Annotated in this window: 56 protein-coding genes (2 of these 56 cut by a window edge); 24 read left to right on the top strand and 32 right to left on the bottom strand. The window is 64.4% G+C overall.

Going from position 1 to position 55,471, the window contains the following annotated elements; all coding sequences use genetic code 11:
* A protein-coding gene (locus tag BHD06_RS11190) for a class I SAM-dependent methyltransferase (protein WP_080457104.1) crosses the window boundary here: on the top strand, nt 1–586 show its 3' portion. The gene continues 35 nt to the left of window position 1, outside the view; the window shows 586 of its 621 coding nt (coding positions 36–621); its start codon lies beyond the left edge, outside the window; its stop codon occupies nt 584–586.
* Nucleotides 587–677: 91 nt separating this feature from the next.
* A complete protein-coding gene (locus BHD06_RS11195; RefSeq protein ID WP_080457105.1) occupies nt 678–1,616 on the top strand; it encodes an alpha/beta hydrolase in 939 nt (312 codons plus the stop codon).
* Nucleotides 1,617–1,670: 54 nt separating this feature from the next.
* On the opposite strand, the gene BHD06_RS11200 is transcribed toward BHD06_RS11195, so the two are convergent.
* From BHD06_RS11200 to xdhA, 8 genes are read right to left on the bottom strand one after another with little or no spacing between them, the layout of a single operon-like run.
* On the bottom strand, nt 1,671–2,744 hold the full coding sequence (locus BHD06_RS11200; protein WP_080457106.1) for a BMP family ABC transporter substrate-binding protein: 1,074 nt from the start codon (nt 2,742–2,744) through the stop codon (nt 1,671–1,673).
* Between the two features lie 22 nt (nt 2,745–2,766).
* On the bottom strand, nt 2,767–3,687 hold the full coding sequence (locus BHD06_RS11205; RefSeq protein WP_080457107.1) for an ABC transporter permease: 921 nt from the start codon (nt 3,685–3,687) through the stop codon (nt 2,767–2,769).
* Between the two features lie 6 nt (nt 3,688–3,693).
* A complete protein-coding gene (locus BHD06_RS11210; protein WP_080457108.1) occupies nt 3,694–4,035 on the bottom strand; it encodes a hypothetical protein in 342 nt (113 codons plus the stop codon).
* On the bottom strand, nt 4,032–5,114 hold the full coding sequence (locus tag BHD06_RS11215) for an ABC transporter permease (protein WP_080457109.1): 1,083 nt from the start codon (nt 5,112–5,114) through the stop codon (nt 4,032–4,034). The genes BHD06_RS11210 and BHD06_RS11215 overlap by 4 nt, the downstream gene beginning before the upstream one ends.
* A gap of 48 nt (nt 5,115–5,162) precedes the next feature.
* Nucleotides 5,163–6,680 (bottom strand): ABC transporter ATP-binding protein, encoded by a 1,518-nt coding sequence (locus BHD06_RS11220; protein WP_080457110.1) that lies wholly within the window; start codon nt 6,678–6,680, stop codon nt 5,163–5,165.
* Nucleotides 6,677–7,621 carry a xanthine dehydrogenase accessory protein XdhC gene (xdhC, locus tag BHD06_RS11225; protein WP_080457111.1) on the bottom strand — a complete coding sequence of 315 codons (945 nt, stop codon included), beginning with the start codon at nt 7,619–7,621 and terminating at the stop codon, nt 6,677–6,679. Before xdhC ends, BHD06_RS11220 begins: the two co-directional genes overlap by 4 nt.
* On the bottom strand, nt 7,618–9,954 hold the full coding sequence (gene xdhB, locus BHD06_RS11230; protein ID WP_080457112.1) for a xanthine dehydrogenase molybdopterin binding subunit: 2,337 nt from the start codon (nt 9,952–9,954) through the stop codon (nt 7,618–7,620). Before xdhB ends, xdhC begins: the two co-directional genes overlap by 4 nt.
* Nucleotides 9,951–11,357, bottom strand: coding sequence for a xanthine dehydrogenase small subunit (gene xdhA, locus BHD06_RS11235; protein ID WP_080457113.1), 1,407 nt, complete (start codon nt 11,355–11,357; stop codon nt 9,951–9,953). Before xdhA ends, xdhB begins: the two co-directional genes overlap by 4 nt.
* Nucleotides 11,358–11,519: 162 nt before the next feature.
* On the opposite strand from xdhA, the gene dnaE reads away from it, so the two are divergent.
* Complete coding sequence (gene dnaE, locus BHD06_RS11240) at nt 11,520–15,020, top strand: DNA polymerase III subunit alpha (protein ID WP_080457114.1); 3,501 nt, start codon at nt 11,520–11,522, stop codon at nt 15,018–15,020.
* Between the two features lie 98 nt (nt 15,021–15,118).
* Here dnaE and BHD06_RS11245 read toward each other — a convergent pair whose 3' ends face one another.
* The gene (locus tag BHD06_RS11245; RefSeq protein WP_080457115.1) at nt 15,119–15,313 is read right to left on the bottom strand and encodes a SlyX family protein; all 195 of its coding nucleotides are present in this window, start codon (nt 15,311–15,313) and stop codon (nt 15,119–15,121) included.
* Nucleotides 15,314–15,435: 122 nt separating this feature from the next.
* Between BHD06_RS11245 and hisS the strand changes: the two genes are divergently transcribed.
* The 3 genes from hisS to hisG are packed head-to-tail and all read left to right on the top strand — an operon-like array spanning nt 15,436 to nt 18,685.
* The gene (gene hisS, locus BHD06_RS11250; RefSeq protein ID WP_080457116.1) at nt 15,436–16,908 is read left to right on the top strand and encodes a histidine--tRNA ligase; all 1,473 of its coding nucleotides are present in this window, start codon (nt 15,436–15,438) and stop codon (nt 16,906–16,908) included.
* Nucleotides 16,908–17,993, top strand: a complete 1,086-nt coding sequence (locus BHD06_RS11255) for an ATP phosphoribosyltransferase regulatory subunit (RefSeq protein WP_080457117.1) — start codon at nt 16,908–16,910, stop codon at nt 17,991–17,993. Before hisS ends, BHD06_RS11255 begins: the two co-directional genes overlap by 1 nt.
* Nucleotides 17,990–18,685, top strand: a complete 696-nt coding sequence (hisG, locus tag BHD06_RS11260; RefSeq protein WP_080457118.1) for an ATP phosphoribosyltransferase — start codon at nt 17,990–17,992, stop codon at nt 18,683–18,685. Before BHD06_RS11255 ends, hisG begins: the two co-directional genes overlap by 4 nt.
* A 106-nt stretch (nt 18,686–18,791) precedes the next feature.
* On the opposite strand, the gene BHD06_RS11265 is transcribed toward hisG, so the two are convergent.
* The 3 genes from BHD06_RS11265 to BHD06_RS11275 all read right to left on the bottom strand — a co-directional run bounded on the left by BHD06_RS11265 (nt 18,792) and on the right by BHD06_RS11275 (nt 21,702).
* The gene (locus tag BHD06_RS11265; RefSeq protein ID WP_080457119.1) at nt 18,792–19,382 is read right to left on the bottom strand and encodes an outer membrane protein; all 591 of its coding nucleotides are present in this window, start codon (nt 19,380–19,382) and stop codon (nt 18,792–18,794) included.
* A gap of 296 nt (nt 19,383–19,678) precedes the next feature.
* Complete coding sequence (locus BHD06_RS11270) at nt 19,679–20,323, bottom strand: outer membrane protein (protein WP_080457120.1); 645 nt, start codon at nt 20,321–20,323, stop codon at nt 19,679–19,681.
* Nucleotides 20,324–20,448: 125 nt separating this feature from the next.
* Complete coding sequence (locus BHD06_RS11275; RefSeq protein ID WP_080457121.1) at nt 20,449–21,702, bottom strand: FAD-dependent monooxygenase; 1,254 nt, start codon at nt 21,700–21,702, stop codon at nt 20,449–20,451.
* Nucleotides 21,703–21,754: 52 nt separating this feature from the next.
* On the opposite strand from BHD06_RS11275, the gene BHD06_RS11280 reads away from it, so the two are divergent.
* Nucleotides 21,755–23,092 (top strand): amidase, encoded by a 1,338-nt coding sequence (locus BHD06_RS11280; RefSeq protein WP_080457122.1) that lies wholly within the window; start codon nt 21,755–21,757, stop codon nt 23,090–23,092.
* Nucleotides 23,093–23,167: 75 nt separating this feature from the next.
* On the opposite strand, the gene BHD06_RS11285 is transcribed toward BHD06_RS11280, so the two are convergent.
* From BHD06_RS11285 to hisF, 3 genes are read right to left on the bottom strand one after another with little or no spacing between them, the layout of a single operon-like run.
* Complete coding sequence (locus tag BHD06_RS11285; protein ID WP_080457123.1) at nt 23,168–23,458, bottom strand: Dabb family protein; 291 nt, start codon at nt 23,456–23,458, stop codon at nt 23,168–23,170.
* A gap of 3 nt (nt 23,459–23,461) precedes the next feature.
* On the bottom strand, nt 23,462–23,776 hold the full coding sequence (locus BHD06_RS11290) for a phosphoribosyl-ATP diphosphatase (protein WP_080457124.1): 315 nt from the start codon (nt 23,774–23,776) through the stop codon (nt 23,462–23,464).
* Nucleotides 23,773–24,561 carry an imidazole glycerol phosphate synthase subunit HisF gene (gene hisF / locus BHD06_RS11295; RefSeq protein WP_080457125.1) on the bottom strand — a complete coding sequence of 263 codons (789 nt, stop codon included), beginning with the start codon at nt 24,559–24,561 and terminating at the stop codon, nt 23,773–23,775. The genes BHD06_RS11290 and hisF overlap by 4 nt, the downstream gene beginning before the upstream one ends.
* A 101-nt stretch (nt 24,562–24,662) precedes the next feature.
* On the opposite strand from hisF, the gene BHD06_RS11300 reads away from it, so the two are divergent.
* Nucleotides 24,663–25,115, top strand: a complete 453-nt coding sequence (locus BHD06_RS11300) for a DUF302 domain-containing protein (protein WP_080457126.1) — start codon at nt 24,663–24,665, stop codon at nt 25,113–25,115.
* Nucleotides 25,116–25,231: 116 nt separating this feature from the next.
* Here BHD06_RS11300 and hisA read toward each other — a convergent pair whose 3' ends face one another.
* Entirely contained in the window at nt 25,232–25,954 is a 723-nt protein-coding gene (gene hisA / locus BHD06_RS11305) for a 1-(5-phosphoribosyl)-5-[(5-phosphoribosylamino)methylideneamino]imidazole-4-carboxamide isomerase (RefSeq protein WP_080457127.1), read from the bottom strand.
* 137 nt (nt 25,955–26,091) lie between these two features.
* On the opposite strand from hisA, the gene BHD06_RS11310 reads away from it, so the two are divergent.
* A complete protein-coding gene (locus tag BHD06_RS11310; protein WP_080457128.1) occupies nt 26,092–26,481 on the top strand; it encodes a DUF2147 domain-containing protein in 390 nt (129 codons plus the stop codon).
* Between the two features lie 61 nt (nt 26,482–26,542).
* Nucleotides 26,543–26,977 carry a VOC family protein gene (locus tag BHD06_RS11315; protein WP_080457129.1) on the top strand — a complete coding sequence of 145 codons (435 nt, stop codon included), beginning with the start codon at nt 26,543–26,545 and terminating at the stop codon, nt 26,975–26,977.
* Nucleotides 26,978–27,090: 113 nt separating this feature from the next.
* On the opposite strand, the gene BHD06_RS11320 is transcribed toward BHD06_RS11315, so the two are convergent.
* The 3 genes from BHD06_RS11320 to hisB are packed head-to-tail and all read right to left on the bottom strand — an operon-like array spanning nt 27,091 to nt 29,259.
* Nucleotides 27,091–28,029, bottom strand: coding sequence for a glutaminase (locus BHD06_RS11320; RefSeq protein WP_080457130.1), 939 nt, complete (start codon nt 28,027–28,029; stop codon nt 27,091–27,093).
* Entirely contained in the window at nt 28,030–28,668 is a 639-nt protein-coding gene (gene hisH, locus BHD06_RS11325) for an imidazole glycerol phosphate synthase subunit HisH (RefSeq protein ID WP_080457131.1), read from the bottom strand.
* A gap of 3 nt (nt 28,669–28,671) precedes the next feature.
* Entirely contained in the window at nt 28,672–29,259 is a 588-nt protein-coding gene (gene hisB / locus BHD06_RS11330) for an imidazoleglycerol-phosphate dehydratase HisB (RefSeq protein ID WP_080457132.1), read from the bottom strand.
* Nucleotides 29,260–29,461: 202 nt separating this feature from the next.
* On the opposite strand from hisB, the gene BHD06_RS11335 reads away from it, so the two are divergent.
* Genes BHD06_RS11335 through preA form a run of 3 tightly spaced genes read left to right on the top strand, consistent with a single transcriptional unit; the run spans nt 29,462 to nt 32,481 of the window.
* Nucleotides 29,462–30,787 (top strand): NAD(P)-dependent oxidoreductase, encoded by a 1,326-nt coding sequence (locus tag BHD06_RS11335; protein ID WP_080457133.1) that lies wholly within the window; start codon nt 29,462–29,464, stop codon nt 30,785–30,787.
* An 11-nt stretch (nt 30,788–30,798) separates the two neighbouring features.
* Nucleotides 30,799–31,173, top strand: coding sequence for a hypothetical protein (locus BHD06_RS11340; RefSeq protein ID WP_080457134.1), 375 nt, complete (start codon nt 30,799–30,801; stop codon nt 31,171–31,173).
* 3 nt (nt 31,174–31,176) lie between these two features.
* Nucleotides 31,177–32,481: an NAD-dependent dihydropyrimidine dehydrogenase subunit PreA gene (preA, locus tag BHD06_RS11345; RefSeq protein WP_080457135.1), complete on the top strand. Its 1,305-nt coding sequence runs from the start codon at nt 31,177–31,179 to the stop codon at nt 32,479–32,481.
* A 52-nt stretch (nt 32,482–32,533) separates the two neighbouring features.
* Here the strand turns inward: preA and BHD06_RS11350 are convergent, their stop codons facing one another.
* From BHD06_RS11350 to BHD06_RS11360, 3 genes are all read right to left on the bottom strand, one after another.
* A complete protein-coding gene (locus tag BHD06_RS11350) occupies nt 32,534–32,764 on the bottom strand; it encodes an N-(5'-phosphoribosyl)anthranilate isomerase (RefSeq protein ID WP_080457136.1) in 231 nt (76 codons plus the stop codon).
* Between the two features lie 24 nt (nt 32,765–32,788).
* A complete protein-coding gene (locus BHD06_RS11355) occupies nt 32,789–33,409 on the bottom strand; it encodes a TetR family transcriptional regulator C-terminal domain-containing protein (protein ID WP_080457210.1) in 621 nt (206 codons plus the stop codon).
* Nucleotides 33,410–33,491: 82 nt separating this feature from the next.
* A complete protein-coding gene (locus BHD06_RS11360; protein ID WP_080457137.1) occupies nt 33,492–34,136 on the bottom strand; it encodes a TetR/AcrR family transcriptional regulator in 645 nt (214 codons plus the stop codon).
* Nucleotides 34,137–34,274: 138 nt separating this feature from the next.
* Here BHD06_RS11360 and BHD06_RS11365 point away from each other — a divergent pair, with 138 nt between their 5' ends.
* The 10 genes from BHD06_RS11365 (at nt 34,275) to BHD06_RS11410 (ending at nt 46,258) form a co-directional block, all read left to right on the top strand.
* Nucleotides 34,275–35,525: a Zn-dependent hydrolase gene (locus BHD06_RS11365; protein WP_080457138.1), complete on the top strand. Its 1,251-nt coding sequence runs from the start codon at nt 34,275–34,277 to the stop codon at nt 35,523–35,525.
* A gap of 80 nt (nt 35,526–35,605) precedes the next feature.
* Nucleotides 35,606–37,069, top strand: a complete 1,464-nt coding sequence (gene hydA / locus BHD06_RS11370) for a dihydropyrimidinase (RefSeq protein WP_080457139.1) — start codon at nt 35,606–35,608, stop codon at nt 37,067–37,069.
* Between the two features lie 96 nt (nt 37,070–37,165).
* Complete coding sequence (locus tag BHD06_RS11375) at nt 37,166–37,951, top strand: ABC transporter ATP-binding protein (RefSeq protein ID WP_080457140.1); 786 nt, start codon at nt 37,166–37,168, stop codon at nt 37,949–37,951.
* Between the two features lie 201 nt (nt 37,952–38,152).
* On the top strand, nt 38,153–39,025 hold the full coding sequence (locus BHD06_RS11380) for an ABC transporter permease (protein WP_376764849.1): 873 nt from the start codon (nt 38,153–38,155) through the stop codon (nt 39,023–39,025).
* Nucleotides 39,025–39,870, top strand: a complete 846-nt coding sequence (locus tag BHD06_RS11385; protein ID WP_080457142.1) for an ABC transporter permease — start codon at nt 39,025–39,027, stop codon at nt 39,868–39,870. Before BHD06_RS11380 ends, BHD06_RS11385 begins: the two co-directional genes overlap by 1 nt.
* A gap of 32 nt (nt 39,871–39,902) precedes the next feature.
* Complete coding sequence (locus BHD06_RS11390; protein ID WP_080457143.1) at nt 39,903–40,895, top strand: ABC transporter substrate-binding protein; 993 nt, start codon at nt 39,903–39,905, stop codon at nt 40,893–40,895.
* A gap of 181 nt (nt 40,896–41,076) precedes the next feature.
* Complete coding sequence (locus BHD06_RS11395; protein ID WP_080457144.1) at nt 41,077–42,036, top strand: DUF808 domain-containing protein; 960 nt, start codon at nt 41,077–41,079, stop codon at nt 42,034–42,036.
* An 82-nt stretch (nt 42,037–42,118) separates the two neighbouring features.
* The gene (locus BHD06_RS11400; RefSeq protein WP_080457145.1) at nt 42,119–42,604 is read left to right on the top strand and encodes a flavodoxin family protein; all 486 of its coding nucleotides are present in this window, start codon (nt 42,119–42,121) and stop codon (nt 42,602–42,604) included.
* Between the two features lie 375 nt (nt 42,605–42,979).
* Nucleotides 42,980–44,206, top strand: coding sequence for an acetyl-CoA carboxylase biotin carboxylase subunit family protein (locus BHD06_RS11405; RefSeq protein WP_080457146.1), 1,227 nt, complete (start codon nt 42,980–42,982; stop codon nt 44,204–44,206).
* A 21-nt stretch (nt 44,207–44,227) separates the two neighbouring features.
* Complete coding sequence (locus BHD06_RS11410) at nt 44,228–46,258, top strand: hypothetical protein (protein WP_080457147.1); 2,031 nt, start codon at nt 44,228–44,230, stop codon at nt 46,256–46,258.
* Between the two features lie 73 nt (nt 46,259–46,331).
* Here the strand turns inward: BHD06_RS11410 and speB are convergent, their stop codons facing one another.
* From speB to BHD06_RS11445, 7 genes are read right to left on the bottom strand one after another with little or no spacing between them, the layout of a single operon-like run.
* Nucleotides 46,332–47,279 (bottom strand): agmatinase, encoded by a 948-nt coding sequence (gene speB / locus BHD06_RS11415; protein ID WP_080457148.1) that lies wholly within the window; start codon nt 47,277–47,279, stop codon nt 46,332–46,334.
* 52 nt (nt 47,280–47,331) lie between these two features.
* Complete coding sequence (locus tag BHD06_RS11420) at nt 47,332–48,192, bottom strand: polysaccharide deacetylase (protein WP_080457149.1); 861 nt, start codon at nt 48,190–48,192, stop codon at nt 47,332–47,334.
* Between the two features lie 14 nt (nt 48,193–48,206).
* Entirely contained in the window at nt 48,207–48,872 is a 666-nt protein-coding gene (locus tag BHD06_RS11425) for an SDR family NAD(P)-dependent oxidoreductase (RefSeq protein WP_080457150.1), read from the bottom strand.
* Nucleotides 48,866–49,630 (bottom strand): SDR family NAD(P)-dependent oxidoreductase, encoded by a 765-nt coding sequence (locus BHD06_RS11430; RefSeq protein WP_080457151.1) that lies wholly within the window; start codon nt 49,628–49,630, stop codon nt 48,866–48,868. Before BHD06_RS11430 ends, BHD06_RS11425 begins: the two co-directional genes overlap by 7 nt.
* Nucleotides 49,627–50,403: an ABC transporter ATP-binding protein gene (locus BHD06_RS11435; protein ID WP_080457152.1), complete on the bottom strand. Its 777-nt coding sequence runs from the start codon at nt 50,401–50,403 to the stop codon at nt 49,627–49,629. Before BHD06_RS11435 ends, BHD06_RS11430 begins: the two co-directional genes overlap by 4 nt.
* A complete protein-coding gene (locus BHD06_RS11440; protein ID WP_080457153.1) occupies nt 50,400–51,152 on the bottom strand; it encodes an ABC transporter permease in 753 nt (250 codons plus the stop codon). The genes BHD06_RS11435 and BHD06_RS11440 overlap by 4 nt, the downstream gene beginning before the upstream one ends.
* Nucleotides 51,153–51,160: 8 nt before the next feature.
* On the bottom strand, nt 51,161–52,162 hold the full coding sequence (locus BHD06_RS11445) for an ABC transporter substrate-binding protein (RefSeq protein ID WP_080457154.1): 1,002 nt from the start codon (nt 52,160–52,162) through the stop codon (nt 51,161–51,163).
* A 114-nt stretch (nt 52,163–52,276) separates the two neighbouring features.
* On the opposite strand from BHD06_RS11445, the gene BHD06_RS11450 reads away from it, so the two are divergent.
* Nucleotides 52,277–53,200, top strand: coding sequence for a LysR family transcriptional regulator (locus BHD06_RS11450; protein WP_080457155.1), 924 nt, complete (start codon nt 52,277–52,279; stop codon nt 53,198–53,200).
* Here the strand turns inward: BHD06_RS11450 and BHD06_RS11455 are convergent.
* The 3 genes in view from BHD06_RS11455 to BHD06_RS11465 are tightly spaced (at most 7 nt apart) and all read right to left on the bottom strand, a layout consistent with a single transcriptional unit that may run on beyond the window.
* Entirely contained in the window at nt 53,197–54,468 is a 1,272-nt protein-coding gene (locus BHD06_RS11455; protein ID WP_080457156.1) for a cytosine deaminase, read from the bottom strand. The genes BHD06_RS11450 and BHD06_RS11455 overlap by 4 nt on opposite strands.
* A 7-nt stretch (nt 54,469–54,475) precedes the next feature.
* On the bottom strand, nt 54,476–55,258 hold the full coding sequence (locus BHD06_RS11460) for a creatininase (protein WP_080457211.1): 783 nt from the start codon (nt 55,256–55,258) through the stop codon (nt 54,476–54,478).
* Nucleotides 55,255–55,471 carry the 3' end of an amidohydrolase family protein gene (locus BHD06_RS11465; RefSeq protein WP_080457157.1) on the bottom strand. It continues 1,298 nt past the right edge of the window, so only the last 217 of its 1,515 coding nucleotides appear in the window; its start codon lies beyond the right edge, outside the window — the gene reads right to left on this strand; it ends in the stop codon at nt 55,255–55,257. The genes BHD06_RS11460 and BHD06_RS11465 overlap by 4 nt, the downstream gene beginning before the upstream one ends.

A 55,471-nucleotide genomic window follows, 5' to 3' on the forward strand; every position in this document is an offset into this window, starting at 1 on the left:
GTGGGCCCCGGTCTATGATGCGACATTCGGCCGGATCACCCATGCCGGGCGGCGCGAGGCGGTGCGCCATATCAACGCGCGCGGCGGGCGCGTGCTGGAGGTGGGCGTCGGCACCGGTTTGTCGCTTGAGGCCTATGATCCCGCCCTTCAGGTCACAGGCTTCGACTACAGCGAAGACATGCTGCGCAAGGCGCGCGCGCGTGTGGCGCGGCGCGGACTGGAACATGTCGAGGCGCTGCGCCAGATGGATGCGCGCGACCTCGATTTCCCCGATGCCAGTTTTGACACCGTGGCGGCCATGCATGTGCTGTCGGTGGTGCCCGAACCCGAACAGGTGATGACCGAGATCGCCCGCGTGCTGCGCCCTGGCGGGCAGGTGGTGATCACCAACCATTTCCGCCACGAACGCGGGGTCTGGGCAGGCCTCGCCCGCGCCGCCGCCCCGCTGGAGCGGGTGCTGGGCTGGCATTCGGATTTCGAGATCGACACCGTCCTGCAAGACCCGCGCCTGCACGTGATCACCCGCAGCGACCTGCCGCCGATGGGGATGATGACCTTTCTGGTGCTGGAAAAGCGGGTGAATTGAGTGTGGGAAGGACGCAGCAATACTGAGCGGTGCCTATACCGTCCAGAGCGGCATCGGTTGCACGCCGCGCCACGCTAGCGGAGGGGCCTTCATGCGCCTGATTTTTCTTCTCGCCGGACTCATCCCCGCAATGGCCACCGCAGAACCGGTGCAGATCGCCGGGCCTCTCGGACCGCTAGAAGCGGAGCAGATCGAGGTCGGGGGCGCGGCGCATGCCGTGGTCATCGTGCCGGGGTCCGGGCCGACGGACAGGGACGGGAATTCTCCCGGAGCGAGCCTATTGACGGACAGCTACCAATTGCTGGCCCAGGGGCTGGCGCAGAAGGGAATCGCCTCGCTGCGCATCGACAAGCGCGGCTTCTACGGCAGCGCCGCCGCGATCGCCGATCCGAACGCGGTCACGATCGGGGCCTATGCCGGGGATGTCCGCGACTGGGTCGGCCATGCTGCAGACCTTGCCCCATGCGTCTGGATCGCCGGGCATTCCGAAGGGGGATTGGTCGCGCTGGTCGCGGCGCAAGACCCGCCGGATTCGCTCTGCGGTCTGATCCTGCTGGCGACGTCGGGACGACCGACAGGGCGATTAATGATCGAACAGTTCGAGGCCAACCCGGCCAATGGCCCCCTGATGCCTGAAATCAGGTCCATCGTGGCCGACCTCGAAGCTGGCAAGACCCGCGACCCGGCCTCTGTCACCCCGGTTCTGCAACCGCTCTTTTCTGTAGGCCTGCAGCGCTACATGATCGATCTTTTCTCTCACGATCCCGTGGACCTCGCCAAGGGGTGGCAGGGCCCTGCGCTGATCGTTCAGGGAGACGCGGATTTTCAGGTCCGGCCCCATGATGCCGATCTGCTCGAAAGCGCCCTGCCGCAGGCGCGCCGGATCGATCTTGCCGGGGGCACGCATATGCTGAAGGCGGCGGTGCCCGGCAGGCCCTTTGCCACCTATACCGACCGATCCCTGCCGCTCCACGACGCGCTTTTACCGGGCATTGTCGCCTTCATCGACGAGGCCTCGTCCCGCCGATGAAGACAACCGGCCGCGCCGCAATCGGCACGGTCGGTATTGCCCGGGCTCTGGGGATCAGTTCGGGATTTGCCCGCTGATCCCCTCGACATAGAAATCCATCCCCAGAAGCGTGCCGTCATCGGCGACCTCGCCCTCGGCCAGCCAATCGCTTCCGTCCTGCTTTTTCAGCGGGCCGGTGAAGGGGTGATAGCTGCCGTCAGCCATGGCTGCCTTGAGGGCCAGCGCCTCGTCCTTGACATCCGCAGGCACCGCATCGGTGATCTCGCCGATACCGACCATGCCCTTGCCGATGCCCTGCCAGACCTGCTGGCTTTGCCATGTGCCGTCCATCACCGCCTGCGTGCGCGCGATGTAATAGGGCGACCAATTGTCGATGATCGAGCTGACGCGCGGCATCGGGGCATATTCCCCCATATCCGAGGCCTGCCCGAATGTGATAACGTTCCCGGCCTTTTCCGCCGCCGCCTGCGGCGCGGTTGAATCGGTATGTTGCAGGATCACGTCCGCCCCCTGTTCGATCAACGCGGTGGCGGCGTCAGCCTCTTTCGCGGGATCAAACCAAGTATAGGCCCAGATGATCTTGAACTCGATCTCGGGGTTGACCTTGCGGGCATGAATATAGGCCGAATTGATGCCGCGAATGACCTCTGGGATCGGGAAAGACGCGATATAGCCGACGATATTCGACTTGGTCATGCGCCCGGCAATATGCCCCTGCACAGCGCGCCCCTCATAGAACCGCGCCGAATAAGTGGAGAGATTGGGCAACGCCTTGTAGCCGGTGGCATGCTCGAACTTCACGTTCGGGAATTTCTCGGCCACCGCGATGGTCGGCTCCATGAAACCAAAGGAGGTGGTAAAGATCAGGTCCGCACCCTGCAGCGCCATCTGCGTGATCGCGCGCTCGGCATCGGCGCCTTCGGGCACGCTTTCCTGATAGACGGTCTCGACCTTGTCGCCGAAATGCTCCTCGACGGCCAGCCGCCCCTTGTCATGCTCATAGGTCCAGCCGCCATCGCCGATGGGGCCAACATAGATGAAGCCGACCTTGGTCTTGTCCTGCGCCACGGCCGTGGTCGCAAGGCCAAGCGCAAGCGCGGCGGAGGTCAAAAGATGCGTGAGTTTCATGCGTATCTCCCTGTGATTGATCTTATTGCGAGGCGTGAAAGATGCGGCCCAATGAGGCGGGCGCGCGGGATTTGTCGCCTGCCATGATGACCAGCACGAGGATGGTGATCAAGTAGGGTGACATCGAAAGATACTCGACCGGGATGGCAAGACCCGCCGCCTGCAGATTCAGCTGCAACACCGTCACCCCGCCAAAGAGCCACGCACCCAGCAGAACCCGACCCGCCTTCCAAGAGGCAAAGACCACGAGGGCAAGGGCGATCCAGCCTGCACCCGCCGTCATGCCTTCGGTCCACTGCGGCACGCGAATGAGGCTGATATAGGCCCCGCCCAGCCCCGCGCAGGCCCCGCCAAAGAGGATCGCCGCAACCCTGATACGCACCACCTTGTAGCCGAGCGCATGGGCCGCGTCGTGATTTTCGCCCACCGCGCGCAGGATCAGCCCGGCGCGGCTGTACTTGAGCACCCACCAGATCAGCCCCACCAGCGCGAGGCCCAGATAAACCATCAGGTCATGCGAAAAGAGCACCCGCCCCAGGAACGGAATATCGCCGAGCAGGGGGATATCCAGCTTGGCCACGGGCGGCGGCTTGATCCCGACATAGCCCTGCCCCAGCAGCGACGACAGCCCGAGACCAAAGAGCGTCAGCGCCAGACCGCTCGCCACCTGATTGGCGAGGGCAAATTGCGTGAGCAGCGCAAAAAGCAGCGCCAGCACCGCGCCGCCCCCCGCGGCCGCGACAAAACCCAAAACAGGCGAGCCGGAATTGACGGCCACGGCAAAGCCGCAGATCGCCCCGGTGATCATCATCCCCTCGACCCCGAGGTTGAGCACGCCCGCGCGCTCCACCACCAACTCTCCCAATGCGGCGAGCAGGATCGGCGTTGCCGCGACCATCAACGAGGCGAGCAGCAGTTCGGGGCTGATCGAGGTAAGTTCCATCATTGCCTATACCGCCATTTGGACGAATTCACCGATGAGACTGGAAAAATCGCGTTGCAGGTGCAACAGCGACAGGGCCATGCCTAATGGCACCGATCGACTCTTCAACCAATCAAGCGATATCGAGAGCCGCAGCGTGGCATCGCTTCGCGCACGGGAGAGCAAATCGCGAAGGATCAGGAGGATCAAGGGAAGGCAGACCAATAGCGAAATGGGCCAAATTGGGATTTGACAGTCTTTGAGACAATCTGACAGAAAAGCGGCCCCGAACAATACCGCGTAGAAGGCGAGCACGCCCAAAGCGATGCCCAGGATTAACCCAGCCATAAGGGTGATCATCTGCATCATGCCACCTCCCTGGCGGCAAACCGGATGCGGTAATTTGTCAGCACATCCACCGCCAGCAGGAAAAACAGCAGCATGCCCTGGAAAAGCTGAATCGCGGCGGCAGGCAGCCCCATGTTGGATTGCGCGATCTCGCCGCCGATATAGGTCAGCGCCATCAGCAGACCAGCCAGCAGGATGCCCAAGGGATGCAACCGGCCCAGAAAGGCCACGATGATCGCGGTAAACCCGTAGCCCACGTTGAAATCTATGCTCACCTGGCCTGCGGGGCCGGACACCTCGAACATCCCCGCCAGACCCGCCAGCGCCCCGGCGGTGCCAAGACAGACCAGTACCAGCCGCGCTGGGCGCACCCCGGCGAAACGTGCGGCGCGCGGGGCTTGGCCGGTCAGGCGGATGTGATAACCCAGCGAATGCCGCGTCAGCAGCACATAGGCAAAGATCACCGCGATAAACGCCGCCACCACGCCCCAATGCATGCCGGTGCCAGTGATCAGTTCGGCGTTATGGGCGCTGTCGTATTGCCGCAGGTTGCGCGATCCGGGAAAGCCCATGCCGTCGGGGTTCTTCATCGGGCCAAGCGCCATGGCGGCCAGCAACTGCTCGGCCACATAAACCAGCATCAGCGAGACAAGGATTTCATTGGTGCCGAAACGCAGCTTTAACACCGCCGGGATCATCGCCCAGACCCAGCCGCCAAGCGCCCCGGCCAGCACCATCAGCGGAAAGATCAGCACGCTCTCGGCAGGGTAGAACGCCAACCCCACCCCCGCGCCGGTCAGCGCACCGACGATATACTGCCCCTCGGCCCCGATATTCCAGATCCCGGCCCGAAACCCGAGGCTGAGACCGATGGCGATCAGGATCAGCGGCGCGCCCTTGATCAAAAGCTGCGGGCGGTAATAGAACGCGAACTCGCCAAAGAGCGGCTGCCAGAAGATCGTGGCGATCGCCTCGACCGGATCCTTGCCAAGTGCCGCGAAAAGCGCGCCCCCCGCCAGCATGGTGATCACCACCGCCAGAAGCGGCGTCACCCATGTCCAGAGCCGCGAGGGCTGCGGGCGCTTCTCCAGCTTCAGCATCGCGCGCCCCCGGATTTCTTTATGGCAAAAATACTCAAATCCGACGTCTCAGACATGCGCCACCTCCATGCCATGCGCGCCACCCATCATCAGGCCGATCTCTTCGACGCCGAGGTCCTGCGCAGGCCGGATCTCCGACAGTCGCCCCTCGTTCAGCGCGCCGAACCGATCGGAGATTTCCATCAATTCGTCCAGATCCTGGCTGATGCAGAGGATCGCCGCCCCATGCGCCGTCAGATCGAGCAGCGCCTGCCGGATCGCGGCGGCGGCGGCGGCATCGACGCCCCAGGTCGGCTGATTGACAACCAGCACGCGTGGCCGTTGCAGCACCTCGCGCCCGATCACGAATTTCTGCAGGTTGCCGCCCGACAGCGCCCGCGCCGCCACCTCCGGACCCGGCGTGCGCACATCGAACCGCTCGATGATGGCACGCGCGAACGCCCGCGCCGCACCCCAGCGAATGAAGCCGCGCGCGGTCAGCCCCTCGCGCTGCGCACCCGTCAGAAACGCGTTTTCCGTCAGGCTCATATCCGGGGCGGCGGCATGGCCCAGCCGTTCCTCGGGCGCGGCCAGCAGGCCCAACCCGCGCCGCGCGGTCGGACCCAGCCGCCCGATGGGTGTGCCATCGAGCCGGATCGCCTCGGCGTCACACAAAATCTCGCCTGACAGCACCGACAGCAACTCGTCCTGCCCGTTGCCCGCCACCCCGCCAAGACCCAGGATTTCACCGGCCTGCAGCGTCAAGTGAATATCTCTCAGCGCGGTGCCGAAGGCCGAGGGCGAGGCGACCGAGAGCCCGGTGATCTCAAGCGACACCTCCCCCGGGGCGCGCGGCGCGCGTTCCGGCGCGGCAAAGCTCGACCCGACCATCATCTCGGCCATCGCGCGTGCCGAGGTCTCGCGCGGCAGGCAGGTGCCGACATTCTTCCCCTGCCGCAGGATCGTCGCCTGATCACACAGGCTGCGGATCTCCTCCAGCTTGTGCGAGATATAGAGGATCGCCACCCCCTCGCCGCTCAGCTTGCGCAGGGTTTGGAACAGGATCGCCACCTCCTGCGGGGTCAGCACGCTCGTCGGCTCATCCATGATCAACAGGCGCGGATCCTGCAACAGGCAGCGGATGATCTCGACCCGCTGTCGCTCGCCCGCCGAAAGATCGCCGACGATGCGCCCGGGATCGAGCGGCAGGCCATAGGTCTCCGAGACATCCCTTATCCGGGTGGCAAGGTCGCGCAGGCGCGGCGGCTCTTCCATGCCGAGTGCCACGTTTTCGGCGACGCTCATCGCCTCGAAGAGCGAGAAATGCTGAAACACCATCGCCACGCCTGCCTTACGCGCCGCATGCGGATCGGGCGGGGCGTAGGGCGCGCCATGCAGGGTCATTGCGCCGCTGTCGGGTTTCACCAGGCCATAGATCATCTTGACCAGCGTCGATTTTCCCGCGCCGTTCTCACCCAGAAGCGCATGCACCTCGCCCTCCATGATATCGAAGGACACGGCGTCATTGGCGACGACACCGGGATAGGCCTTGGTCAGGCCCGAGATACTGAGCAGCGGCGTCGTCACGCGGTTGTCCCCTGATGGCGGGCGGCGGGTGCTTGTCGCTTCTTCAGTAACGCAGTCGCGGTGCCGACGGCAATGGCCTGCGGATGTTTACCAAGGTTCGGGTCGCCAATCGGACAGTCGATGCGCGCGATTTCGGCAGGGGCATGGCCAAGGGCCACCAGCCGCTTGCGGAACCGCGCCCATTTCGTGGCCGATCCGATCAGCCCGCAAGTGACAAATTCATGCCGCAAGAGCGCATGACAAAGCGCTAGGTCAAGCTCATGCGAATAGGTGACGATCAGATGATGCGCGTCGCGCGGGGCATGCACGACAAGCGCGGGCAGGTTGGGCGCGGGCCAGACCGTGACATCGTCCGGCACCACAGCCGGAAACCGCGCCGCGCCGGTATCGGCCCAGGTGACGCGGAAATCGGGCAGCGGGGCGAATGTGGCGGCAAGCGCGCGGCCGACATGCCCCGCCCCCCAGATCCAGAGGGGCGCGGCGTGCGGGTGCACAGGCTCGACCATCCAGCCCTCGACCAGCGTCGGCGCGGGCAACGCGCCCCGGTCCCGCGCTCGCGCCAGCATGCGCCGCACCGCGAGCGGAGGCGCATCGCCGCCCGTGACAGGGCGCGCGATCACGTCACGCCGCTCCAGCCCGGCCACGCGCGCGGCATCATAGACCTCGCTCACCACCTCGACCGCGCCGCCGCAGCATTGCCCCATATCCGGGCCGAGCGCGTGGCGGCTCAGGCGGGTGGGCTGCTCCTGCGCCCGTGCCGCGCCCGCCAGTTCATATTCCAGCGTCCCGCCGCCCACGGTGCCCGATTGGCCACCCTGCCAGACGAGCATCGCCGCCCCCACCTCTCGCGGGACCGAGCCATGGGTGGCCGCAATCACCACCCGGCTCACCCGGCCATGCCGCAACACCGCTGCACGCAAGGCATCCAGATCGAAACTCATGCGCGCATCCTCTCGATGGCTTGCAAGAGTCGCTCCGGCGTGGCGGGCGCGTCAAGTGCCGGATAGCGCGTGCCGCAGGACGCCACCGCATCCGACAACGCCAGGAAGGCTGAGATGCCCAGCATGAAGGGCGGTTCGCCCACGGCCTTGGAACGATAGATCGTCTCCTCGCGGTTCTGTACGTCCCAGAGCGCGACATTGAGCACCTCGGGCCGGTCCGAACAGGCCGGTATCTTGTAGGTCGAGGGCGCATGGGTGCGCAGCCGCCCGGCGTTGTCCCAGATCAATTCCTCCACCGTCAGCCAGCCCGCGCCCTGCACGTAACCGCCCTCGATCTGCCCGATATCAAGTGCGGGGTTCAGCGAGGTGCCGCAATCATGCACGATATCGGCACGCAGGATGCGGTTCTCGCCGGTCAGCGTATCGAGCACGACCTCGGTCACCGCCGCGCCATAGGCGAAATAGTAGAACGGGCGGCCCTGCCCCCTGATCCGGTCCCAGGCCAGCTTGGGCGTCTTGTAATACCCGGTCGAAGACAGGCTGACGCGATGCTCATGGCACAGCCGCGCGGCCTGCGCGAAACTGAGCTGTTGCGCGCCCACGCGCACGGTGCCGCCTTCGAAGCTCACGGCCTCGGGCATCTCCTGATGATACTGCGCCAGGAATTCCGCCATCCGTTGCCGTATGGTGTCACAAGCGACCTGCACCGCCATACCGTTGAGATCGCTGCCCGAACTTGCGGCGGTGGCGGAGGTATTGGGCACCTTGCCGGTATCGGTGGCGGTGATGCGCACCGTCTCCAGCGGCAGGCCGAACCGCGCGGCAGCCACCTGCGCCACCTTCTGAAACAGGCCCTGCCCCATCTCGGTGCCACCGTGATTGATCTGCACCGAGCCGTCCTGATAGACATGCACCAATGCGCCTGCCTGGTTGAGATGGCTGAGCGTGAAGGAAATCCCGAACTTCACCGGGCTGAGCGCGATGCCCTTCCTGAGCACCGGGTTGCGCGCGTTCCACTGCGCCACTGCCGCGCGCCGGGCGTGATAGCCGGATGTCTCGACCAGCGCCTCGGTCATCTCGTGCAGGATGAAATCCTCCACCTCCTGCCCATAGGGCGTGCACTGTTTCTTTTTGGCTGAAATACTCTCGGGGGGGCGCGAAGCGCGGGGGGCAGACAGCCCCCCTCCATCCGCTGCCGTATAGTAATTGCGTCGCCGCACCGTGACCGGGTCAAGCCCCAACGCGTGTGCCACGTGGTCCATCACCCGCTCGATCCCCAGCATCCCCTGCGGCCCGCCAAAGCCGCGAAACGCCGTGGCCGAGGCGGTGTTGGTGCGTAGCCGGTGGCTCTCGATCCGCGCCGTTGGCAGATGATAGGCGTTGTCGGCATGCAGCATGGCGCGGTCGGCCACGGGCAGCGACAGGTCCTGGCTCCAGCCGCAATCTGCGTAGTGGACGAATTCCACACCCGTGAGCCGACCCTCGTCGTCAAAGCCCGCGCGATAAGTGATGCGGAACGCGTGCCGCTTGCCGGTGATAACCATGTCGTCGTCGCGGTCGTAGCGCATCTTGCAGGGCCGCCCCGTGACCATCGCCGCCACGGCACTGGCGACAGCCAGCGCATTGGCCTGGCTTTCCTTGCCGCCAAACCCGCCCCCCATGCGCCGGGTCTCGACCCGCACGGCATGCATCGGCCGCCCGATGGCATCGGCGACCTTGTGCTGCACTTCGGTGGGATGCTGGGTCGAGGCATGGATGACCATGTCGCCGCCCTCCTGCGGCAGGGCAAGCGCGGCCTGGCCTTCGAGGTAGAAATGCTCCTGCCCGCCCATCTCGATCCGGCCTTCGACCCGATGCGGCGCGGTGGCGATGGCGGCTGTGGCATCGCCTTTGGCGTAGATGCGCGGCCCTTCCTCGAAACGGCTATCGGCGGCGAGAGCGTCGTCGATGGTGAAGATCGGCGCGATCTCTTCACAAGAAAGCTTGCCGCGCCTTGCGGCGCGGCGCGCGGCAAGGTGGCTGTCGGCGATCACCAGAAACAGCGGCTGGCCGTGGTAGTGCACGTCGCCGGTGCAAAGCAGCGGCTCATCGTGCGCCGAGGGAGAGCAGTCGGCGTCATGCGGCAGATCATCGGCAGTCAGCACCGCCACGACACCGGCGCTGGCGCGCACGGCTGCAAGGTCCATCTCTGTCACCCGCCCGCAGGCGACATCGCTCAGGCCGAAGGCCAGGTGCAGCGTGTCGCGCGGCGTGGGGATATCGTCGACATAGCGCGCCGTGCCCGTCACATGCAGGCGGGCGGCGTCATGCGGCAGCGGTTTGGCGATGCTCATGCCCGCACCTCCAGCGCCGATATGGCTGTGCCCTGATCTTCAAGAAAATAGCGCCGCAGCAGGTTACGCGCGACGCGCAGGCGATACCTGGCAGAGGCGCGCATGTCCGAAAGCGGTGCGAAATCCTGATCCCAGGCGCTCTGCGCGGCGTCAATGGTGGCCTCGGTCCAGGGCCGGCCGATCAATGCCGCCTCGACATGGGCGGCGCGTTTGGGAACGCCCGCCATACCGCCGAACGCGATGCGCGCGGCGCGGACATGGCCCGCCTCGACGGTGATGTTGAAACAGCCGAGGACCGCCGAGATGTCCTGATCGAACCGTTTGGAGATCTTGTAGCAGCGCAGCCGGTCTGGCTGGCGCGGCAGGCTTATCGCCTCGACGAACTCGCCGGCGGCCCGGTCCTGTTTGCCGTAGTCCAGAAAGAAATCCTCCAGCGGCATCGCACGCCGGGTGTCACCATGGCGCAGGTGCAGCGTGGCCCCAAGGGCGATGAGCGCGGGCGCGTTGTCGCCGATGGGCGAGCCATTGGCGATATTGCCCCCCAGCGTCGCCGCCGCCCGCACCTGTTCAGAGCCGTAGCGCCGCAGCATCGCGGCATAGGAAGGGTGATGCGGTGCGATCACGTGCATCAACCGGGCGATGGTCAGCCCGGCACCAAGCTGGATATCGGTATCGTTGATGTCCACTGCTTGCAGGTCGGTGCAGGCATTGAGAAAAATCGGCATCTCCAGATCGCGCAGTTGCTTGGTCACCCACAGCCCCACATCCGTCGCCCCGGCGATCAGCGTGGCCTGCGGGTGTGCCGCGTAAAGCCGTGCCAGGTCATCCGTGCTTCCTGGGTGCAGCGACACAGGGGGGCTTTGGGCCCCCCGCCCTTCGGCCCCCCCCGAGAGTATTTCTGCCAAAAAGAAACCGGGATCGTCCTGCATCCAGTCAGGCACCGGCGCAGTCTCGGCGGCGCGGGCGGCGCGCAGGATGGGGGCATAGCCGGTGCAGCGACAGAGATTGCCGGCAAGCGCGCGGTCGTAATCGGTCTCGCCATTCATGTGCGCACAGGCCATCGAGGCGATGAAGCCCGGCGTGCAGAAGCCGCATTGCGATCCGTGATGGTCGATCATCGCCTGTTGCACCGGGTGCAGTCCGCCGTCCGGTCCGCCTATCCCTTCGACGGTGCGCACGGCCTTGCCCTGCAATTGCGGCAGCAAGAGAATGCAGGCGTTGAGCGGGCGCGCGCCGGTCTCGTCGCTGACGATCACCGTGCAGGCGCCGCAATCGCCCTCGTTGCAGCCCTCCTTGGTGCCGGTCAGGCCGCGTGTTTCGCGCAGCCAGTCAAGCAGGGTCGTGGTCGGGGGAAGGCCCCCCGCATCCACGCACTCTCCGTTCAGAAGAAACGTGAGGGTCATGTTCGGTGCCTGCCGCCTTACCGAATACCTGCCCGTGATGTGCCTGACCTTCGATGCGGCGTAGAAGGCGGCGGGCCTGTCCTGTCGGTCTTCGATGAAAACGGTCAAAGGGACGTTTGGCAAGTCTTTTGTTTCGCGTGCGCCCTCAGTAAGGTTGCCTTCATGAGCGCCAATCCCCGATTCATTCACCTGCGTGTCCACACCGAATATTCCCTGCTTGAAGGGGCGGTGCGGCTCAAGAAACTGCCCGACCTGTGCGAGGCGGCGGGCATGCCCGCCGTGGCCGTCACCGACACGGGCAACATGTTCGCAGCCCTTGAGTTTTCCGTATCTGCGCAGGCTGCGGGCGTGCAGCCGATCATGGGCTGTCAGGTGGATCTCGAATATGTCACCACCAGCCCCGGAGAGCGGTTCAAGCCGCCCGCACCCGTGGTCCTGCTGGCGCAGAACGAGCGTGGCTACGAGAACCTGATGAAGCTCAATTCCTGCCTCTACCTGCGCGGCGACGGGCAGGTGGCGCATGTCACGCTGGAGGAGCTGGCCACCCATGCCGAGGGCGTGATCTGCCTGACCGGCGGGCCGGACGGCCCGGTGGGGCGGCTCTTGCAGGGCGGGCAGCGCCCGGCGGCGGAGGCACTCATGCAGCGGCTGGCGGCGGATTTTGGCGATCGGCTCTATGTCGAGTTGCAGCGCCATCCCGGCGAGGGCGGCGCGCCAGACGCCGAGCGGCTGACCGAGCGCGGCCTGATCGAAATGGCCTATGCGATGAACCTGCCGCTGGTGGCGACCAACGATGTCTATTTCCCCAAATCCGACATGTACGAGGCGCATGATGCGCTCCTCTGCGTGGCCGACGGGGCCTATGTCGATCAGAGCGAGCCGCGACGCCGCCTGACCCCGCAGCATTATTTCAAGTCGCAGGAGGAGATGGCCGCGCTTTTTGCCGATCTGCCCGAGGCGTTGGACAACACCGTCGAGATCGCCAAACGCTGCGCCTTCGGTTGCTACCGGCGCGACCCGATCCTGCCGCGTTTCGCCGATGACGAGGTCGACGAATTGCGCCGTCAGGCGCGTGCCGGGCTTGCGGGGCGGCTTGCCGTTATCCCCCATGCCGCCCCGGTCGAGGAATATGAAAAGCGGCTGGAATTCGAGCTTGGCATCATCGAGGGCATGGGCTTTCCCGGCTATTTCCTGATCGTCGCCGATTTCATCAAATGGGCCAAGGACCAGGATATTCCGGTGGGTCCGGGGCGGGGCTCGGGCGCGGGCAGTCTTGTCGCCTATGCGCTGACCATTACCGATCTCGACCCGCTGCGCTATTCGCTGCTGTTCGAGCGGTTTCTCAACCCCGAGCGGGTGTCGATGCCCGATTTCGATATCGACTTCTGCATGGATCGCCGCGAGGAGGTGATTCAATATGTGCAGGAAAAATACGGCCGTGACCGGGTCGGGCAGATCATCACCTTCGGCGCACTGCTCTCCAAGGCTGCGGTGCGCGATATCGGGCGAGTGCTGCAAATGCCCTATGGGCAGGTGGATCGCCTCTCGAAGATGATCCCGGTCGAGGGCGTCAAGCCGGTCAGCATCTCGCAGGCGCTGATACAGGAGGAGCGGCTGCGCGAGGCCGCAAAATCCGAAGAGGTGGTGGACCGGCTGCTGAATTACGGCATGAAGGTCGAAGGGTTGCTGCGCAACGCCTCGACCCATGCCGCCGGGGTGGTGATCGGCGACCGGCCATTGGATGAGTTGGTGCCGCTCTATCAGGATCCGCGCTCCGACATGCCCGCTACGCAGTTCAACATGAAATGGGTGGAACAGGCGGGGCTGGTGAAGTTCGACTTTCTCGGCCTCAAGACCCTGACCGTGATCCAGAACGCGATAGAGCAGATCCACAACGAGGGGCGCGACCTGCACATCGCCGCCGATGGCAGCACCATCTACGAGCCCTTCCCCGGGGCCGAGAACGATATCGGGCAGATCCCGCTCGACGACGAAAAGACCTATGAGCTTTACGCCCGAGCCCGCACCGTCGCCGTGTTCCAGGTGGAAAGTTCCGGCATGATGGATGCGCTCAAGCGGATGAAACCCACTTGTATCGAGGATATCGTCGCACTTGTCGCGCTCTACCGGCCCGGCCCGATGGAGAACATCCCCAAATACTGCGAGGTCAAGAACGGGCTGAGCGAACGCGATAGCCTGCACGCTTCGGTCGACCATATCCTCGACGAGACGCAGGGCATCATCGTCTATCAGGAACAGGTGATGCAGATCGCGCAGGAGATGGCGGGTTACTCCTTAGGCGGTGCCGACCTGTTGCGCCGCGCCATGGGCAAGAAGATCCAGGCCGCGATGGATGCCGAACGGCCAAAGTTCATCGCCGGGGCCAAGGCCAACGGCGTTGACGATGCCAAGGCGCTCGAGGTCTGGAACCTGCTCGACAAGTTCGCCAATTACGGTTTCAACAAATCGCACGCCGCCGCCTATGCGGTGGTCAGCTATCAGACCGCGTGGCTCAAGGCCAATCACCCGGTGGAGTTCATGGCCGGTGTGATGAATTGCGATATCCACCTCACCGACAAGCTCGCCGTCTATTTCCAGGAGGTGAAGAAGGGGCTGCGCCTGAACTGGGCCGCGCCTTGCGTGAACCGATCTCAGGCCATGTTCGTGGTGCGGCAGGGCGTGTTGCATTATGCGCTCGGCGCGCTCAAGAACGTGGGCGTCGAGGCGATGAAACTGATCGTGGAAGGGCGCGGCGACAAACCCTTTGCCACTCTCTATGACATGGCGCGGCGGGTGGATTTCAAGCGCATTGGCAAGCGGCCGCTGGAAATGCTGGCGCGCGCGGGCGGGTTTGACGCGCTCGACCGCAACCGCCGCCGGGTGTTCGAGAGCATCGAGGCGCTGATGGGCTATTCCGCCGCGATCCATGAGCAGAAGAATTCGACGCAGGTCTCGCTTTTCGGCGATGCCGGTGAGGATCTGCCCGAACCGCGCCTTGTCCCGGTCGAGGATTGGCTGCCCGCCGAACGGCTGACCGAGGAGTTCAAGGCCGTGGGTTTTTACCTCTCGGGTCACCCGCTTGATGATTACATGACGGTGCTCAAGCGGCAGGAGGTCAGGACGCTCGACGAGGTGACCGCCCGCGCCGAACAGGGGCCGTTCCTGGCCAAGATGGCAGGGGTCGTCGCCGGGCGGCAAGAACGTAAATCGGCGCGCGGCAACCGCTTTGCCTTTGCGCAGCTTTCCGACACCACGGGCGGCTACGAGGTCACGATCTTTTCCGATGTGCTGGAGAAAGCCCGTGATTTTCTGGAAACCGGCGCGCAGGTGGTCATCACCGCCGAGGCCACGATGGAGAGCGATCAGTTGAAATTGCTCTGCCGCTCGGTGCAGCCCATCGACGGGATGGTCGCAGATGCCGGGGCCATCGGCCTGCGGATCTTTGTCGATCAACCGGGGGTGATCGGATCGGTCGCGACGGTGCTGGAGGGGGCGGCCAAAGCCGCCCGCGGTGGCGCGCCGGGGCCGATCCATTTCCGCCTCATGGGCGAGGGGCTACCCGGCGAGGTCGAGATCGACAGTGGCGTGGAATATCCCGTCACCCCCCAGATCAAGGGCGCGATCAAGAGCCTGAGCGGGGTTGTGATGGTGGAAGAGATCTGAACCCTTCCTGACGTCATCCCGGGCTTGATCCGGGATCTCCGAGCCGCAAAAGCCCCCGGATCAAGTCCGGGGAGACACGGGCCTTCACAGACCCCCTGTCAGTAATGCGGCGGGCGCTCGTCACCGAGGTAAACACTGCCTTCGTTCTCGTCCCGCCGGGCAGCCTCACGCTCCAGCAGCATGTGCACACGCCCGCGCAGCCAGTCGATCTCGCGGTCCTGCCGCGCGATGACATCCGACAGGTCATCGACGCTGCGCATGAGATGGGCGATTTTCTCTTCCAGATCGGTCATGGCATCGCCTTACGCGCAGGTGCGCGCGCGGTCAATCATCGGGCAATCATTCGGGCCCGCCTTGCCCCCGCGCGGCCCTTCGGCTAGACCGCGCCACGACAGCCGCCGCAAGGACGACACCCATGGCCAAGCCCAAGAAACAGCCCCGCCCCAAGGCCGAAACGCCCAAGGGGTTCCGTGATTATTTCGGCGCGGACGTGACCGAGCGCGCCGCGATGCTGAACGCCATCGCCGGGGTCTATCATCGCTACGGGTTCGACGCGTTGGAGAGCAGCGCGGTGGAGACGGTCGAGGCCTTGGGCAAGTTCCTGCCCGACGTGGACCGGCCCAATGAGGGCGTCTTTGCCTGGCAGGACGAGGACGAGAAATGGCTGGCGCTGCGCTATGATCTGACCGCGCCCTTGGCCCGCGTCTACGCCCAGCACCGCAACGATCTGCCAACGCCCTACCGCCGCTACGCAATGGGGCCGGTCTGGCGCAACGAAAAGCCAGGGCCGGGCCGGTTTCGGCAGTTCTATCAATGCGATGCGGATACGGTGGGCACAGCGTCTATGGCGGCGGATGCCGAGATCTGCGCCATGCTGGCCGATGCGCTGGAAGAGGTGGGTATCCCCCGCGGTGATTACGTGGTGCGGGTGAATAACCGGAAGGTTTTGAATGGGGTTTTGGAGGCAACGGGCGTCTCGGACCCCGAGCAACAGGCCGCCGTGCTTCGCACCATCGACAAGTTCGACAAGGTGGGCGAGGCGGGCGTGCGTGAGTTGCTGGGCAAAGGGCGGCTTGATGCCTCTGGGGCCTATATCGACGGTGTTGGTCTGAGCGACGATCAGGCCGCGCCGGTGCTGGCCTTCCTGACCTCCAAGGGTGACGACGCCGACAGCACGCTGTCCAACCTCCACAAAGCGGTTGGGTCTTCGGAAATGGGCATGCAGGGGGTGGACGAACTCGAAGAGATCGCCACGCTTCTAGAGGCCCAAGGCTACGGCCCCGACCGCATCGTCATCGACCCTTCGGTCGTGCGCGGGCTTGGCTACTATACCGGCCCGGTCTTCGAGGCGGAACTGACCTTTGAAATCCTTGATGAAAAAGGCCGCCCCCGGCAATTCGGCAGCGTCGCAGGCGGGGGCCGTTATGACGATCTCGTGGCGCGCTTCACCGGGCAGCAGGTGCCGGCCGTGGGCGTCTCCATCGGCGTTGATCGCCTTCTCGCCGCCCTGCGCGAAAAGGGCCGAACGGGGGGCGAGGCGCAGGGGCCCGTGGTCGTCACCGTGATGGATCGCGACCGCATGGCCGATTATCAGGCGATGGTCGGCGAGTTGCGGGCTGCAGGTATCCGCGCCGAGGTCTATCTCGGCAATCCCAAGAATTTCGGCAACCAGATGAAATATGCCGACCGGCGCGGCAGCCCGGTGGCGATCATCGAGGGCGGCGACGAAAAGGCGCGCGGCGTGGTGCAGATCAAGGACCTGATCCTTGGCGCGCAGATCGCCGCGAATGCGACGCTGGAAGAATGGAAGGAACGGCCCAGTCAAGTCGAGGTGCAGCGCGACCAACTTGTTGAAAAGGTGCGCGAAATCTTGTCGAGGCAAAGCTGATGCCGGACCGTGCCGCGACCCTGGCCGAGGCCGCGCGCCTGCGCGGCCTCTTTGAGGCGGCGGGCGCGCAGCCGGTTGAAACCTCTATACTGCAACCCGCCGAAGTGCTGCTCGACCTTTACGGCGAGGATATCCGCGCGCGGGCCTATGTGACCTCGGACGCGCTGCGCGGCGAGCAGATGCTGCGCCCGGATTTCACCGTGCCGGTGGTGCAGATGCATATGGAACACGGCGCGGAACCGGCGCGCTACACCTATTCCGGCGAGGTGTTCCGCCGTCAGGAAGAGGATGCCACCCGCGCCAATGAATTCACGCAAGTGGGCTTCGAAATTTTTGAGCGCGCTGCACCCGAGGCGGCGGATGCCGAGGTGTTCTCAATGTTTTTCGATATCCTGCGCCCGCTTGGCCTGCGCGCGGCGACGGGCGATATCGGTATCCTGATGGCGGCGGTCGAGGGGCTTCGCACGAGTACGCGGCGCAAGGCGGCGCTCCGGCGGCATATCTGGCGACCCCGGCGGTTTCGCGCCCTGATCGACCGGTTTTCGGGCAAATCCCCGGTGCCGGAACAGCGCGCAGCACTGCTGGCTGCGGCTGACCCGATGGCTGGGGCCGAACCGATGATCGGGATGCGCGGCCCGGATGAAATATCAGAACGGATCAACGCGTTGCGCGAGGATGCCAAAACCGCGCCAATCTCTGCCGCCGAGGTCGAACTGCTCGACGCGGTGCTGGCAGTCCGAGAGACGAGCGACAACGCGCTGGAACGGCTGCGCGACATCGCCGTGGACCTGCCCGCGATCCAAGCCGCGGTGGACCGGTTGGCGCGGCGTCTGGAGGCGTTGCAGGCGCGTGGGCTGGACGTCACCAAGCTAGATTTCGAGGCCAGTTACGGGCGGACTCAGATGGAATATTACGACGGCTTCGTCTTTGGTTTCCATGCGGAAAATCGCCCCGACCTGCCCCCCGTCGCGACTGGCGGGCGCTATGACGCGCTGACCCGGCAACTGGGGCGGGGGCGCGAAATTCCGGCCGTGGGCGGGGTCATCCGCCCCGGTCTGGCGCTGAGCCTCGGGGGTGCGACATGACCCTGAAACTCGGCGTGCCGTCCAAGGGGCGGCTGATGGAAAAGACCTTCGACTGGTTCGGCAAGCACGGCGTTGAGCTGGGCCGCGCAGGATCGGAGCGCGAATATGCGGGTTTCGTGCAAGGCATTGACAACGTGGATCTTATCCTGCTGTCCGCTGGGGAAATCGCGCGCGAACTGGCCGCCGGGCGCATTCATCTGGGCGTGACCGGCACCGATCTGGTGCGCGAAAAGCTGGGCCAATGGGAAAATCAGGTCGGCGAACTGGCCGAACTGGGCTTTGGGCAGGCCGACCTGGTGCTGGCGGTGCCGCGCTGTTGGGTCGATGTCAGCCATCTCGACGACCTTGACGCCGCCGCCGCCGCGTTCCGGCTGAAACACGGGTTTCGCTTGCGCATTGCCACCAAATATCACCGCCTCGTGCGCGATTTCCTGCGTGAGAACGGGGTCGCGGATTATCAACTGGTCGACAGTCAGGGCGCAACCGAGGGCACCGTCAAGAATGAAACCGCCGAAGCGATTGCCGATATCACCTCAACCGGCGATACACTCCGCGCCAACCATTTGAAAATATTGGACGATGGGCTCATCCTGAAGTCTCAGGCAACGCTTTTCAAATCACGCGTGGCTACGATGGAGGATGCCGACCGGCACACGCTGCGGACGCTCAAGGACCGGCTGCATCTGGACTGAGAGTCAGTCGCGAATTGTCGCGTTCAGCGGCTGGCTGTCTCATGCGCGAATAGCACACAAAAAGGGCGGCCCCGGCGGGCCGCCCCCTGCATTACGTCAACCACGATCAGAAGCGGAACAGCGCCCGCGCCTGAACGGTCGTCGCATCGATATCCGTGCCGGAATTGTTGAAGCCGTCGAACTCGTGATACAGCGCCTCTGCACCAACCGAGAACTGCTCGGTTATCATGTGCTCATAGCCACCACCGACAAACCAGCCGTCATCGGTGCCTGCCGTTTCGGTATTGGCGAGGGCGTAGCCACCCGTACCGTAGAGCAGGCCCTGACCGATTTTGTAACCCGCGCGTGCCTTTGCGCGGAACACTTCCTCGAGCGCATTGGCCGCACCGGCGTCGATATCAGCGAAGTCGTAATCGAGCCCGCCGCCAACGACCCATTGACCGAAATCGTAGTCATAGCCGCCGGTGAAACCGCCAATGATATCCTCATCGGAACCCGAGGTGTTGGTATCGACAGACCCAAAGCCGAATTGCCCACCGCCATAGAAGCCGGTCCAGTTCGGCGAGGTCGGCGCGGCGGGCGCGGGGGCTGGAGTGTTGATCACTGGCTCGGGTGCTGGTTCCGAAACATTGCCAGCAAAGGCAGGCGCAGTTGCAAGGGCGGTTGCAGTCGCAAGTGCTGAGATTGTCTTGAGCATCTTCTTGTCCTTTCCAGATCTGTCACGTCCCTGATGGAACGATCAAGTTACGGTCATTGCCGCTGGGACGCATATGGCCTCTGCGCCCACGGCATCAAGGGGCAACGGCTTGATGCAAGGTCACGATACTTTGAGTGGCAGAAAATCACCGAAATCAAAGGAGAAACCGGCGGATTTCCGCAGGACAGGCGTGGCAAGACACAGCCTATGGTTGTCCCTTGATTGATGGTGTCGAAACGCAAAGGCGGGCGCGCTGGAGGACGCGCCCGCCCCGTTTGCCGCGGTATCACCCGCCGTCAGAAACGGTAGATGGCGCGGACCTGAATGGTGGTCGTGTCGATGTCGGTGCCGGAATTGTTGAAGCTGTCGAACTCGTGATAGAGCGCCTCGGCGCCAACCGAGAACTGATCGCTGACCATGTATTCATAGCCACCGCCGATGAACCAGCCATCGTCGGTGCCTGCGGTCTCGGTATTGGCGACGGCATAGCCGCCGGTGCCATAGAGCAGCCCGCGCCCGATCTTGTAACCGCCGCGCGCCTTGACGCGAAAAATCTCTTCCAGAGAATTGTTGGGGCCCGCGTCGATATCGGCGAAGTCGTAATCGAGCCCGCCACCGAGCACCCATTGGCCAAAATCGTGATCATAACCCAGGGTGAAGCCGCCGATGATATCCGTGTTCGAGTCGGAGCGGTTGGTATCGGCGATGCCGATCCCCGCCTGCACACCGCCATAAAAACCGGTCCAGTCGACGATGCCGCCGAACGGCGGACGGCTCTGGGATGAGAGGGTGGAGGTGCGGCTCTCGCCCGGCGCGTCGAAGCTCAATTCCGGGCTATTGGGGATAAGCGGGGGAAGCGCGCTACCGCTCTCGGCAAAGACCGGGCTGGCGAAAAGAAGCGCCGTTGAGGTGGCGGCAAGAAGTCGGATTTTGGTGCGCATCTGTCTGGTCCTTTTGAGTTTTTCTCTGGAACCAAGATCGGGGCGGATGCTGTCTGGCGCAATGAACGAAGCGGTCGCGCAGCGTCAAGATGGGGTGAGGCGCGCGTGTGCAGCAGCCGTTGCTGTCAGCCTTTCATCAGCGCAGGCAACTCGCCGGTGAGCCCCGCCGCCTCGCGGATAAAGCCCCGGCGCAGAGCGGGCAATTGGCCCAGTGCCCCCATGCCGAGATCGCGCGCGGCGCGCAAGAACGCGTTGTCGTTGGAGAAAAGCCGGTTGGTGAGATCGGTGGCCATGGCCAGCGTGGCGGTATCAAACCGCCGCCATTGCTGGTATCGGCCAAGCACATCCGCCGCGGCGATATCCTCGCCCCGGCGCGCGGCCTCGGTTATCACCTGCGCCAGTGCCGCTACATCGCGCAGCCCGGCATTGAGCCCCTGCCCCGCGATCGGGTGCATTCCGTGGGCGGCGTCGCCGATCAGCGCGAGGCGGAGGGCCACAAAGCTGTTCGCCACCGTCAGGCTGAGCGGATAGGTGTAGCGCCTGCCGCGCAGCTTGATATCCCCCAGAAAATCACCGAATCGCGGCCGCAGTACCTCCATGAACTCGGCATCCGGCAGCGCGGCGAAGCGCGCGGCGGTGGCGTCTGTCTCGCTCCACACGATAGAGCTGACATTGCCCGGCAGCGGCAGAATGGCCAGCGGGCCGGACGGCATGAAGAATTGATGCGCGATGCCGTGATGCGGCAGGGCATGTTCGATGGCTGCGACAAGCGCAGTCTGGCCATAGCCCCACCCCGTGCGGCTGATACCTGCCCGCACCGCGGTGCCCGAACCCCGCCCGTCGGCCCCGACAAGCAAGCGCCCGGCAAGCGCCTTGCCCGAGGCGAGCGTGACAGAGACGCCGGTCGCACCCATCTCCTGCGCGGTCACCATGTCGTTCGAGACCTGCGCAATCAGCGGCTCCCCGGACATCGCCTCGATCAGCGCCCGGCGCAGGAATCGGTCTTCGAGCATGTGGCCCATCGGCCCTTCCTCGATCTCGGCATGATCGAAATGCAGGAAGAACGGCGACGGACCTTCGCCCGCGCGCCCGTCCGAGACCTTGATCTCCAGCATCGGCTGCGCGTTCTCCGCCACCCGCTCCCAGAGGCCGAGATTGCGCAAAAGTCGCACCGAGGCCAGCGCCAGCGCATAGGCGCGACCATCGAAGGCGGCGTTCTTGCGGGTGGGCTCCGGCAGGGCGTCGATCACCGTAGAGGAAAGCCCCGCCCGCGCGGCGGCGAGCGCCAGTGCCGGGCCGTTCAGCCCTCCGCCGACGATCAGGATATCGCTGTCATGTTCCATGACCTTCAATATGTCCGTGCACGCGGGATTGTCCATGCGCCGCTCTGCCGCTAGCACTGTTTTCAGCATAATGAGAGGGGACGGCACAATGCAGGACTGGCTTAAAATGACGGCGGGCGATCTGGGGCGCGGCATTGGACGTGGCGAAATCGATCCCGAGGCGCTCTGCGATACCTACCTTTCCGCGATCAACGCCCACCCGCTGCGCGACCGCATCTACAGCGTCGTGACCGAGACCCGCGCCCGCGCCGAGGCGGCGGCAGCGGCGGCGCGGGCCAAGGCCGGGCAGCGGTTGGGGCTGCTCGATGGCGTGCCGGTCAGCTGGAAGGATCTTTTCGACAGCGTGGGCGTGGCGACCGAGGCAGGATCGGCGCTGCTCAAGGGCCGCGTGCCCGGGCGCGATGCCGAAGTGCTGCAAAATGGCACGGCGGCGGGGCTCGTGTGCCTCGGCAAGACGCATATGAGCGAATTGGCCTTCTCCGGTCTCGGCCTCAATCCGGTGACTGCGACACCGCCCTGCGTGAACAATGCAGACGCGGTGCCGGGCGGCTCCTCCTCAGGGGCAGCGACGAGCGTGGCCTTCGATCTGGCAGCCTGCGGAATCGGGTCGGATACCGGCGGGTCGGTGCGTATTCCAGCGGCCTGGAATGATCTGGTCGGGCTCAAGACCACCTCGGGTCGGGTTTCGCTGCAAGGGGTGGTGCCGTTATGCCTGCGATTCGACACGGTCGGCCCGCTGGCGCGCTCGGTCGAGGATTGCGCCCTGATGCTGGCCGCCCTCGAAGGCGGCAAGGCGGCGGATTTGCGGGGCGCGTCGCTGGCGGGGATGCGGTTTGCCGCGCTGCAAACGGTGGTGATGGATGATCTGCGCGAAGCCCCCGAGGCGGGCTATGCCGCAGCCTGCGCCCGGCTGCGCGACGCCGGTGCCGTGATTGAGGAAATCGAGGCCCCCGAAGTGGCCGAGGCGATGCCGCTCTCGCCCGCGCTCTTTTCCGGCGAGGCTTACGGGTTGTGGCGCGACGTGATCGAGGCCGACCCCGACAAGATGTTCGCTCCCATCCGCGAGCGGTTCCGGGGCGGCAAGGCAATCTCGGCGGCGGATTACGTGTCGGGCTGGCAGACGCTGGAGCGGCTGCGCGCCACCTGGCAGGCGCGGGTCGCGGGCTATGACGCAGTGCTGATGCCGACCGCCCCGAACCTGCCTCCCGATCATGCCCGGTTGATGGAGGATGAGGACTATTACGTGACCGAGAACCTGTTGACGCTTCGCAACACCCGAGTGGGCAACCTGATGGGTCTCTGCGCCGTGACGCTGCCCACGGGCGTTGCGTCATGTGGGATCATGTTGTGCGGCACGCCGTTTCAGGAGGAGCGTATGCTCCGGGTGGCGAAAGCGGTCGAAGACGTGCTTGTGTCCGCGGATTGAGAGCCAGACCCAAGAAAATTCGCGAATTTTCTTGGGCTTCAGTTTTTTCTGCGAAAAGAATCCGGGGTCGGTGGCTCAGCCAGCCTTGAAATCGGCGGCGATTCGCAATTCGCGCATTGGTCGCACCAACGCGATGCATTCGGCATAGATGGGATGTGCCTTGTAGGCGGCGAGCGCCGCTTCATCGGCAAACTCGCCGTAGACCACAAGATCGACCCGCTCTTGCGTAATCGCATCGCTTTGCAGGTTGCGCCCGACTTCGAAATGGCTGGAATGCGGGATAGCGGCGAGCATCATCAGACCCTCGCAGATGCGATCCACATCCTCGGGATTGGCGGCGGAAAAGAAAACGATATGGCGGATCATGTTCTAGTCTTTCGAACGGGAGGCTTTTTCAGAAAGGCCAGATTTGCCCTGTCGGCGGGCCAGTTCAGCCATCACATCATCTAGCGCGACACCCCGCGATTGCAGCATGACCAGCAGATGAAAAATCACATCCGCCGCCTCTGATGTCAGGCGTGCGCGGTCGCCCTTCACCGCCTCGATGATCGCCTCAACGGCCTCTTCTCCGAATTTTTCGGCGCATTTCTCGGGGCCCTTGGCGAGCAGCTTGGCGGTCCAACTGCTGTCAGGGTCGGCGCTCGCGCGGGCGGCGATGGTGCGGGCGAGATCATCGAGCGTCATGCCGCCACCCGCATCGGAATGCCTGCGGCGGCCATATGCGCCTTGGCCTCGGCAATGGTGTAGGTGCCGAAATGAAAGATCGAGGCTGCGAGCACCGCCGAGGCATGGCCCTCGGTCACGCCCTCGACCAGATGATCGAGCGTGCCGACACCACCGCTCGCGATCACCGGGATGTCCACCGCATCGGCGATGGCGCGGGTGAGGGGCAGGTTGAACCCCGCCTTGGTGCCGTCGCGATCCATCGAGGTGAGCAGGATCTCGCCTGCGCCCTTCTGGGCCACCAGCCGCGCGAAATTCACCGCATCGATGCCGGTGGGTTTGCGTCCGCCATGGGTAAAAATCTCCCATTTTCCGGGGTCGCCCCGGAGAGGCGCGGGGGGGCTGACGGTCTTGGCGTCGATCGCCACCACGATGCACTGACTGCCGAACCGGTCGGCGGCACGGGCCACCACATCCGGGTCGGCCACGGCGGCGGAGTTGAAGCTGACCTTGTCCGCCCCGGCCAGCAGCAACGCGCGCACGTCCTCCGGGCTGCGCACCCCGCCGCCCACTGTCAGCGGGATAAAGCATTGCTCGGCGGTGCGGCGCACCACGTCGAACATGGTGCCCCGGTTCTCGTGCGTGGCGTGGATGTCGAGGAAACACAGCTCATCCGCCCCCGCCGAATCATAGGCGCGCGCTGCGTCGACCGGATCGCCCGCGTCGCGCAAATCGACAAAATTCACGCCTTTGACCACGCGGCCGTCGGCGACATCGAGACAGGGGATGATACGGGTCTTGAGCATATTGTCGCTGTTACAGGAATTTTACGGCGTTGTTTATGGGCTTTCAGATCAATATGCCAGAGGATGCAGCCATTATCTGTTCATGAATCGAGGAGTTTACTATGAAACGTTTTCTTGTCGCAGCCGCGATTACCCTGGCCGCGATGCCGACATTCGCCAGCAATGACGATATCGTCAAGGTCAAGTCCTCCGCCGATGTCGCCACCACCATGGATCGCCTTGAAGCGGCGGTGACCGGTGCGGGGGCCAATGTCTTTGCCCGCGTCGATCACGCGGCAGGGGCCGCCTCGGTGGACATGGACCTGGACCCGACACAGGTGCTGATCTTCGGCAACCCCAAGGTCGGCACGCAGGCGATGCTGGACGACCCGCTGGCGGGTCTGTTCCTGCCGATGAAGGTGCTGGTCTACCGCGATGGCGCGGGGCAGACTTGGCTCGCCTACGAGGATCCCAAGGAAATGTTCGACGATCTCGCGATCTCGGATGACGCGGAGTATCTCAAGATGATGCGTGGCGCGCTCGGCAAGCTGACGGGCAAGGCCGCAGGGCAGTAAGGCGCGGCCACGAGACCTGCGTCATTGCCCGGTTTGGCCGGGCAATCTCGTCGCAAACTCAGGCCAGAGCAGAGATGCCCCGGTCAAGCCGGGGCATGACACGCGAGGGCTGGGCGTCAGTCGCGCAGCGCCGCGAGCGCCTCGGCGAGGTCGAGCGCCCCGTCGTAAAGCGCCCGGCCCGAGATCGCACCGTTCAGCGACGCACCACAATCCCTGAGCGCGAGCAGATCAACCAGCGACGATACCCCACCCGAGGCGATTACGGGGATCGAGACGGCGCGGGCAAGCGCCGCCGTGGCCTCGACATTCGGCCCCTGCATCGCGCCGTCGCGGTTGATGTCGGTGTAGATGATCGCGGCCACGCCCGCATCCTCGAAGGATCTTGCCAGATCCGTGGCATCCACATCCGTCTCTTCGGCCCAGCCCTTGGTCGCGACCAGACCATTTCGTGCATCGATCCCCACCGCCACCTGCCCGGGAAAGGCGCGCGCGGCCTCGCGCACCAGCGCAGGGTTTTCCACCGCCACGGTGCCCAGGATCACCCGCGCCAGCCCCTTTGACAGCCACGCTTCGATGGTGGCCATGTCGCGGATGCCGCCGCCCAGTTGCGCGGGGATCTTGCACTGCTTCAGAATCGCCTCGACCGGGGCGGCATTGACCGGTGCGCCGGCAAAAGCCCCATTGAGATCGACCAGGTGCAGCCAGTCGCAGCCCGCCGCGACAAACTCCATTGCCTGCGCCGCCGGGTCGTCGTTGAACACAGTGGCGGCCCCCATGTCACCGCGCAGCAGGCGCACGGCCTTGCCGTCCTTAAGGTCGATGGCGGGGTAGAGGATCATGGGCCGGACTCCGTGCTGGCTGTGACGCGTGCCGTTTGGCATGCGACTGCGCGAAATGCAACGCGACCCGACGTCAGACTTGATTTGGCGCACCGGGTTGGCTCAGGCTCCGCAGTATATCTCAGGGAGGACGAGACATGCGTAAACTGGTGATGATGAGCGCGGCACTGAGCCTGATGGGCGGCATGGCGATGGCCGAGCCGCTTCTGGGCACGTGGCAAACGGCCAAGGATGACAACGGCCATTCCGGGCTGATCGAGGTCAAGCCCTGCGGCAACGCGCTCTGCGGCGAACTGGTGAAATCCTTTGACGAGAACGGTCAGGAAATGGCGAGCGACAATATCGGGCGGAACATCATTTCCGAAACCGTGCCGGTGGGCGGTGGCGAGTATGAGGGCAAGGTCTATTCCCCGGATCGCGACAAGACCTACAATTCCAAGCTGGAATTACAGGGCGACCGGCTCAAGGTCAGCGGCTGCGTGATGTTCATCTGCCGCGATGGGGGGACGTGGAAAAAAGTGCAATAAGCGGCACGGTCGCATCGGGCGGCGCTGTTTTGTCGGCCCGCCCGATGCGTTACCGTACCCCATGACTGACCACATCCTGCCTCACGCCGCCCCGCCCGCCGCCATTCTCGAAGCCGCGCTCTATGTCGATGATCTCGACGCTGCAGAGGGTTTCTATGGCGGTGTGCTGGGGTTGGCGCGGATCGTTCGGGTGAACGCACGGCACGTGTTCTACCGCGTGGGCGGCGGTGTGCTGCTGATCTTCAACCCATCTGAGACATGCAAGCCGCCGGGCAACCCGGGCCTGCCGGTGCCACCACATGGCGCGCAGGGGCCGGGGCATTTCTGCTTCGCGGTAGAGGGCACGGCGCTGGACGACTGGCGCGCGCGGCTGGACGCGGCGGGGGTGGAAATCGAGGCGGATTTCCATTGGCCGAACGGTGCCCGCTCGATCTATTTCCGCGATCCGGCGGGGAACTCGCTGGAAATGGCAGAGCCGCGATTGTGGGCGCGGTAGGCTGTCAGGTGGGTGGGTTTTGGTCTTGAGTTGCCCTTGCCGCATCCCGCGCGAAACGCACCGAAGGTGCCGCGCGATCGCAGCTTCACGAGCGGTCGTAGCAGATGACCCCCTCAGCCGCTCTTCCCCTCCGGCCCGAAGACCGACCATCCGGTGCGCACCGCCAGCCGTTCCATCGCCTCTGTGCCAAGCTTGGAATTGCCGTAGTGATTGAGCCCCGGTGACCACACCGCCACCGACGCCACCCCCGGCACGATCGACAGTATCCCGCCGCCCACGCCGCTCTTGCCGGGCAGGCCCACACGAAACGCGTAATCACCCGATCCGTCATAATGCCCGCAGGTCATCATCAGCGCGTTGATCCGCCGGATACGGGCCTGTGACACAAGGCGCGGTGCCTGCGGTCCACCCACCAGAAAGAGCCCCGCATTGGCCAGTTGCGCGCAACTCATCTCTACCGCGCATTGGTGGAAATAGGTGCCCAGCGTCATCTCGGGCGGGTTGCTCAGGTTGCCATGTGACCGCAGGTAATGCGCCAGCGCCATATTGCGGTGGCCGGTCGCCGTCTCGGACGCGGCGACCCGGTCGTTGATATGGATGGCCTCGTCCCCCGCCGCTGCCCGGATGAAGCGCAAGAGCGCACCGAGCGCTTCGCGCGGGCTGGCCCCTTCGAGCACCGCATCGGTGGTGACGATGGCGCCTGCGTTGATGAAGGGGTTACGCGGGCGGCCCTTTTCCAGCTCCAGTAGCAGCATCGAATCGAAGGCCTGCCCCGACGGCTCGCGCCCGACGCGATTCCAGAGCCGGTCGCCCAGCCGTCCGAGGGCGAGGGCCAGCATGAAGAGCTTGGACACCGACTGGATCGAAAAGGGAACGCCCGCATCACCTGCCGTCAGGGTCGGCTGTCCGGGCCGCGCGATGGCGATGGCGAATTGATCGGGGTCGATGCAGGCCAGTTCGGGGATGTAATCGGCAACTTTGCCACGCTCGGTGCTGTCGCATGCCTCTGCCGCGATCTCATCCAGAATGCCCTGCAACGGATCGACCGCCATTCAGGGGGTCCAGGTCAGGAAATTGGCGATCAGGCGCAGCCCCGTGGCCTGGCTCTTCTCGGGGTGGAACTGCGTGCCGACAATGGTGTCGCGCCCGACCACGGCGGTGACGGGCGCGCCATATTCGGCATGGGCCAACAGATGCGCCGGATCATCCACCCGAAAATGAAAGGAATGCACGAAATAGGCGTGATCACCGGTCTCGATCCCGTCGAAAATGGCGTGCGGTTGGTCGATCATCAGATCGTTCCAGCCCATATGCGGCACCTTGAGCGCTGGATCAGAGGGCGAGATATGCTCGACCGTGCCGCCAATCCAGTCAAAACCGGCGGTTTCCTCGTATTCCATCCCGCGCGTCGCCAGCATCTGCATCCCGATGCATATGCCCATGAACGGACGACCGCCCCCGATCACCGCCTCCTCGATGGCCTCAAAGACACCGCGATGATCGTAAAGTTCAGTGCGGCAAGCCGGAAAAGCCCCGTCGCCGGGCAGCACGATGCGGCTCGCATGCCGGATCACCTCGGGGTCGGAGGTGACGATCACCTGACCGGCATCGGTCTCGCGCGCCATGCGCTGAAACGCCTTTTCAGCCGAGTGCAGGTTGCCGCTCTCGTAATCGACGATGACGGTGGTCATTTTCTACAAGCTGCCCTTGGTCGACGGGATCGCATCGGATTTGCGCGGATCGCTTTCCAGCGCCTCACGCAAGGCGCGCGCCACCGCCTTGAACGCGGCCTCGGCCATGTGATGGCTGTTGATCCCGTGCAGCGCATCAACGTGCAGAGTAATGCCGCCATGGGTGCTGAATGCCTGAAAGAACTCCCGCACCAGCTCCGAATCGAACGTGCCGATCTTGGCGGTGGGCAGGTCCATATTCCACACCAGATAAGGCCGGCCCGACAGATCGAGCGCTGCACGCACCAGCGCGTCATCCATGGGCAACAAACACGCGCCATAGCGGCGGATGCCGCGCTTGTCGCCGATGGCGTGGCTCAGCGCCTGCCCAAGCGCGATGCCCACATCCTCGACCGTGTGGTGATCGTCGATATGCAGATCGCCCGCACAAGTTACCGTCATGTCGATCAGCGAGTGCCGGGCCAGCTGATCCAGCATGTGATCGAAAAAGCCGACACCGGTCTGATTGTCATATTGTCCAGAGCCGTCGACGGCGATCTCGACGGTGATTTCGGTCTCTGCGGTCTTTCGCGTGATGGTGGCGTTGCGCATGGGGCCTCCGCTGCTGCTTGGCCGCTCTATACTGCGGGTATCGCCACAGGCCAAGGGGCAAGCGCGGACGGCGTGAGCCCCGCGTGGCAGGGGCCGTGCGCGCTGATCCCTGCAATGCAATTATTTCCCCATTAATTTTACCAATTGATAAAAAAACAGAACGTGAGATACTGGTCCGGAACTGCAATCAGTGGAGGACGCCATGCGTGACCGCACGCTCGCCCCCGGAGTTCAGCCCGCCCGGCTGGATCCACAGCAATATCACGAGAATTTCTCCGACCTGCACGCGCCGCTCGAAGGGCACGAGGCGCTTGTCGCCGCAGACCGATGTTATTTCTGCCACGATGCGCCCTGTATCACCGCCTGCCCGACGGATATCGACATCCCTCTCTTCATCCGGCAGATCGCCACCGGGACGCCCGAGGCTGCGGCGCAAACCATCCTGTCGCAGAACATCCTTGGCGGCATGTGTGCCCGGGTCTGCCCCACTGAGACGCTGTGCGAACAGGCCTGCGTACGCGAGGCCGCCGAGGGCGCGCCGGTGCGGATCGGGCAATTGCAACGCTACGCCACCGACGCGTTGATGGCGAACGACGTGCATCCCTTCACCCGCGCGGCCCCGACGGGCAAACGGGTCGCGGTTGTGGGGGCGGGTCCGGCGGGGCTGTCCTGCGCGCACCGGCTGGCGATGAAGGGCCATGACGTGACGGTGTTCGACGGGCGCGCCAAGCCCGGCGGGCTTAATGAATTCGGCATTGCCGCCTACAAGACGGTGGACAGCTTCGCCGAGCGCGAGGTCGCCTGGCTGCTCGGGATCGGCGGGATCACCATCGAAACCGGCCAGCGCCTCGGGCGCGAGCTGTCACTGGAGGCGCTGCGCGCGGATCATGACGCGGTCTTTCTCGGGCTGGGGCTCGGCGGGGTCAACGCGCTCGGGCTTGACGCTGAGAAGCGCGAAGGGCTGAGCGACGCGGTCGACTTCATCGCCGACCTGCGCCAGACCGACGACCTGTCGCGCCTGCCGGTGGGCCGCGACGTGGTGGTGATCGGCGGCGGCATGACTGCCATCGACGCCGCAGTGCAGGCCCGGCTTCTGGGCGCGCTCAACGTTACGCTAGTCTATCGGCGCGGCCGCGACCGGATGAATGCCAGTGTATTCGAGCAGGATCTGGCAACCTCGAAAGGCGTGCGCATCATCACCAACGCGCAGCCCGTCGCGATCCATGGGAATGGAGCGGTTCGCGAGGTCGAGTTCGAGTTCACCGGTGACGACCTGACCCCGACCGGCCACAGGTTCCGGCTGTCGGCCGATCAGGTGTTGCGCGCCATCGGCCAGAGGCTGGAGGGCGACGGACTGCCCGAGCTTGAAGGCGGCAAGATCAGGGTGAGCGGCACAGGCCGTACCAGCCTCGACCGGGTCTGGGCCGGGGGCGACTGCGCGGCAGGCGGCGATGATCTGACCGTCACGGCGGTGGCCGAAGGGCGCGATGCCGCCGAGGATATTCATATATCACTCTTAACCTCATAAGGGAGGATCAAATGCACGCATTTCAATATAACAGCTTGGGTGACATCAACGATGTGGAGATGCTGGTACCGGAAGATGAGGCAGTTCTGTCAGAGATACGCGATATTCTGATTAAGCATGGAAAGCTTCATAAGTTCGGCGTGAACCTATTGCATCGTCATTTCGATCTGGCTGCGGATGAATGCCTAGTTGAGTATACGGATGTCGATCAACGCATTCTGAAATCGGTCGTTGAGAAAAGGGGACAGACCGCCGCTGTAGAGACGATGTGGCGGTTTGATACAGACTCCGCTGGGATGTGTGTGTCTTTCTGCACGAGGACCTGCTCGACTTGGGGAAGTCATCACACTCATCACCAAAAGACCGGCCATATTGATCGGATATAACACATGGCAGACCTCACAACGACCTTCGCGGGGATCACGTCCCCCAACCCGTTCTGGCTCGCCTCGGCACCGCCCACGGACAAGGAATACAACGTGCGCCGCGCCTTCGAGGCGGGCTGGGGCGGGGTCGTCTGGAAGACCCTCGGCGAGGCGGGGCCGCCAGTCGTCAACGTGAACGGCCCCCGTTACGGCGCGATCTGGGGGGCGGATCGGCGGTTGCTCGGGCTCAACAATATCGAGCTGATCACCGACCGCCCGCTGGAGGTCAATCTCGAGGAAATGACCCGCGTCAAGCGCGACTGGCCCGACCGCGCGCTGGTCGCCAGTCTGATGGTGCCGGTGAACGAGGAAAGCTGGAAAGCCATCCTCGATAAAGTGCTGGAAACCGGCTGTGACGGGGTCGAGCTGAACTTCGGCTGTCCGCACGGGATGAGCGAGCGCGGCATGGGCAGCGCCGTGGGTCAGGTGCCGGAGTACGTCCAGCAGGTCACAGAATGGTGCAAGACGCATTCTGACCTGCCGGTAATCGTCAAACTGACCCCCAATATCGCCGACATCCGCAAGCCCGCGCAGGCCGCGCAGGCCGGCGGGGCCGACGCGGTCAGCCTGATCAACACGATCAATTCGATCACCGGGGTCGATCTCGACAGTTTCGCACCGCAACCCACGATCGATGGCAAGGGCGCGCATGGCGGTTATTGTGGCCCGGCGGTCAAGCCGATCGCGCTCAACATGGTGGCAGAGATCGCGCGCGACCCGGCCACTGCCGGTTTGCCGATCAGCGGGATCGGCGGGATCACCACCTGGCGCGATGCCGCCGAGTTCATGGCGCTTGGCGCGGGCAACGTGCAGGTCTGTACCGCAGCCATGACCTATGGCTTCAAGGTGGTGCAGGAGATGGTATCGGGACTGAGCCAGTACATGGATGAAAAGGGCTTTTCATCGGTGGACGAACTGGTGGGCCGGGCCGTGCCCAATCTCTGCGACTGGAAGGATCTCAACCTCAATTATGTCACCAAGGCGCGGATCGATCAGGCGCTCTGCATCAAATGCGGGCGCTGCTATGCAGCCTGCGAGGATACCTCGCATCAGGCGATCACCATGTCGGAGGACCGCGTGTTCGACGTCGATGACAGCGAATGCGTGGCCTGCAATCTGTGTGTGAATGTGTGCCCAGTCGAGGGCTGCATCACCATGGAAGAGTTGGCACCAGGCACGTTGGATGCGCGCACCGGCAAGGTGGTCGACGAGACCTATGCCAACTGGACGACACATCCGAACAATCCCGGGACCTGCGCCGCGGAATGAGGCGGGAGATTTTTCGTCGAAGAATCTGAACTGAGAAAATTCGTGAATTTTCTCAGACAAGAATACGGACCGGGCCGTTGTGGCAGACCACGATATACTGATCCGCCGTCTCGATCAGGTGAAAGCCGCGCTGTCGTACCTCGCGCTGGAAGCGGTCGCGCCCGACCTCGCGATCCACCCAGGGAATCGAGCTCCGCACCCCGGTATCCTTTCGGGCGGCCTTGGCCGCGAACATTTGGTTGAGCCAGTCCTCCGGCGGCGTTTTCCGGGTCATCATCTGCATGTGCCGATCCTGCGCCGCTGTTGGCTAATGCGGGGTTAGCAACCGCCGGTAAAGCATATCCAGATAATCCGCTGCGCCATCACGATGCGGCCGGTCGCGCATCAGAAGCTGCACCTGCGCCTCGAAATCCGCGTAATGCTGCGTCGTGGCCCAAATCGAGAAGATCAGATGCATCGGATCGACCGCAGCGAGCCTGCCCTCGTCGATCCATCGCTCGATTTGCGCCGACGTGCTGTCGACCAGCGGTTTTAACTCGCGTTCCAGATGCGGCCGGATGCGCGGCGCGCCTTGCAAGATTTCATTGGCGAATAGCCGACTTTCGCGGGGGTATTTCCTGCTCATCTCCAGTTTGCGATGCACGTATCGCAGCAATTCTTCGCACGGGTCGCCCATAGGGTCGATATCGCGCATCGGATCCAGCCATGTCTCCATGAGCTGGTTGAGCAGGGTGACATGAATCTCTTCCTTGCCGCTGAAGTAATAGAGGATGTTGGGTTTGCTGAGCCCCGATCGCGTCGCGATCTGGTCCAGCGTCGCGCCGCGATAGCCTTGCTGCGAGAACACATCGAGCGCCGCTTCCAGAATGCGCTTGCGGTTTCTTTGCTGAATTCGGCTGGGTTTTCGATCCGGGCGGGCGTCTGTCATCGAAGGCTCCATTCAGGGCAATCCTGCCACAGTGCGGCATTTTCCGGGCTGGGGAAAGTCGCGGATCCGGGCGCGGACCGGATCATGCCTCTCTTTTCGTCGCACCAATCCCCCTCAGGATGATCGACGTGACCGACGCCTTCGCCGCTTGCCATTGCGCCTCGCTAAGAGGGTTACCGCCATTAAGGGTTTCGATCTGATGACCGAAATCGGCATAATGCTGGGTGGTGGCCCACAGCATATAGAGCAGATGGTGCGGGTCGATCGCATCCATCTTGCCCTCGTCGATCCAGCGACGAATCACCCGAATCCGGCCCTCGGTCCATTCGACCAGCGTCGTCTCGAGATAGTCCTGAATGACCGGCGCACGGTGCATGACCTCGGAGGCCCAGACTTTCGATCCTGCCGGGTGGCGTCGACTGATCTCCATCTTGGCGTCGATATAGGCCCCGATCCCCTCGACCGGACCGGGCGCCGCATCGAAGCTGTCCGCGGCCTTCAGCCAATCTTGAAAGATGCTCTGGACCACTTGGCGATAGAGCGCCTCCTTGGTGGCGAAATAGTAATGCAGGTTGGCCTTGGGCAGCCCTGCCAGATCGGCAATGAGCTGCATCGTCGCCCCGCCGAATCCGGCTTCGGCAAAGACCTTCTCGGCAGCGTCGAGGATCTGCCGCTCGTTCTCCTGGCGGATGTCGTGCTTGCGGCTTGGGCGATTGGCCTGCGGCATGGGCGAAAACCCTAAAAAATTCTTGACCGGTTGGTCAGCCTGTGATGCTCTGGTTTTTGACCATATGGTCAGGATGCAGCCGTTGGCAAGAGGGCCCTCAAAAGCCCCCGGAGCGGCGACCGACAAGGGAGACGAAATGTGACCGCACCGGGACCGAATCTGAACGTGAATGGCGATCGCCTGTGGGACAGCATCATGGAGATGGCTCAGATCGGTCCCGGTGTGGCGGGCGGCAACAACCGCCAGACCCTGACCGACGAGGATGCCCAAGGGCGCGCGCTGTTCCAGTCCTGGTGCGAGGCGGCGGGGCTGACCATGGGCGTCGACGAGATGGGCAACATGTTTGCGCGGCGCGAGGGCACCGACCCGGAGGCGCTGCCGATCTATGTGGGCTCTCACCTCGACACGCAGCCGACGGGCGGCAAATATGACGGGGTGCTAGGTGTGCTGGCGGGGCTGGAGATCGTCCGAACGCTGAACGACCTGGATATCAGGACCAGGCATCCCATCGTCGTCACCAACTGGACCAACGAGGAGGGCACGCGCTTTGCCCCCGCGATGCTGGCCTCGGGCGTGTTCGCCGGGGTGCTGGGTCAGGACTGGGCCTATGACCGGGTCGATGCGGAGGGCAAACGCTTTGGCGACGAGCTGGAGCGGATCGGCTGGAAAGGCCCCGAGAAGGTGGGCGACCGCAAGATGCACGCCTTTTTCGAACTGCATATCGAACAGGGGCCCATCCTGGAGGCCGAAAACAAACAGGTTGGCGTCGTGACCCACGGTCAGGGCCTGCGATGGATCGAATGCACGGTCACCGGCAAGGGCCAGCATACCGGATCGACACCGATGTATATGCGCCGCAACGCGGGCCGCGCACTGGCGCGGGTGACCGAACTGGTGCACGAGATAGCCCTGCAATATCAGCCCAATGCCGTGGGTGCGATCGGTCAGATCGACGTTTACCCCAACAGCCGCAACATAATCCCCGAAAAGGTGGTGTTTACCGTCGATTTCCGCTCTCACGTGCTAGAGACGCTGGAGGCGATGGTCACGGAACTGAACGAGACCGCGCCGGGGCTCTGTGCCGATGTGGGCGTCAATTTCAGATCCGAGGTGGTGGGTTTCTTCGACCCGCCCGCCTTTGACGAAACGCTGGTGGGGCGCGTCCGCGAGGCAGCGGATCGGCTGGGCTACAGCCATATGGACATCGTCTCGGGGGCCGGGCACGATGCCTGCTGGATCAACAAGGTCTATCCCACCACCATGGTGATGTGCCCCTGCAAGGACGGGCTGAGCCATAACGAGGCCGAGGAGATCACCCCCGACTGGGCGCGCGCAGGGGCGGATGTGCTGCTGCACGCGGTGCTGGAGACGGCGGAGATCGTGGAGTGATTGGGGGCCAGCCCCCAAACCCCCGGAGTATTGTCGGAACGATGAAACCCCGGGAAGGCAGATAGACAGGGAGACACGCAATGGCCACCAAAGTCATAAAGAACGGCACCGTCGTCACCGCCGACCGCACCTGGAAGGCCGATGTGCTGATCGAGGGCGAGACGATCAAGCAGATCGGCCCTGACCTCAAGGGCGACCAGACGATCGACGCGACCGACGCCTATGTCATCCCCGGCGGGATCGACCCGCATACCCATCTGGAAATGCCCTTCATGGGCACCACTGCCGCCGAGACCTTCGAGACCGGCACATGGGCGGCCGCCTGTGGCGGCACCACGATGATCGTCGATTTCTGCCTGCCGGGGGCCGATGGCAGCATCAAGAACGCAATAGGCGAATGGCACCGCAAATCCGCACCGCAGATCTGTTCCGACATCGGCTATCACATGGCGATCACCGGCTGGAACGAGACCATTTTCAACGAGATGAAGGATGCCGTCGACATGGGCGTCAATTCCTTCAAGCATTTCATGGCCTATAAAGGCGCGCTGATGATCGAGGATGACGAGATGTTCGCCTCCTTCAAGCGCTGCGCCGAACTGGGCGCGCTGCCGATGGTGCATGCCGAGAATGGCGATCTGGTAGCCGAGATGCAGGAGAAATATTTCAACCAGGGCATCACCGGGCCCGAGGGCCACGCCTATTCGCGCCCGCCCGAGTTCGAGGGCGAGGCCGCCAATCGGGCGATCTGCATAGCCGATGCGGCGGGCGTGCCGCTCTATATCGTGCATGTCAGTTGCGAGCAGGCGCATGAGGCGATCCGGCGCGCCCGGCAGAAGGGCATGCGCGTCTATGGCGAGCCGCTGGCGCAGTTTCTCACGCTAGACGAATCCGAGTATTTCAACACCGACTGGGACCATGCCGCGCGCCGCGTGATGTCGCCGCCGTTTCGCTCCAAGGAGCATCAGGACGGGCTCTGGGCCGGGTTGCAGGCCGGGTCGTTGCAGGTGGTGGCCACCGATCACGCGGCATTTTCCACCGAGCAGAAACGCGCCGGGCGGGAGGATTTCCGCCTCATCCCCAACGGCTCGAACGGGCTGGAGGAGCGGCTGGCGGTGCTCTGGACGCATGGGGTCGAGACGGGCCGGTTGACGATGAACGAATTTGTCGCCGTCACCTCGTCCAATGTCGCCAAGATCCTCAACATCTATCCCAAGAAGGGCGCGCTCGTAGAAGGGGCGGATGCCGATATCGTGGTCTGGGACCCGAAGATCAGCAAGACGATCAGCCCCGCCAACCACCATTCGATCCTTGATTACAACGTCTTCGAGGGGTTCAAGGTGACAGCGCAGCCGCGCTATACCCTCAGCCGGGGCGAGGTGATCTGGGCCTGGGGCCAGAATTCGCAACCGCAGCCGGGACGGGGCCGGTTTGTGCCGCGTCCGGCTTTCCCCTCGGCGCACAAGGCGCTGTCGAAGTGGAAGGCGCTGACCGCACCCAAGATGATCCATCGCGATCCGCTGAACATTCCGGCAGGGATCTGAAAAAACCGGCGCGTGCCGCGGCGATCCCGGGGCGCCCCACTTGACAATGACAGGCCAGCCGGGCGCAGTGGCATCCGGGCCAGCAGGGGATGAAATTTGAGCAGCAACACAGTGATCAGCGCGCAAGACCTGTCGCTGACCTTTCAGACGGGCGACGGGCCAGTGCATGCCCTCAAGGATGTGAGCCTTGATGTCGGCAAGGGCGATTTCGTCAGCTTCATCGGCCCCTCGGGCTGTGGCAAGACCACCTTTCTGCGCTGCATGGCCGATCTCGAGCATCCCACCGGCGGCAGCATCACCGTCAACGGGGTGAGCGCCGAAGAGGCGCGGCGCAACCGTGCCTATGGCTATGTGTTTCAGGCGGCGGGGCTTTATCCCTGGCGCACGATCGGCGGAAATATCCGCCTGCCACTGGAGATCATGGGCTATGACAAGGCGGAACAGGCCCGGCGCGTCAGTGAGGTGCTCGAACTGGTCGATCTCGCCGGGTTTGAGAAGAAATTCCCCTGGCAGTTGTCGGGCGGTATGCAGCAGCGCGCCTCGATCGCCCGCGCGCTCGCGTTCGACGCCGACATCCTGCTGATGGACGAACCCTTCGGCGCGCTTGACGAGATCGTTCGGGATCACCTGAACGAGCAGCTGTTGCAGCTTTGGGACCGCACCGACAAGACCATCTGTTTCGTCACCCATTCGATCCCCGAGGCGGTTTATCTGAGCACCCGCATCGTGGTGATGAGCCCGCGCCCCGGGCGGATCACCGATGTGATCGAAAGCCCGCTGCCGAAAGAGCGCCCGCTCGACATTCGCGAGACGCCCGAATTCCTGGAGATCGCCCACCGGGTACGGGACGGGCTGCGCGCGGGGCATGGCGATGAGGTCTGAGAGCGCACGCCCGGATAATGCCCCCTCCCCGCCTCCGGGGAGAGGGACTTTCACCGTTCACGGTCATCGGCTCTCCAGCCTGTTCCGTGCCCCCAAAAGACCACCAATTCCTTTCATTGTTCTAAAAATACTCAATTTTCGCGCTCAATCTCAGCGCCGGGATTTGAGTATTTTGAGAACGGTGAAGGCAGGGGGGGCGTGATGCGCAATCTCCTGCCGGTTCTGACCATTGTCACGGCGATTCTCGTGATCTGGTATGCTGCCGCCGTGGCGCTCAATGCCCAATGGGTGCGCGATCAGGCGACGCGGGCGGGACACGAACTGAGCCTACCTGCGCTGGTTGAGGCAACCTGGAGCCAGGACAAGCCAAAACTGCCCGCGCCGCATCAGGTGGCGGTCGAGATCTGGCAGACCACCGGTGCGATGGTGCTGGCCGGGCGGGGCTTTTCCAAGCGCTCGCTGTTCTATCACAGCTGGATCACCTTCAGTTCCACCGCGCTCGGCTTTCTTCTCGGAACCGCGCTCGGGGTCGCGCTGGCCATCGGCATCGTCTACAACCGAACGATGGACATGTCGGTGATGCCCTGGGTGATCGCATCCCAGACCATCCCGATACTCGCCATCGCACCGATGATCATCGTGGTGCTCAATGCGGTGGGCATTTCGGGGCTGCTGCCCAAGGCGATGATCTCGATGTATCTGAGTTTCTTTCCCGTGGTCGTCGGCATGGTGAAGGGGTTGCGCAGCCCCGCTACCATGCAGCTCGACCAGATGCGGACCTGGAATGCCAGCCCGGCGCAGACCTTCTGGAAACTGCGGCTGCCCTCGTCGATGCCCTATCTCTTCACCTCGCTCAAGATCGGCATGGCGGCGAGCGTGGTGGGCGCGATCGTGGGTGAGTTGCCGACCGGGGCTGTGGCGGGACTGGGTGCACGCCTGCTGGCGGGCAGCTATTACGGCCAGACCATCCAGATCTGGAGCGCACTGATCATGGCGGCGACGCTGGCGGCCGTTCTGGTCGGGCTGATCGGGCTGGTGCAGCGCATGACCCTCAGACGCATGGGGATGGCGTGATGGGCTGGCTGATCTTCGGTCTGTTGGCCTGGGCGTTCGGCTGGTGGATCAATCACCGCCTGTCGGACCGACCCGCGACGCGCGCCACCCGGCTGGCCGTGCCGACAATCTTTGGGATCACCATCATTCTGATCTGGGAGGCGCTGGTGCGCGGGCTCGAGATTTCTCCGGTGCTGCTGCCGCCGCCCACACAGATCGCGGTGACCTTCGCGGCGAAATCCGACATCCTGTGGCAGGATTTCGTGCAGACCGTCATCAAGGGCGCGCTCACCGGCTATGTACTGGGGTGCGGCACGGCGTTTCTGACGGCGGTGGCGATTGATCGCTTTCCGTTTCTCAAGCGGGGCCTGTTGCCGGTGGGCAATTTCGTCGCCGCCCTACCGATCATCGGCATGGCCCCCATTCTGGTGATGTGGTTCGGCTTCGACTGGCAGTCCAAGGCGGCGGTGGTCGTGGTGATGGTTTTCTTCCCGATGCTGGTGAACACCGTGCAGGGTTTGCAGGAGGCAGGCGCGATGCAGCGCGACCTGATGCGCACCTATGCGGCAGGCTATGGCCAGACCCTGCTCAAGCTGCGCCTTCCGGCGGCGATGCCCTTCATCTTCAACGGGCTCAAGATCGCCTCGACGCTGGCACTGATCGGGGCCATCGTGGCCGAGTTCTTCGGATCTCCGATCAAGGGCATGGGCTTTCGCATCTCGACCTCGGTGGGCCAACTGGCGCTCGATCTCGTGTGGGCCGAGATCGTCGTTGCGGCGGTTGCCGGTTCGGCCTTCTATGGCGCGGTTGCGCTATTGGAGAAACGCGTGACATTCTGGCACCCATCGCAACAGGGCCGTTCATGACGTAAACGAAAACCACAACAAGGGAGACCGACATGAAAACATTGGCAACAACGATTGGCCTCGCCGCGGCGGGGCTGTGGGCGGGGATGGCACAGGCTGCCGATGACCTGACGCTGCAACTCAAATGGGTCACGCAGGCGCAGTTTGCGGGCTATTACGTGGCGCAGGATAAGGGCTTTTACGAGGACGAAGACCTCAACATCACGATCAAGCCCGGCGGCCCCGATATCGCACCCACGCAGGTGATCGCGGGCGGCGGCGCGGATGTGACCGTGGAATGGATGCCCGCCGCACTCTCGGCGCGCGAAAAGGGGCTGCCGCTGGTCAATATCGCGCAGCCGTTCAAATCTTCCGGGATGATGCTGATCTGCCTCAAGAGCACCGGCGTCAAGAGCCCCGAGGATTTCCCCGGGCGCACCCTGGGCGTTTGGTTCTTCGGCAACGAGTTTCCGTTCCTGAGCTGGATGAGCCAGCTGGGCATCCCCACAGACGGGGGCGAGGATGGCGTGTCCGTGCTCAAGCAGGGCTTCAACGTCGATCCGTTGTTGCAGAACCAGGCCGATTGCATCTCGACCATGACCTATAATGAGTACTGGCAGGTGATCGACGCAGGGATCACACCCGACGAGCTTATCACCTTCAAATACGAAGATCAGGGCTCGGCAACGCTGGAAGACGGGCTCTATGTGCATGAGGACAAGCTGTCCGATCCGGCGGAAGTGGACAAGCTGGTGCGCTTCGTGCGGGCCTCGATGAAGGGCTGGAAATGGGCCGAGCAGAATCCCGAGGAGGCCGCGCTCATCGTGCTCGACAACGATGCCACCGGCGCGCAGACCGAAAAGCATCAGACACGGATGATGCAGGAGATCGCCAAGCTGACCTCCGGATCAAACGGCGCGCTCGATCCAGAGGATTTCGAACGTACGGTCGAGTCGCTGCTGTCGGGCGGGTCGGATCCAGTGATCACCGCGCATCCGGGCGACGGGGCCTGGACGCATGAGATCACCGACAAGGCGCTGAACTGAGCGCGCGGTCGGGTGCCGCTGGTACCCGACCGTACCTGCTCGAAACGAGTGCACCCCGCGCGCAATCACTCGACAGGCAGGCACCTTGAACGTTGCGCAAAACTGCGACATCGTTGGCGCGCAGTCCGGGTTCTTGCGAAAAGGTCGGCTGTCGGAGCAACGAACCAAGCCAAGGACTGTCATGAGCGGATTACTGGCCCTTTTCGACGACGTGGCGGCGATTGCCAAGCTGGCGGCGACACAGCTCGACGATGTGGCAGCACAAGCCAGCAAGGCCGGGACCAAGGCGGCTGGCGTGGTCATCGACGATGCCGCCGTGACACCAAAATACGTAACCGGGCTGCCCGCCGCGCGCGAACTGCCCATCGTCTGGAAGATCGCCCGCGCGTCGTTTTTCAACAAGCTGGTGATCCTTTTGCCCGTGGCACTGGTGTTGCAGGCGTTTCTGCCATGGATGCTGACGCCGCTTCTGATGATCGGCGGGGCGTATTTGTCTTTCGAGGGTGCGGAAAAGGTCTGGCACCTGATCGTGCCGCACAAGGACAAGGGGCCGCAGCAGGCCAAGACGCTCGACGCCGCGCATCTCGAGGAGCAGCGGGTCAAGGGCGCGATCAAGACCGATTTCATTCTGTCGGCCGAGATCATGACCATTTCGCTGTCGCAGATCGACATCGACAGTTTCTGGGTTCAGGGGCTGGCGCTGGCGGTGGTGGCCATCGGGATCACGGCGCTGGTCTATGGCGCGGTGGCGCTGTTGGTAAAGGCTGACGATCTGGGAATTTTTCTGCGCGCGAAAGGCCGTCTCGCCGCGACACGGGCAATGGGGCGCGGCATCGTCAAGTCGATGCCCTCCGTGATGGTGGGGATCGCCACAATCGGCACGGTGGCGATGCTCTGGGTCGGGGGCAGCATCCTCGTGCACGGGCTGCACGATCTGGGCTGGCACCTGCCCTATGAGCAGATCAAGCATGCCGCAACATGGGCGGCGGAGGCGGTCGGCACCGCCGGCGGGTTCGTGACATGGGGTGTGACAGCCGGGCTGGACGGCATCATCGGGCTGGCCACCGGGCTGGCGCTGATCCCGCTTGTCAACCGGGCGATCGTTCCGGTCTCGGGATGGCTGTTCCCGGAAAAGATGTGATGCCTTGCCCTGAACCGTGACGCCAAAGCGCGCCCGGCACTACCTGTGGTCACCTGCCTCAATCACGGTTAACCTGCGTTGCATGGCCAAATTTCTCATCGTCTACCACTCGCGCACCGGCGGCAGTCAACAGATGGCAGAGGCCGCATTCCAAGCCGCCCGAGAGGAAATTCAGACCTGCCTCGTGCCCGCCGAGCAGGCTGGGCCGGATGATCTGCTGGATGCCGATGGTTATCTCTTCTGCGCGCCGGAAAATCTGGCCGCGCTGTCCGGCGTGATGAAGGACTTTTTCGACCGATGCTACTATCCCGTGCTGGGCCGGATCGAGGGGCGCGCCTATGCGCAGATGGTCTGCGCCGGGTCGGATGGCGAGAGCGCCGCACGCCAGACCGCTCGCATCGCGCAGGGCTGGCGGCTGCGCGCGGTTCAGGAGCCGCTGATCATCTGCACACACGCCCAGACCCCGGACGCGATCCTAGCCCCGAAGTCGATCCCCGACGCGGACCTGGCACAGTGCCGCGAGATCGGTCAAGCGCTGGCCGCCGGTCTGGCGATGGGGATGTTCTGAGGCGGGACGGCGGCCCCAATAGCCGTGTGGGGCGATGACGTGGTGCAGGTATATATTTAGTATCATCAAATCAACTTGAGCGTGATTTCTAGCCTCACTCGTCGCATTCCCGACCCCATAGACTCTGATATATTTCGGTGAAAGCCCCTATATTGCGCATCTACTCGTAAACACCCAAACGAGACCTCACCATCACGACGATTGCAATTTTGCTTAGTTATGCTAATTATATTGCATGACATGAACCGCCCCCCCTGCGCTATCTGCGCAGCCTTGCCTGCCGGGCGCGAGTGCCGCCTGCGGCACCGGGTAATCGGGGCCGGCCTGCGCGCCGCGGCACGCGCTTCCCTTCCAAACATTAACGAAAGGCGAACCATGACCGAAAAAAATCCAGACAAAGGCTATGTAGCGATCCTGGGCTGGTCGCTGAACGCGATCGACGCCATCGACCGCTTTGACAGGCGCTACGTGATCGTCGCGCCCTCTTGGGCCGAGGAGTATGCCAAGGCCAATGACATCCCCTTCATCGCCTGGGATTTCGACCGGCTCAACGAACGCTCGCACGAGATCGCGCAGATCCTCAAGGACGAGGGCTGTGACGTGGCGATCCCGCTCTATGAGGAGACCGTCGAATGGGCGGGGGCGATCAACTCCGTCTTGCTCGATAACGCGCGCCTGCTCGGGCAATCCATGCTGTTCCGCGACAAGTCGCTGATGAAGCGCCGCGCGCAGCTCGCAGGTATTCGCGTCGGCATTTTCGAGGAGGCCGACAATCACGCCGATGTGGTGCGCTTTCTCAAGCGGGTGAACCAGACTTTGCTCAAGCTGGACGGTGATCCCGACGATCCCATCCACTTCAAGGCCTTCGACAAGGCGGGCTGCCTCGGACACCGCACCATCCGCACGGTCGAAGACGTCGATTCGATTTCGAATGACGAGTTTCCGGCGCTGCTCGAAAGCCATCTGGACGGCTGGGAATTCGCGGTGGAGGCGTGGATCAAGGATGGCAAGATCCAGTTTCTCAACATCTCGGAATACGTAACGCTTGGCTATTCGGTTTTTGTGCCCGCGACGCCGGAGCTCGAATCCTGGCGACCCAAGATCGAAGAGGAGATCAACAAGCTGATCAAGGCGTTCGATATCGACTTCGGCTTCATCCACCCGGAATATTTCGTGACCAGTGACGGCACGATGTATTTCGGCGAGGTCGCCTATCGCCCGCCGGGATTCAACGCGCTGGAACTGATCGAGCGGGCCTACGGTTTCAACGGCTATCAGGGCATCGTGCTGGCGTTTGATCCCAAGACCACGCAGGACGAGCTTGACGCCTTCTTCCCGACCCCGGTCAAGGATGCCAAGGGCCACGCTGGCTGTTTCGGGGCCTATCCGCGGCGACGGGTCGTGGAGCGGATGGAGATCCCCGAAGAAACCGCCAAGAACCCCTATTTTGAGTTCCACGAACTTGCGCAGCCCATGGAGCAGAAGGTGACAAAGCGCACCGCTTTCGGTACCCATTGGGGGCTGGTCTATTTCTTCGGTGAAGATCCACACCGTTTGCGCGACCTGCTCAAGACACAGGAAGATCTTGATTTCTATGTTTGATCACACCGAGAGGTATCTCTGATGGCGGGCACGGATCAGGGCGGCCAGGCGGAGCGTCTCGCCGCCACGCTCGAGGGGCCCCTGACGCATCTGCAAGATGCCCGGCCCTTCGCCAAGCCCCGCTTTCAGGCGCAGGTACTGGACGTGGCGGGGCGACTGCTGACCGTGCCCGGCGGGCTGGAGCGACTGCACGTGCTTGCCCCGAGGATGGATGCGGCCGGGCTCTTTGCCGGGTCCGACTGGGATGCGCCCGCCAATCTGCTGCCGGGCCTCGTGGCAGGTACGCTGGAACAGGGTGCGCCCGCCTCGGTCGCCGCCGAGACGGTAAGCCTGCTGCGCCTGCTTGCCGTGGCCAAGGGGGAGGCCGAGCACCCGCATATCCATGCCGCCGCCGCCCGGCGCTTTCTGACCCAAGTTCTCGCGCTCAACATGCGGCGTTTCTTCGGGGCCACGGATGAGGCGGCGCGCGCGGCGGGCGCGCAGAAGGCCACCACCGACGCGCTGTTTCAATATCTGGCCGAACATGTCGGCTTTCAGGACGTTTTGGGCGAATTGGTCGACGAAATTTGGCGCATCCTGCGGCAACGGCCCATTCAGGTGGCCCATGCCAAGGACATGATCGCACAGATCGCCATCACCCTCAGCGAGCGCGGCCACGAAATTGGCGACAGGCGGCTTGGGGCGGACAGACTCGTTTCGGCGCTGTTCGGCCCGACATCGGCCTGCATGGGTGATCCGGGCCTTGACACCTATCACGCGCGGCTCGCGGTGATGGACGAAACCGATCTGCGCCACGAGGCGCAGGGGCTGGCGCGCGCCATGCACGACACCGGCCTCGTCTCGGATTATCACGCCGCGTTTCTTACATGGGTGTTGGAGACCGAGCATGACGGCATGGTCGCGGACACGCTTGGTCTGGGAACGACCGGGCGCGACTGCATGCAGCAGCACCGGGGACTGATCATTGAGCTGATCCGCCGCGCGGTGCGGCCCGAAACCGCGCAGGCGCTTTACGGCATGTCGCTGATGCTCGACCGGGGTATCCTGCATCACGCCCCGATCGCCCCGGCGCTGCGCCGCCAACTGGAGCTTGCCCCCTGCCCCGCCGTGGCCGAGCGGCTTTCGATGGCCGGGCTGCATGCGGCGGCACCGGCCGATCTGCTGCTGGCGGGCTGCATTCAGGTTCTCGGCCTGCCTCTGGGCGTGGGGCAAGGTGCCAACCCGACCTGCCAATCGGCCCGCGCCATCGCGATGTGGGCGCAGAACGATCCCGACTACCTGCTGCATCTGGTGGCGCAGGCGGCGCGCGTCGACACGGTGATAATGCATTTCGAGGGGGGGGCGATAAACGCCGCCGATCTGCCCGCAGGGCTGGCCCTCGGTGCGCCGCTCGATGCCGATCCGGTCTCGGTCGTGTTGGTGCCGCATCTCGACCGGATCTATGCCGAGATGGGCCGACTATGTGCCGACCGAAATGACGATCCGCATATCTGGATCAACCCGGAATTTCACGGCTGGTGGGTGGGCCGCGCCTGTGCCGTGGCGGTCGATGTGCCCACCGGGGCACTCGCGGGGATCGAGGATTTCATCGCCCGCTTTCACACCGCCTATCACCCCGACTACAATGGCGGCGAACCGGTGATCCACCCACAGCCCGCCGGGATCGCGGCCACCGATGCCGCCGCGCGTTTCGTCGGCTGGCACGCCATCACCATCCTGCGGGTCGCCCCCGATCGCGAGGGTGAAATGCGGGTCTATTTCTACAATCCCAACAACGATTCGGGGCAGGATTGGGGCGATGGCGCGGTGGTCTCGACTCATGGGGCGGGCGAGCGGTTCGGCGAGGCCTCGCTACCCTTCGAGACCTTCGCCTCGCGCCTCTACCTGTTCCACGAGGACGGGATCAGCCCCGCGGCCACCCGTCGTCCGGCGCAGGACATTCTGGACCGCGTCGCGATGCGGGCGCGCGGCACATGGGCCGCCGGGCGCCAGGAGATCAGCGGCGACGCCATCTCGCGCCTGGCCGCCAACGGGTCGAGCCGGGCCCCCTGACCTGACACGTCGGGCCTGAAAAGCGCAATAGGCGCGGGTCCCGTCGGACCGGCAAGCGACACGTCGCTTGCGCTCATCCCCGGGCGTGCAGAATTCGCCCGATGACGTTCAGCAGCAATTGCGCAGCGAGGATCGAGGTGGTGCCCGTGCGGTCGTAGTCCGGGGCCACCTCGACCAGATCCATGCCGACGACGCGCCCGCGCTGTGCCAGCCCCGCAAGCAACTCCAGCACCTCGTAATAGAGAAACCCGCCATGTGACGGCGTGCCGGTGCCCGGTGCGATGGACGGATCGAACGCGTCGATATCTATTGTGATGTAGTAATCCACCCCCTCGGGGATGCGGGCAAGCGTCGCCTCCAGCCCGAGTTTTCGGATCTGTCGGACCGACAGGATGTCGCCGCCCATCTCGCGCGCGGCCGTATAGCCTTCCTTCGCGGTGGACGACACGTTGCGGATGCCGAAATTTGACAGGCCGGTCACATGCGGCTGTTCGGCGGCGCGGCGCATCGGGTTGCCGTGACCGTGGCGTACGCCGTGGCGCTCGTCCACGAAATCCAGATGCGCGTCGATTTGCACAAGGTGGATCGGGCCATGGTCCGCAAAGGCGCGGATGCAGGGGATGTTGACCGAATGATCGCCCCCCATCACCACCGGCAGCGCGCCCGCCGCAAGCGCCGCGCGTACCCCGGCCTCGATATTGGCGTGGCTGGCTTCGGTGTCGGTATGGATGATGTCGGCATCGCCCATGTCCACGATCCGCGCGCCCTCCAGATAGGTCACGTCGTCCTCGTGGTCATAGGCCCCGGCATGGCCGAACGAGAACAGCGTCGAGGCATCGCGGATCGAGCGCGGGCCAAACCGCGCCCCCGCCCGCCACTGGGTGCCGAAATCGAACGGCGCGCCCAGCACCGCCACATCGGCGTCGATGGCGGACCAGTCGGCGACATAAGGCGACTTGGCAAAGGTGGCAATGCCGACGAAGGGCAGGTCGAGTCGGCCGGTCTCATAAGCGTGGCTCATGGCCGACCCTCCGGCAGGGCGGCGGCGGTCGGGTTGATGGCGGCGGCAGTGATCATGCGGGCTCTCCTATGATGTCGGTGCGCAGTGCGTCGCGATGCGCGTTGGCGTGGGCGGCGATCTCTTCGAGCGGCGCGAACCAGGCGTCGCCCTGCGCCAGCACCTGTTCCAGCCACCGCTCCATCTGCGTCCAACGGGCCAGGCGTCCGGTCAGGAACGGGTGCAGTACCGGCATCCAGAACCCGCCGACCTCGCGCGCCGCCTCGTATTCCTCGAAAAAGGCGCGCAACCCGTCCGAGGGCGCGCGCACCGGCATCAGATAGCCGATCTCCTCGAAATGCGCGAAGGGCGGCCAGTCATCGGCCCCCCAATGCGGCGGCAGTTCGATCAACTCACCGCGCGGGGCCTTGAGAAGATAGGGCATTTCATCGGCCATCAGCGAGCTGTCATAGACAAAGCCTTCGTCGATCAGCCGGTCGATGATGCCGGGTGTGGCATTGTAGACCGGCGCGCGGTAGCCACGCGGGCGGCGTCCGGTCATCCGCTCATGCACCTCGAGCGCGCGGTGAAACAGCTCAGCCTCGCGCGCGTCCGAATGGCCCATCGGATCCTCGTGACGCCAGGAATGATGGCCGATCTCGTGGCCGCCTTCCAGGATCGCCTCGACGGTGGCCGGATAGGCCTCCATCACCCAGCCGGGCATGAAAAACGTCTGGGTCAGTCCCAGCCGCCGGTAGGTGTCAAGGATGCGCGGCACCGCCACCGTGGGGCCGTAGCGGCCCATCGAGACCGGTGCCAGCCGCAGATGCCCATCCTCGGGGCGCGCGTTGCGGATCAGGCTGTCGGCGTCGACGTCAAAGGTGATTGCAGCGGCGAGCCGCTTGCCATCTGGCCAGGGAAGAGGGTGCAAGAGCATGGGCGTTTGTCCTTCTAGTGCATGGCCGCGCCGCCATCGGCGGAGTAGCATTGACCGGTCACGAAACTGGCGCGGTCGGAAGCGAGCCAGGCGATCAGCCCGGCGATTTCTTCGGGCCGCCCGATGCGCCCGAGCGGGTTGTCGGCCTCGAGCGCCTTCTGCGCCGCGCTCATCCCGTCATAGCCCAGAAGCGACGTGTCCACCGGGCCGGGGGCGACCGCGTTGACCAGGATATCGGGGGCCAGTTCGCGCGCCCAGGAACGCGTCATCGTCAGGATCGCGCCCTTGGTGGCGGCATAGGCCGAAGACCCCGCGCGCCCCAGATAGGCCAGTTCCGAGGCGACGTTGACGATCCGTCCGCCGCGCGGGATCTTCGGCAGCGCGGTTTGCGCGACCACGAACGGCCCGCGCAGGTTGACGGCGATCTGACGGTCAAAATCCGCCAAAGGCATATCCGCCAGCCAACCCTCGATCTGGATGCCGGCATTGTTCACCAGCACGTCTATCCGGGGCAGTGATGCCAGGGCGGCAGCAACCGAGGCGGCATCGGTTACATCGGCCCGGAGATCGGTGCCGTCAAGATCGAGCCCGTGCACCTCAAACCCGTCCGCACGCAGCGCCGCGCAGGTCGCCGCCCCGATGCCGCGCGCCGCGCCGGTGACAATGGCCAGCTTCACCATGGCACCTCTCCCCGGTCGATGCCCAGAGTCTGGCCGGTGATGTTGGCCGAGGCGGGCGACGCCAGAAAGACGAAGGCCCCGGCGATATCCGCAGGCTCCATCAACCCGCCGCTTAGGGGTTGTGCGGCGGCGACCGCGTCGATGATCTCGCCCTCGGACTGACCCGAGCGCGCGGCCAGCACGCGGGCTGACCGCACGGCTGCTTCGGTGCGCACCCAGCCGGGGGCGACCGCGTTCACACGGATGCCGCGCGGGCCAAGCTCTTTCGCCCAGGTCTTGGTCAGCCCGATCACCGCATGTTTCGACGCGACATAGGCGGCAAAGAGCGGCTCGCCCACGCGGCCCCAGATCGAAGCGGTGTTCACGATCCGCGCCCCCGGACCCATCCGCGCAATGGCCTGACCGGTGACGATGGCCATGCCGGTCACATTGATATCCATGATCTGACGAAACAGCGCCACGGCCTCGGGCGAGGAATCGTCGACCGGGGTCAGACGCTCCAGCCCGGCATTGTTGACCAGCACATCCAATGCACCGATGCGCGCCAGGGCGGCGGCAACCGCCTGCGGATCGGTCACATCAGCCTGCAATCCGGTGGCCCCGATCCGCGCAGCGGCCTCGGTCACGACCTCGTCTTCGGCAAGCGCCCAGACCTGCGCACCGGCCCCGACCATCGCGGTGGCGACGCCAAGACCGATGCCGCGGCTCGCCCCCGTCACCAGCACCCGGCTGCCGGTCAGCCCGTTCGATGCGTTCATACGGCGTCCTCCTCTTGCGATGCGGTGGAGCGGACATGGTGCAGCAGCTCGTTGCGCAGCGCAAAGAACCCTGACCCTTCGCGCATCTCCAGCGTGCGAGACGCGCCGATCCGGGCGGTGACGTCCACCTCGGCAAGGATGCGCGCGGGGCGGCGGGTGAACACGATCACCCGGTCGGCCAGAAACGCGGCCTCTTCCACGTCATGCGTGACGAAGATCACCGTCTTGCCCTCGTCGATCTGGATGCGCCGCAATTCCAGTTGCAGGAACTCGCGCCGCTGCGCGTCGAGCGCGCCAAAGGGTTCGTCCATCAGCAGGATATCAGATCCGGCGGCCAGCGTGCGGGCGATGGCCACGCGCTGGCGCATGCCCCCCGAAATCCGGTTGGGCCATTCATCGGCAAAGGCGGTCAGCCCGACGAGATCGAGGAAATGCGCCACCTGATCGCGCTTTTCCGCCGCCGAGAGATCGCTCCGATAGCGCATACCGTAGGCGACGTTGCCCGCCACCGTCAGCCAGGGAAAGGCGGAATAGGACTGAAACACCATGCCGCGCCGCCGGTCGGGTCGGGTCAGCGCCTCGCCGCGCAGCATGATGCAGCCCGAGGACGGGGCCTCGAGCCCGCCGACCATGCGCATCAACGTGGTCTTGCCGCAGCCCGAGGGGCCGAGGAAGGCGACCAGTTCGCCCTCGGCCACGTCGAGATCGAAGGGTTGGACAACCTCGGTCTTGCCATAGCGTTTGGTTACCGTGTCGAAGGAAAGATAGGTCATCGCGTCAGATACCCGAACCAGCGGCGATGCAGGGCGCGGGCAAGCTGGTCGGTCGCCAGCCCGATGATGCCGATGGTGACGACCCCGGCCATCACCTCGGGCGTCTGGAAAAACCGCCGCGCCTGCCAGATCACGAAGCCCAGCCCGCTATTGGCGGCCACGATCTCGGCGATGATGAGATAGGTCCAGCACCAGCCCAGAGTGATGCGCATGTTGTCAACCAGCGTGGGCAGCATCGCGGGCAGCGACACATCGGTCAGCCGCCGCCAGCCGGGCGCGCCCACCGTCATCGCCGCCTCGTGATATTCCACCGGAACCCGGCGCACATCGTCAGCCACCAGCAGGACCAATTGGAAGAACGTCCCAAGCCAGAGCAGAAAAATCTTGGTCCCCTCACCGACGCCGAACCAGATGATCGACAACGGCACCAGCGCGGGCACCGGCAGATAGCGGATGAAATCGACGATCGGCTCAAGCGCCGCGCCAACCGGCCTGAACGAGCCCACCAGGATACCGATGGGCACGGCCATCGCGGCGGCCATCAGAAAGGCCGACCAGACCCGCAGCGTCGAGATGCCCGCATGATAGAGCAGATCGCGCCCGTAAATCATCGAGCCGAGCGTGTAGAGCACGGTCGAGGGTGCGGGCAGGAATTTGTCCTGCACCATCCCGCTGCGCGACACCAGTTCCCACACCAGCAGCAATGCCAGTGTGCTCGCCGTGCCGATGATGGCTTTCTGTCCGGGCATCGCGGCGCTTAGCGGTCCTGACCGTCGAACAGGCCGGTGAGCAGCGAATTGTCGATCTCGCCGGCAGGGTCGAGCACCGTGTCGGCGGCACCGTAGTCGATATTGAGTTGCATCACCTCGTCGAACACGCCGTGTAGCTTGCCTGTGCCGCCATCGCTGCCCAGAAACTCGACCGCCTCTTCATAGGTGGTGTAGGCCAGCGAGGTCTCGACAATCTCGGTCACATCCGCCGGGGTCAGGCCGAAATAGGGAGCCGCGTAATCGGCGAACTGATCGGGGTTCTCGCGTTGGAAGTCCACCGCGCGATAGACGCAGCGCAGCAGGCTCTCGAACTTGGCGGGATTGGCCGCCAACGCCTCGTCGCGGGCGGTGATGATATCGACGATGATGTCGGGCTCGTCTCGTGACGACACCAGCACGCGCGGCGCGCGCTCCGTGAGGATGCCGGACGCCTGCGACAGGAACGGCTCATAGGTCCCCACTGCGGCAATCGAGGAATCGGCGAACACCGCAATCGTATCGGCGGTCGCGATCTCGCGCAGTTCCACATCGTTGATCGACAGGCCGACCTTGGCCAGCTCCATCTGCAACAGCAGGCGGGCTGGGATATTGGGCTCGATGGCGATGGTCTTGCCCTTTAGATCGGCCACGCTGTCAATGGTGCCGTCCACCAGCACGCCGTCGCCGCCGACCGAAATGTCGATGGTGCCGATGATCGTGCCCGGCGTTTCGGGCACGCGGGGGCGGCCCTGATGCTCGCCGACGGTGCGCATGTCGGCGTCGATATCGCCCCGCTCCATCGCGGCCATGACATTGGCGCGGTCGTCCTCGAAGCGAAAGTCGAGCGACACGCCCTCCGCCTCGTAACACCCGAGATCCTGCGCCACGAGTGCAGGCGCGAAACCGACCCATGTCGGCGCAAGAATGCGGATATGGTTATCCTGCGCGGCTGCGGGCAGCGCGGTGAGGGCGGCAAGCGCCGTGGCGCATAAGAGGGCTCGAGAGGGCATTTATCAGTCTCCTTCGATGTGAAACCACGTGATGTCACAGTAGACGCCTTGCCATGCGGGCATAAATAACCGAGTTTGCGCCTATTAGATCGAGAAAACCCGAAGTGAACCCCCATGCGCCACCTCTCCGATGTCGATCTGAGACTGATCCGGATCTTTTGCACCATCGTCGATTGCAAAGGCTTTCACGATGCGCAGATCGCGCTCAACATGGCGCAATCGACGCTGAGCACCCATCTTGCCAACCTCGAAGCCAAGCTTGGCTCCAAGCTGTGCCAGCGCGGGCGGGGCGGGTTTCGCCTGACGGCGGCGGGCGAGGATACCTATGCCGCCGCGCAGGGCCTGCTCAACGATCTGGAGCGATTCGAGGCGACGATGGACCGGGTACACGGGCGGCAGGTTGCGCGGCTGCGCATTGGGCTGATCGATTCGCTGACCACGTTTGACGCTCTCGACCTGCCCGGCTGCGTCGCGCGCTTTGCCGCTGCCCATCCCGAGGCGCGGCTCGAGGTGGATACCGACACGCCCGCCGGGCTTCAGAAAAGCCTTCTGTCGGCCACACGCGATGTGGTGATCGGGGCGTCGCTGCAACCCTTGCCCGGGCTCGATTACGCCGAGCTCGCCACCGAACTACATCATCTTTACTGCGGTCAGGCACATCCGTGGTTCACCCGCCCCGATGCGGACCTGTCACAGGAGGATTTTCTGAAGGCGGCGTTTTCGGTGCGCAACTACATGCATTTCGACGACACCTATCGCCTTGGCCGCGTCACAGCCCGGGCCACGGTGGGCAGCATGGAGGCGCAGGAGATTCTCGTACTGTCGGGGGCCTATCTGGGCTTTCTGCCCGCACATCGCGGCGCGCTGTGGCAGGCTCAGGGCCGGATGCGCGCGGTCAAGCCGAACGACTGGTCGTTCAATTCTCGCTTTTTCGCCGCCTTCGATCCGCGCCGCGAGGGGGCGGCCCTGCGGCAGGCCTTTGTCGCCGAGTTGAGAGCCGTGGAAACCGACCCGCCCGGAGCGATGCCCGCGCCCTAGTGTCGTGCCGGTGTCGTCGGCCTGCCGTCCAGCGACAGCCGTGGCGCGGGCGGGGCGGTCTCGCAGATGACCTTGCCGCGCCGGATGACGTGGGTTCGGGTGGCCCGGGTCCGGATCGCATCTATCGGGTCCGCCGCATCGAGCAGCACCAGATCCGCTGGCGCACCGGGCGTCAGATCGCCCCCATCGAGGCCCATGATATGCGCCGGATCGCGGGTCACGGCGTCAAAGCAGGCGCGCAGCCCGGCGCGGTCGGTCATGTGGCAGGCATGCGCCGCGATCCATGCGACATCGAGCAGATCGCCATGCCCAAGCGGATACCACGGGTCGAGCACCGAATCCTGCGCAAAGCCCACGACACAGCCCGCTGCGCGCAACTCTGGCACCCGCGCCAGCCCGCGCCGCTTGGGATAGCTGTCGAAGCGCGCCTGTAGATGCAGGTTGGCAGGCGGGTTCGCCATCACATGCAGCCCGGCATCGGCCATCATCCCGATCAGGCGATTGGCATAGAAATTGTCCATCGAATGCATCGAGGTCAGGTGCGATCCGGTCACCCGCCCCTGCAACCCCAGCCGCTTGGTCTCGTAGACCAGCGTCTCGATCATGCGGGAATTGGGGTCGTCGTTCTCATCGCAATGCATGTCCACCATCGCGCCGCGCTCGGCCGCGATCTCGCACAGCGCCGTGATCGAGGATCGGCCCAGTTCCGCCGTGGGTTCGAGATGCGGAATGCCGCCCACCACCTCGAACCCCATGTCGAGAACCCGCCGCACGCTGTCGGCCATGTCCGGGCGGGAATGAAACCCCATCTGCGGAAAGGCGACCAGTTGCAGGTCGAGATAAGGGCTGACCTCGCGGCGCACCTCGGCGATGACTTCGGCGGCGAGCAGGTCGGGGCTGGTGATATCGACATGGCTGCGGATCGCCAACACCCCTTTCGAGACCGCCATGTCGCAATATCGCAGCGCGCGCGCGCGGTAATTCTCGGCGGTCAGCCCCGGCGATATCCGCCGCCAGAGCGCGATCCCCTCGGCCAGCGTCCCGCTTTCGTTATAATGCCCGTCGGTGCCCAGGCTGAGGGTTGCGTCGATATGAAAATGCGCATCCACGAAAGGGGGCGTCACCAGTTGGCCACCGGCGTCGATCTCTTGCGCACCGGGCCCGAGTGCGGGTGCGATCTCGGCAATCTTGCCCGCCCTGACGGCGATGTCGAGGCCGGTGCGGCCATCGGGCAAGGCGGCGTTGCGGATCACAAGATCGAATGTCATTGGCGGGTTATCCTTGTTGGTCGGATTGAAAGGCGGTGTCTAACGCCGCCGCGATGTCCGGGACGACCTGCGCGACCACGATGCGCCCCTTTTCGGCACTGGCCCCGGTAGCGGAGGATAGCACGCCTGTTGGCGGAATCGACCCGGTATCCGCCGGATAGACATCATAGGGCGGAAAATCGGCCGGCGGGCCATCGGGTATCAAGTCGCGCCGCACGAGGTCGGGGCAGAGATGCAGCATGCACGAGGTCTCCATCACCGCCGCATGTTCCAGCTCCCAGCTCAGCAGCCCGTCGGGAAACAGCGCCGCCTCGGTCTCGGGGGTGATGAAGGTCCAGTAACCAAGCTTGACGATGCGGGTGCCCTCGACCCCTTCGGCCCGCAGCGCACGCAGGGCAAGATCGGAGGCTTCTGTAAGGAACCACTGATTTTCCATATGCCCGTCGAACAGCACGATCCGGGTCAGCCCGTGGCGCGCGAGATCGCAGATTATATCGCGCACCATGTGGATATAGGTCGTGGCGTCGAGGCTCGCACAGCCGGGAAAGTGATTACCGCCGCCCGATTTCGGCTGCGATTTGTACCCGTACGGCAGCGCCGGGGCGACCAGCGCGCCGATCCGCTCGGCGATCCGTTCCGCGAGGCGCGCGGGCATGAACCGGTCGGTGCCCAGCGGCAGGTGCGGCCCGTGCTGCTCCAGCGATCCCGCAGGCAGGATCACGACCGGCGGGCCATCGCGGACCCTTTGGTCAAGCTCGACCCAGGTGAGTTCGTCGAGATGGACGGTCATGCCCGCCCCCATGCCGGTTCATGCCCAAGACGCATCACGCCCACGTCGCGCGCATGGCAACGCTTGTGGATCTCGCGAAACCACGGCTCGAATTGCCGGTTCAGCGCCTCGGTCTTTTCATGGGCGGCGAAAAAGGCGGGCAATTCCGCGCGCAGTTCGGCCAGCAGTTCGGCTTCGTTCACGCGCAGGCAGGTTCCGGCCTCGGCCATGATC

Origin of the sequence: Roseovarius sp. A-2 (assembly GCF_002072155.1) — a bacterium.
Lineage (GTDB): Bacteria > Pseudomonadota > Alphaproteobacteria > Rhodobacterales > Rhodobacteraceae > Roseovarius.

Excerpts from the sequence above, each read along its gene's own strand:
- BHD06_RS11280 (WP_080457122.1), top strand. The coding sequence starts at position 21,755 with ATGCAGGACTGGCTTAAAATGACGGCGGGCGATCTGGGGCGCGGCATT.
- hisS (WP_080457116.1), top strand. The coding sequence starts at position 15,436 with ATGGCCAAGCCCAAGAAACAGCCCCGCCCCAAGGCCGAAACGCCCAAG.
- BHD06_RS11320 (WP_080457130.1), bottom strand. The coding sequence starts at position 28,029 with ATGGCGGTCGATCCGTTGCAGGGCATTCTGGATGAGATCGCGGCAGAG.
- BHD06_RS11340 (WP_080457134.1), top strand. The coding sequence starts at position 30,799 with ATGCACGCATTTCAATATAACAGCTTGGGTGACATCAACGATGTGGAG.
- BHD06_RS11255 (WP_080457117.1), top strand. The coding sequence starts at position 16,908 with ATGCCGGACCGTGCCGCGACCCTGGCCGAGGCCGCGCGCCTGCGCGGC.
- BHD06_RS11285 (WP_080457123.1), bottom strand. The coding sequence starts at position 23,458 with ATGATCCGCCATATCGTTTTCTTTTCCGCCGCCAATCCCGAGGATGTG.
- xdhA (WP_080457113.1), bottom strand. The coding sequence starts at position 11,357 with ATGACCCTCACGTTTCTTCTGAACGGAGAGTGCGTGGATGCGGGGGGC.
- BHD06_RS11390 (WP_080457143.1), top strand. The coding sequence starts at position 39,903 with ATGAAAACATTGGCAACAACGATTGGCCTCGCCGCGGCGGGGCTGTGG.
- speB (WP_080457148.1), bottom strand. The coding sequence starts at position 47,279 with ATGAGCCACGCTTATGAGACCGGCCGACTCGACCTGCCCTTCGTCGGC.
- BHD06_RS11195 (WP_080457105.1), top strand. The coding sequence starts at position 678 with ATGCGCCTGATTTTTCTTCTCGCCGGACTCATCCCCGCAATGGCCACC.
- BHD06_RS11385 (WP_080457142.1), top strand. The coding sequence starts at position 39,025 with ATGGGCTGGCTGATCTTCGGTCTGTTGGCCTGGGCGTTCGGCTGGTGG.
- BHD06_RS11420 (WP_080457149.1), bottom strand. The coding sequence starts at position 48,192 with ATGCTCTTGCACCCTCTTCCCTGGCCAGATGGCAAGCGGCTCGCCGCT.
- BHD06_RS11270 (WP_080457120.1), bottom strand. The coding sequence starts at position 20,323 with ATGCGCACCAAAATCCGACTTCTTGCCGCCACCTCAACGGCGCTTCTT.
- BHD06_RS11210 (WP_080457108.1), bottom strand. The coding sequence starts at position 4,035 with ATGATGCAGATGATCACCCTTATGGCTGGGTTAATCCTGGGCATCGCT.
- hisF (WP_080457125.1), bottom strand. The coding sequence starts at position 24,561 with ATGCTCAAGACCCGTATCATCCCCTGTCTCGATGTCGCCGACGGCCGC.
- BHD06_RS11245 (WP_080457115.1), bottom strand. The coding sequence starts at position 15,313 with ATGACCGATCTGGAAGAGAAAATCGCCCATCTCATGCGCAGCGTCGAT.
- BHD06_RS11425 (WP_080457150.1), bottom strand. The coding sequence starts at position 48,872 with ATGGTGAAGCTGGCCATTGTCACCGGCGCGGCGCGCGGCATCGGGGCG.
- hydA (WP_080457139.1), top strand. The coding sequence starts at position 35,606 with ATGGCCACCAAAGTCATAAAGAACGGCACCGTCGTCACCGCCGACCGC.
- BHD06_RS11455 (WP_080457156.1), bottom strand. The coding sequence starts at position 54,468 with ATGACATTCGATCTTGTGATCCGCAACGCCGCCTTGCCCGATGGCCGC.
- BHD06_RS11290 (WP_080457124.1), bottom strand. The coding sequence starts at position 23,776 with ATGACGCTCGATGATCTCGCCCGCACCATCGCCGCCCGCGCGAGCGCC.
- BHD06_RS11440 (WP_080457153.1), bottom strand. The coding sequence starts at position 51,152 with ATGCCCGGACAGAAAGCCATCATCGGCACGGCGAGCACACTGGCATTG.
- BHD06_RS11310 (WP_080457128.1), top strand. The coding sequence starts at position 26,092 with ATGCGTAAACTGGTGATGATGAGCGCGGCACTGAGCCTGATGGGCGGC.
- hisB (WP_080457132.1), bottom strand. The coding sequence starts at position 29,259 with ATGCGCAACGCCACCATCACGCGAAAGACCGCAGAGACCGAAATCACC.
- BHD06_RS11405 (WP_080457146.1), top strand. The coding sequence starts at position 42,980 with ATGACCGAAAAAAATCCAGACAAAGGCTATGTAGCGATCCTGGGCTGG.
- hisG (WP_080457118.1), top strand. The coding sequence starts at position 17,990 with ATGACCCTGAAACTCGGCGTGCCGTCCAAGGGGCGGCTGATGGAAAAG.
- BHD06_RS11450 (WP_080457155.1), top strand. The coding sequence starts at position 52,277 with ATGCGCCACCTCTCCGATGTCGATCTGAGACTGATCCGGATCTTTTGC.
- BHD06_RS11410 (WP_080457147.1), top strand. The coding sequence starts at position 44,228 with ATGGCGGGCACGGATCAGGGCGGCCAGGCGGAGCGTCTCGCCGCCACG.
- preA (WP_080457135.1), top strand. The coding sequence starts at position 31,177 with ATGGCAGACCTCACAACGACCTTCGCGGGGATCACGTCCCCCAACCCG.
- hisA (WP_080457127.1), bottom strand. The coding sequence starts at position 25,954 with ATGATCCTCTACCCCGCCATCGACCTTAAGGACGGCAAGGCCGTGCGC.
- BHD06_RS11380 (WP_376764849.1), top strand. The coding sequence starts at position 38,153 with ATGCGCAATCTCCTGCCGGTTCTGACCATTGTCACGGCGATTCTCGTG.
- BHD06_RS11215 (WP_080457109.1), bottom strand. The coding sequence starts at position 5,114 with ATGCTGAAGCTGGAGAAGCGCCCGCAGCCCTCGCGGCTCTGGACATGG.
- BHD06_RS11205 (WP_080457107.1), bottom strand. The coding sequence starts at position 3,687 with ATGGAACTTACCTCGATCAGCCCCGAACTGCTGCTCGCCTCGTTGATG.
- hisH (WP_080457131.1), bottom strand. The coding sequence starts at position 28,668 with ATGACCACCGTCATCGTCGATTACGAGAGCGGCAACCTGCACTCGGCT.
- BHD06_RS11360 (WP_080457137.1), bottom strand. The coding sequence starts at position 34,136 with ATGCCGCAGGCCAATCGCCCAAGCCGCAAGCACGACATCCGCCAGGAG.
- BHD06_RS11430 (WP_080457151.1), bottom strand. The coding sequence starts at position 49,630 with ATGAACGCATCGAACGGGCTGACCGGCAGCCGGGTGCTGGTGACGGGG.
- BHD06_RS11395 (WP_080457144.1), top strand. The coding sequence starts at position 41,077 with ATGAGCGGATTACTGGCCCTTTTCGACGACGTGGCGGCGATTGCCAAG.
- BHD06_RS11460 (WP_080457211.1), bottom strand. The coding sequence starts at position 55,258 with ATGACCGTCCATCTCGACGAACTCACCTGGGTCGAGCTTGACCAAAGG.
- xdhC (WP_080457111.1), bottom strand. The coding sequence starts at position 7,621 with ATGAGTTTCGATCTGGATGCCTTGCGTGCAGCGGTGTTGCGGCATGGC.
- BHD06_RS11315 (WP_080457129.1), top strand. The coding sequence starts at position 26,543 with ATGACTGACCACATCCTGCCTCACGCCGCCCCGCCCGCCGCCATTCTC.
- BHD06_RS11445 (WP_080457154.1), bottom strand. The coding sequence starts at position 52,162 with ATGCCCTCTCGAGCCCTCTTATGCGCCACGGCGCTTGCCGCCCTCACC.
- BHD06_RS11200 (WP_080457106.1), bottom strand. The coding sequence starts at position 2,744 with ATGAAACTCACGCATCTTTTGACCTCCGCCGCGCTTGCGCTTGGCCTT.
- BHD06_RS11335 (WP_080457133.1), top strand. The coding sequence starts at position 29,462 with ATGCGTGACCGCACGCTCGCCCCCGGAGTTCAGCCCGCCCGGCTGGAT.
- BHD06_RS11400 (WP_080457145.1), top strand. The coding sequence starts at position 42,119 with ATGGCCAAATTTCTCATCGTCTACCACTCGCGCACCGGCGGCAGTCAA.
- BHD06_RS11435 (WP_080457152.1), bottom strand. The coding sequence starts at position 50,403 with ATGACCTATCTTTCCTTCGACACGGTAACCAAACGCTATGGCAAGACC.
- BHD06_RS11275 (WP_080457121.1), bottom strand. The coding sequence starts at position 21,702 with ATGGACAATCCCGCGTGCACGGACATATTGAAGGTCATGGAACATGAC.
- dnaE (WP_080457114.1), top strand. The coding sequence starts at position 11,520 with ATGAGCGCCAATCCCCGATTCATTCACCTGCGTGTCCACACCGAATAT.
- BHD06_RS11350 (WP_080457136.1), bottom strand. The coding sequence starts at position 32,764 with ATGCAGATGATGACCCGGAAAACGCCGCCGGAGGACTGGCTCAACCAA.
- BHD06_RS11355 (WP_080457210.1), bottom strand. The coding sequence starts at position 33,409 with ATGACAGACGCCCGCCCGGATCGAAAACCCAGCCGAATTCAGCAAAGA.
- BHD06_RS11265 (WP_080457119.1), bottom strand. The coding sequence starts at position 19,382 with ATGCTCAAGACAATCTCAGCACTTGCGACTGCAACCGCCCTTGCAACT.
- BHD06_RS11300 (WP_080457126.1), top strand. The coding sequence starts at position 24,663 with ATGAAACGTTTTCTTGTCGCAGCCGCGATTACCCTGGCCGCGATGCCG.
- xdhB (WP_080457112.1), bottom strand. The coding sequence starts at position 9,954 with ATGAGCATCGCCAAACCGCTGCCGCATGACGCCGCCCGCCTGCATGTG.